The 57,671-nt window shown below is 57.1% G+C and carries 45 protein-coding genes and 1 pseudogene (1 of these 46 running past the window's edge); 27 read left to right on the top strand and 19 right to left on the bottom strand.

Translation table 11 applies throughout. From position 1 onward, the window contains the following. Positions 1–245, top strand: the final stretch of a protein-coding gene (locus tag JWR17_RS11775; RefSeq protein WP_299831533.1) for a TetR/AcrR family transcriptional regulator. 469 nt of this gene lie to the left of the window's left edge; only the last 245 of its 714 coding nucleotides appear in the window; the start codon falls outside the window, past its left edge; the stop codon is at positions 243–245. Positions 246–658: 413 nt separating this feature from the next. Next, positions 659–2,689: a methyl-accepting chemotaxis protein gene (locus tag JWR17_RS11770; protein WP_299831530.1), complete on the top strand. Its 2,031-nt coding sequence runs from the start codon at positions 659–661 to the stop codon at positions 2,687–2,689. A 67-nt stretch (positions 2,690–2,756) separates the two neighbouring features. Here JWR17_RS11770 and JWR17_RS11765 read toward each other — a convergent pair whose 3' ends face one another. After that, a complete protein-coding gene (locus JWR17_RS11765) occupies positions 2,757–3,377 on the bottom strand; it encodes a TetR/AcrR family transcriptional regulator (protein WP_299831528.1) in 621 nt (206 codons plus the stop codon). A gap of 391 nt (positions 3,378–3,768) precedes the next feature. On the opposite strand from JWR17_RS11765, the gene JWR17_RS11760 reads away from it, so the two are divergent. The 6 genes from JWR17_RS11760 (at position 3,769) to JWR17_RS11735 (ending at position 11,141) form a co-directional block, all read left to right on the top strand. Continuing rightward, positions 3,769–5,385, top strand: a complete 1,617-nt coding sequence (locus tag JWR17_RS11760; protein ID WP_299831525.1) for a GMC family oxidoreductase N-terminal domain-containing protein — start codon at positions 3,769–3,771, stop codon at positions 5,383–5,385. After that, complete coding sequence (locus tag JWR17_RS11755) at positions 5,385–6,872, top strand: aldehyde dehydrogenase family protein (protein ID WP_299831522.1); 1,488 nt, start codon at positions 5,385–5,387, stop codon at positions 6,870–6,872. Before JWR17_RS11760 ends, JWR17_RS11755 begins: the two co-directional genes overlap by 1 nt. 54 nt (positions 6,873–6,926) lie before the next feature. Further along, a complete protein-coding gene (locus tag JWR17_RS11750; protein WP_299831519.1) occupies positions 6,927–8,582 on the top strand; it encodes a DUF1302 family protein in 1,656 nt (551 codons plus the stop codon). Between the two features lie 54 nt (positions 8,583–8,636). Continuing rightward, positions 8,637–10,013, top strand: coding sequence for a DUF1329 domain-containing protein (locus JWR17_RS11745; protein ID WP_299831516.1), 1,377 nt, complete (start codon positions 8,637–8,639; stop codon positions 10,011–10,013). A gap of 16 nt (positions 10,014–10,029) precedes the next feature. After that, positions 10,030–10,305: a hypothetical protein gene (locus JWR17_RS11740; protein ID WP_299831513.1), complete on the top strand. Its 276-nt coding sequence runs from the start codon at positions 10,030–10,032 to the stop codon at positions 10,303–10,305. A 74-nt stretch (positions 10,306–10,379) separates the two neighbouring features. After that, complete coding sequence (locus JWR17_RS11735) at positions 10,380–11,141, top strand: hypothetical protein (protein WP_299831510.1); 762 nt, start codon at positions 10,380–10,382, stop codon at positions 11,139–11,141. A gap of 9 nt (positions 11,142–11,150) precedes the next feature. Here JWR17_RS11735 and JWR17_RS11730 read toward each other — a convergent pair whose 3' ends face one another. From JWR17_RS11730 to JWR17_RS11710, 5 genes are all read right to left on the bottom strand, one after another. After that, a complete protein-coding gene (locus JWR17_RS11730; RefSeq protein ID WP_299831664.1) occupies positions 11,151–13,586 on the bottom strand; it encodes an MMPL family transporter in 2,436 nt (811 codons plus the stop codon). 36 nt (positions 13,587–13,622) lie between these two features. After that, positions 13,623–14,696, bottom strand: a complete 1,074-nt coding sequence (locus JWR17_RS11725; RefSeq protein WP_299831507.1) for a YCF48-related protein — start codon at positions 14,694–14,696, stop codon at positions 13,623–13,625. Positions 14,697–14,767: 71 nt separating this feature from the next. Then, positions 14,768–16,132, bottom strand: a complete 1,365-nt coding sequence (locus tag JWR17_RS11720; RefSeq protein ID WP_299831504.1) for a DUF1329 domain-containing protein — start codon at positions 16,130–16,132, stop codon at positions 14,768–14,770. Between the two features lie 32 nt (positions 16,133–16,164). Beyond that, on the bottom strand, positions 16,165–18,000 hold the full coding sequence (locus JWR17_RS11715) for a DUF1302 domain-containing protein (protein WP_299831499.1): 1,836 nt from the start codon (positions 17,998–18,000) through the stop codon (positions 16,165–16,167). Positions 18,001–18,184: 184 nt separating this feature from the next. After that, entirely contained in the window at positions 18,185–19,240 is a 1,056-nt protein-coding gene (locus JWR17_RS11710; protein ID WP_299831496.1) for an AraC family transcriptional regulator, read from the bottom strand. A 258-nt stretch (positions 19,241–19,498) separates the two neighbouring features. Between JWR17_RS11710 and JWR17_RS11705 the strand changes: the two genes are divergently transcribed. The 3 genes from JWR17_RS11705 to JWR17_RS11695 all read left to right on the top strand — a co-directional run bounded on the left by JWR17_RS11705 (position 19,499) and on the right by JWR17_RS11695 (position 22,749). Beyond that, the gene (locus JWR17_RS11705; protein ID WP_299831493.1) at positions 19,499–21,145 is read left to right on the top strand and encodes a GMC family oxidoreductase N-terminal domain-containing protein; all 1,647 of its coding nucleotides are present in this window, start codon (positions 19,499–19,501) and stop codon (positions 21,143–21,145) included. Next, a complete protein-coding gene (locus JWR17_RS11700; protein WP_299831490.1) occupies positions 21,114–21,488 on the top strand; it encodes a hypothetical protein in 375 nt (124 codons plus the stop codon). The genes JWR17_RS11705 and JWR17_RS11700 overlap by 32 nt, the downstream gene beginning before the upstream one ends. 136 nt (positions 21,489–21,624) lie before the next feature. After that, a complete protein-coding gene (locus JWR17_RS11695) occupies positions 21,625–22,749 on the top strand; it encodes a CaiB/BaiF CoA-transferase family protein (protein WP_299831487.1) in 1,125 nt (374 codons plus the stop codon). 160 nt (positions 22,750–22,909) lie between these two features. Here the strand turns inward: JWR17_RS11695 and JWR17_RS11690 are convergent, their stop codons facing one another. The 3 genes from JWR17_RS11690 to JWR17_RS11680 form a co-directional block, all read right to left on the bottom strand. Next, the gene (locus JWR17_RS11690) at positions 22,910–24,718 is read right to left on the bottom strand and encodes an arylsulfatase (RefSeq protein ID WP_299831484.1); all 1,809 of its coding nucleotides are present in this window, start codon (positions 24,716–24,718) and stop codon (positions 22,910–22,912) included. A 47-nt stretch (positions 24,719–24,765) separates the two neighbouring features. Next, positions 24,766–26,235, bottom strand: coding sequence for a coniferyl aldehyde dehydrogenase (locus JWR17_RS11685; RefSeq protein ID WP_299831481.1), 1,470 nt, complete (start codon positions 26,233–26,235; stop codon positions 24,766–24,768). A 125-nt stretch (positions 26,236–26,360) separates the two neighbouring features. Beyond that, positions 26,361–28,412: an alkyl sulfatase dimerization domain-containing protein gene (locus JWR17_RS11680; RefSeq protein ID WP_299831478.1), complete on the bottom strand. Its 2,052-nt coding sequence runs from the start codon at positions 28,410–28,412 to the stop codon at positions 26,361–26,363. Positions 28,413–28,674: 262 nt separating this feature from the next. Between JWR17_RS11680 and JWR17_RS11675 the strand changes: the two genes are divergently transcribed. The 5 genes from JWR17_RS11675 to JWR17_RS11655 all read left to right on the top strand — a co-directional run bounded on the left by JWR17_RS11675 (position 28,675) and on the right by JWR17_RS11655 (position 34,428). After that, complete coding sequence (locus JWR17_RS11675) at positions 28,675–29,460, top strand: enoyl-CoA hydratase/isomerase family protein (protein ID WP_299831475.1); 786 nt, start codon at positions 28,675–28,677, stop codon at positions 29,458–29,460. Positions 29,461–29,515: 55 nt separating this feature from the next. Next, positions 29,516–30,757, top strand: a complete 1,242-nt coding sequence (locus JWR17_RS11670) for a thiolase family protein (protein ID WP_299831472.1) — start codon at positions 29,516–29,518, stop codon at positions 30,755–30,757. A 32-nt stretch (positions 30,758–30,789) separates the two neighbouring features. Next, a complete protein-coding gene (locus JWR17_RS11665) occupies positions 30,790–31,947 on the top strand; it encodes an acyl-CoA dehydrogenase family protein (RefSeq protein WP_299831469.1) in 1,158 nt (385 codons plus the stop codon). 72 nt (positions 31,948–32,019) lie between these two features. Further along, positions 32,020–32,796 (top strand): SDR family NAD(P)-dependent oxidoreductase, encoded by a 777-nt coding sequence (locus JWR17_RS11660; RefSeq protein ID WP_299831467.1) that lies wholly within the window; start codon positions 32,020–32,022, stop codon positions 32,794–32,796. Between the two features lie 45 nt (positions 32,797–32,841). Continuing rightward, positions 32,842–34,428, top strand: coding sequence for an AMP-binding protein (locus tag JWR17_RS11655; protein WP_299831464.1), 1,587 nt, complete (start codon positions 32,842–32,844; stop codon positions 34,426–34,428). Between the two features lie 124 nt (positions 34,429–34,552). Here JWR17_RS11655 and JWR17_RS11650 read toward each other — a convergent pair whose 3' ends face one another. Then, positions 34,553–35,497, bottom strand: coding sequence for a LysR family transcriptional regulator (locus JWR17_RS11650; RefSeq protein WP_299831461.1), 945 nt, complete (start codon positions 35,495–35,497; stop codon positions 34,553–34,555). Positions 35,498–35,619: 122 nt separating this feature from the next. Between JWR17_RS11650 and JWR17_RS11645 the strand changes: the two genes are divergently transcribed. The 10 genes from JWR17_RS11645 to JWR17_RS11600 all read left to right on the top strand — a co-directional run bounded on the left by JWR17_RS11645 (position 35,620) and on the right by JWR17_RS11600 (position 44,276). Further along, the gene (locus JWR17_RS11645) at positions 35,620–36,480 is read left to right on the top strand and encodes a type 1 glutamine amidotransferase domain-containing protein (RefSeq protein ID WP_299831458.1); all 861 of its coding nucleotides are present in this window, start codon (positions 35,620–35,622) and stop codon (positions 36,478–36,480) included. 133 nt (positions 36,481–36,613) lie between these two features. Continuing rightward, positions 36,614–37,018 carry an antitoxin Xre-like helix-turn-helix domain-containing protein gene (locus JWR17_RS11640; RefSeq protein ID WP_299831455.1) on the top strand — a complete coding sequence of 135 codons (405 nt, stop codon included), beginning with the start codon at positions 36,614–36,616 and terminating at the stop codon, positions 37,016–37,018. After that, entirely contained in the window at positions 37,012–37,704 is a 693-nt protein-coding gene (locus JWR17_RS11635; protein WP_299831451.1) for an RES family NAD+ phosphorylase, read from the top strand. The genes JWR17_RS11640 and JWR17_RS11635 overlap by 7 nt, the downstream gene beginning before the upstream one ends. A 68-nt stretch (positions 37,705–37,772) precedes the next feature. Further along, positions 37,773–38,753, top strand: a complete 981-nt coding sequence (locus tag JWR17_RS11630) for an aldo/keto reductase (RefSeq protein WP_299831449.1) — start codon at positions 37,773–37,775, stop codon at positions 38,751–38,753. Positions 38,754–38,994: 241 nt separating this feature from the next. Beyond that, positions 38,995–40,026 carry an ABC transporter substrate-binding protein gene (locus tag JWR17_RS11625; protein ID WP_299831446.1) on the top strand — a complete coding sequence of 344 codons (1,032 nt, stop codon included), beginning with the start codon at positions 38,995–38,997 and terminating at the stop codon, positions 40,024–40,026. Between the two features lie 139 nt (positions 40,027–40,165). Further along, a complete protein-coding gene (gene ehuB, locus JWR17_RS11620) occupies positions 40,166–41,038 on the top strand; it encodes an ectoine/hydroxyectoine ABC transporter substrate-binding protein EhuB (protein WP_299831443.1) in 873 nt (290 codons plus the stop codon). Positions 41,039–41,075: 37 nt separating this feature from the next. Beyond that, positions 41,076–42,065, top strand: a complete 990-nt coding sequence (locus tag JWR17_RS11615; protein ID WP_299831440.1) for a succinylglutamate desuccinylase/aspartoacylase family protein — start codon at positions 41,076–41,078, stop codon at positions 42,063–42,065. Positions 42,066–42,163: 98 nt separating this feature from the next. Beyond that, entirely contained in the window at positions 42,164–42,841 is a 678-nt protein-coding gene (ehuC, locus tag JWR17_RS11610; RefSeq protein ID WP_299831437.1) for an ectoine/hydroxyectoine ABC transporter permease subunit EhuC, read from the top strand. Positions 42,842–42,844: 3 nt separating this feature from the next. Next, the gene (ehuD, locus tag JWR17_RS11605; RefSeq protein WP_299831434.1) at positions 42,845–43,495 is read left to right on the top strand and encodes an ectoine/hydroxyectoine ABC transporter permease subunit EhuD; all 651 of its coding nucleotides are present in this window, start codon (positions 42,845–42,847) and stop codon (positions 43,493–43,495) included. Beyond that, entirely contained in the window at positions 43,488–44,276 is a 789-nt protein-coding gene (locus JWR17_RS11600; protein WP_299831432.1) for an amino acid ABC transporter ATP-binding protein, read from the top strand. The genes ehuD and JWR17_RS11600 overlap by 8 nt, the downstream gene beginning before the upstream one ends. Positions 44,277–44,384: 108 nt before the next feature. On the opposite strand, the gene JWR17_RS11595 is transcribed toward JWR17_RS11600, so the two are convergent. The 6 genes from JWR17_RS11595 to JWR17_RS11570 all read right to left on the bottom strand — a co-directional run bounded on the left by JWR17_RS11595 (position 44,385) and on the right by JWR17_RS11570 (position 52,544). Beyond that, positions 44,385–45,593, bottom strand: a complete 1,209-nt coding sequence (locus tag JWR17_RS11595) for an acyl-CoA dehydrogenase family protein (RefSeq protein ID WP_299831429.1) — start codon at positions 45,591–45,593, stop codon at positions 44,385–44,387. A gap of 25 nt (positions 45,594–45,618) precedes the next feature. Then, positions 45,619–47,331: an ABC transporter ATP-binding protein gene (locus tag JWR17_RS11590; RefSeq protein ID WP_299831426.1), complete on the bottom strand. Its 1,713-nt coding sequence runs from the start codon at positions 47,329–47,331 to the stop codon at positions 45,619–45,621. Further along, positions 47,328–48,191: an ABC transporter permease gene (locus tag JWR17_RS11585; protein WP_299831423.1), complete on the bottom strand. Its 864-nt coding sequence runs from the start codon at positions 48,189–48,191 to the stop codon at positions 47,328–47,330. The genes JWR17_RS11590 and JWR17_RS11585 overlap by 4 nt, the downstream gene beginning before the upstream one ends. Beyond that, complete coding sequence (locus tag JWR17_RS11580) at positions 48,188–49,180, bottom strand: ABC transporter permease (RefSeq protein WP_299831420.1); 993 nt, start codon at positions 49,178–49,180, stop codon at positions 48,188–48,190. Before JWR17_RS11580 ends, JWR17_RS11585 begins: the two co-directional genes overlap by 4 nt. Further along, positions 49,177–50,862, bottom strand: a complete 1,686-nt coding sequence (locus tag JWR17_RS11575; protein WP_299831418.1) for an ABC transporter substrate-binding protein — start codon at positions 50,860–50,862, stop codon at positions 49,177–49,179. The genes JWR17_RS11580 and JWR17_RS11575 overlap by 4 nt, the downstream gene beginning before the upstream one ends. A 275-nt stretch (positions 50,863–51,137) precedes the next feature. After that, a complete protein-coding gene (locus tag JWR17_RS11570) occupies positions 51,138–52,544 on the bottom strand; it encodes an LLM class flavin-dependent oxidoreductase (protein ID WP_299831415.1) in 1,407 nt (468 codons plus the stop codon). Positions 52,545–52,794: 250 nt separating this feature from the next. Between JWR17_RS11570 and JWR17_RS11565 the strand changes: the two genes are divergently transcribed. Then, positions 52,795–53,523: a bifunctional 2-polyprenyl-6-hydroxyphenol methylase/3-demethylubiquinol 3-O-methyltransferase UbiG gene (locus JWR17_RS11565; protein WP_299831412.1), complete on the top strand. Its 729-nt coding sequence runs from the start codon at positions 52,795–52,797 to the stop codon at positions 53,521–53,523. 18 nt (positions 53,524–53,541) lie between these two features. Here JWR17_RS11565 and JWR17_RS11560 read toward each other — a convergent pair. The 3 genes and pseudogenes from JWR17_RS11560 to JWR17_RS11550 form a co-directional block, all read right to left on the bottom strand. Further along, positions 53,542–54,867, bottom strand: a pseudogene (locus JWR17_RS11560) (LLM class flavin-dependent oxidoreductase). A gap of 354 nt (positions 54,868–55,221) precedes the next feature. Next, on the bottom strand, positions 55,222–56,319 hold the full coding sequence (gene ddlA, locus JWR17_RS11555) for a D-alanine--D-alanine ligase (protein WP_299831409.1): 1,098 nt from the start codon (positions 56,317–56,319) through the stop codon (positions 55,222–55,224). Between the two features lie 109 nt (positions 56,320–56,428). Further along, positions 56,429–57,671 (bottom strand): TonB-dependent receptor (locus JWR17_RS11550; RefSeq protein WP_299831406.1); only part of this gene is annotated, 1,243 nt, incomplete at its 5' end.

Genomic DNA, 57,671 nt, shown 5'->3' with positions numbered 1-57,671 from the left:
ATAACGCCTCCACCAAAGCCTATGTCGAGGCCTTTCGCGAAGTGCTGCCGCACATTACCGAATGCGAAGCCTATTGGCGGGTCACCCTGATGGTCGGTGCTTATATGTATGCCTTCTCTGATACCCATCGTCTGGAAGAATTGGCCGGTGGGGTGTGCAATCCTGAGGATTCTCAGGAAGTGCTGGAGCAGATGAGCGCGTTCGTTACCGCAGGTTTGCAGGCGCCCTCAATTAACTCCAAATGAGTATTCCATTGTCCTGATGCTTATCTGACGGACCTGTCCGCGCCTCGACGCTCATCGTGTGATTACCTTCCTTACAGTTCCAGGGTGTCGGGGGGACGGTCAACGTGTGGAGTGTTGAAGGTGGGGGCAACGTATGGTTATGGTTGGTTAGACTGCGTTTTTGGCTCTCATGACCATCGTGTTCCTTCCAAGAAGCTTATTCTTAGCCCTTCTTATCTCTAAGACTCTCCAACAGCCTTGCTGTCTACCCACATACACACCGTCCCCGTCAGTCCGACGAATCACACAATTTCTTATGCAGACTAGTATTCTCAATGAAGAATAACTAATGTGAACGTCTGCCTGAATATGGCATGGCTCATCGATTTCGACTGCGGCGCTTCAAAAAATAAAAATAAAAAGGACAGAGTTCAATGAAGACCCTGATGTATCCGGCAATTGCACTGATGAACCGCCTGAGCTTCGCCATGAAGTTTGGTCTCATGAGCATGCTTTTTTTCCTGCCCATGCTGGGCACCAACGTGTACCTGGTCAGCGACTCATACCACCAGTACATGGCCACGCAGATCGAGCTGAAGAGCCTTGATCTCCTGGGCACCAGCTTGAATCTGCGAAGGGACCTGGAAGCGCTGAGCAACCTGGCCGAAATCAACGCGGTACTAGGGCCTTCCGGCAAGAACGATGACTTGGAGTCTCGCATCGCCACGCTTGAACAACAGGTGATGAGCACATTGCAACGGCTGACAGCGGTCAGCCTCGATAACGACCAGATTGCCACGTTCAATGCCAAACGCGACCAAATGGTCAAGGAGTTCAAAGCTCAGCAGACTGCCCCGTCGTTGCAGAACAAAAGCCTGCTAATCGAAAGAATGCTGGCCGATGCTCAACTGTTTTGCCGGATCATCGCCAGCCAGGCAGGGCTAAGCCAGGATGATGAACCTGAAGTTCGTCAGCTTATCGATCTGGTCAACACCGTTACGCCGCAGGTGACGTCATTGCTGGGTCAAGGTCGCTCAATGGGGACTTACTCATTAGCGCAGAATATATTGAATACCACCGCCAACGTGAAGTTCGACATCCTGCTCAATGCCTTGGACAAACTGGACGCGGACTATGGCCTAAGGCTGGACGAAGCAATGCTTGCCAGCCCAGGCGCCAACCAGCAGTTACAGGCACTGGCCTCGACCAGTCGGACGTCCCTTAAACAAGGTGCAATGTTGTTCGAAAAAAATGTGGTAATGGCCGACCCGCTCGAGATGCCATGGCACCAGTTTTATGACCAGACTAGCGAGCTGATGGCACAAACCTATGGACTGAACGAGGCCACTCTGCACGTGCTCGACGATGAATTGCGGGACCGCCTGGCGCAAAAACGCAACAGCATGCTGACATTGAGTGCCGCCCTCGCCTTGATGTTCGTGACGATCTTTTATTTGTATGCGGCATTTTATATCGCGACCCGCAGCACGTTGGGCAGTCTTCGACAGATGATGGACAAAGTCGCTACAGGCGACATGACCGTCAGCTTCCATGCACAAAGCCGCGATGAGCTGGGCGACCTTGGCCTGGCGTTCAATACCACCGTGCAGAAGATCCATGACTTGATCGAAAAAGTGGGTAGCACCGTGGGCGAGGTTCAGCTTCAGGCAGGCCAGGTAGAGACGGTGTCGGCGCAAAGCAGCGTGGCCGTTACTGACCAGCGGGGTCAGATTGAACAGGTCGCTGCCGCAATGAATCAAATGACTGAAACGGCTCAAGAAGTTGCTCACAGCGCAGTCGCTGCAGTCGCCAGCGCACGGAATGTCAATCTGGAAACCGCCAGTGGCCGCGGGCTGCTGGATTCGCAGCAAGAAAGCATCACGCGACTGGCCGAGGAAATAGAGCGCTCGGTTGCTGTAATCAACCAACTGGCAAATGACAGCGCGTCGATCAGCACAGTCCTGGACGTAATCAAAAGTATCGCCGAGCAAACCAATTTACTGGCGCTTAATGCGGCGATCGAAGCCGCTCGGGCTGGCGAGCAGGGCCGGGGATTTGCCGTTGTTGCTGATGAGGTACGGACGCTGGCCCAACGAACCCGACAATCCACCGACGAGATTCAACAGACGATCAAGGTTCTGCAAAACGGCGTAGGGGCTGCAGTAACGGCTATGGGACTGAGTCATCACACCGCCAACGGCGCGGTGGGCCAATCAGGGCAGGTTCAGAAAGCGCTGGTGAATATACTTGATGCCGTCGGGCAAATCGTCGACCAGAACCAGCGAATCGCAACCGCTGCCGAGCAGCAGATGACGGTCGCTCAGAATATCGACCGCAACATCATCGCGATCAATCAGGCGGGTGAGCGTACTGCCTCCGGAGCCCATCAGACTGAACGTGCCAGCGGTCAGTTGACTGTCCAGATAGCTGAACTGAAACATCTAATCGGGGCGTTTCGTGTTTGATCCTGACGATTCAAGCGCAACAACGCCTTTAGCCTCGCGTTTATAAAGCGGTCGCCTTAACCGAGCATCAGGCGCTGATGGGCCAGATGCCTTGGCTCATCAACGCATTGAAGGTTTCACTAAGCCCCAGCGCCGCGCAGGGATAGTCGTGGCGTACCCACCATAGCCACAGTGCAAGCAGCCCGCCCACCAGGCTGCGCACAGCGATCTCGCCACGCAGGCCGTTGGTGTCGTAGGCGTTGTGCTTTTTCATATGCTCACGAACCTGAACCACGAGCATGTTTTCAAGGTGTGCCAGGACTATTTCCCGCGACGTCCCGCCCATCAACGACGTCGTTAATGCGGCGTGTTGTTCGGTCGCTACGAACAACCAGCCGCAGACGTCCAGAACCACTTGTTCTCGATCCGCTACGTTAGTGAGTTTTATCGCGGGCGCCCCCATGACCCCGTAGCCGGCGACCAGAAGGTCTTCTTTATCGCGAAAATGGGTATAGAAGGTCGACCGTGCAACACCTGATCGGTCGAGAAGATCCTGCACGGTGATGTCGCAGTAATCCTTCTCCAGGGCCAAGTGATACATGGTCACCAGCATTAGCTCGCGGGTGCGTTGCGCGCGCAAGGCATGTCGGTCGCCGCTGACATCCGACTCATGGGGCCAGTCGGCAACGGTTGGAATGTGCTGATTCATCCGGAATCTCTACGTGAGAGGCTTGGTGAATTTCTTTTTGTGATGGTTGTTAAACAGTTTTGTGATTAATGTTTTAACAATCTTCGCCAAGACTGTCACAGCCCCACGGAGCAAGCAAGCAGCGGTGTTCAGCACTGTTCAACAACTCGATTTCCAGCCATACCGAACAGATCGCGATATCTGTCCGTTGTGGATGTGCAGCGACGGTTTTAGAGTCCGCTCTGTCCAGTACAGAGACGGGAAAAATAACAATGAATCCTGATCAACACGGCACAACCTCATGCATTTGTCCGCTCGCTTTCGTCAGTCCGCCCATGTGCCACGGCGGCTTTTTCTCAGCGTTGCTGAACACCCACTCGGAATCGTTTTCCTGCAGAGCTGAACAATAAAAATGCACAAATCCTACGACTACATCATTGTCGGCGCAGGCTCTTGCGGCTGTGTAATGGCAAACCGACTGTCCGATGATTCCAGCGTGTCGGTGCTGCTGATCGAAAGCGGCCCGGAAGACAGCAGCGCCATGATCGCCATGCCCCGTGGCATTGGCAAGCTGCTGGCGCGGGGCAATCCCCATGTCTGGGACTATCAGGCCTCCCGCGGCAAAGGTCTCGGTGACGAACTTTGGCTCAAGGGCAGAACCCTCGGCGGCTCCAGTTCCGTCAACGGCATGGTCTATGTGCGTGGCGCTCCGGCTGATTACGACGCCTGGGAAGCCAATGGGTGCAGCGGCTGGGGCTGGAAAGACATTGGCCGGCAGTTTGTCGCCCTCGAAGACCACCAGTTAGGTGCTGCCCAGTGGCGCGGCGTGGGTGGCCCGCTGAAAGTCAGCGTGCATCCTTCCGGCGATGAATTATGCGACGCGGTGATTGCCGCCGCCGCTGAGCTCGGAACGGTCAAAGTCGCTGACACCAATCACGTTGACTCGGTGAAGCACGGCGGCTTCGGCTATCAACCGCAGACCACGTGGGGCGGACAACGCTTTAGTGCGGCTAAAGCCTTTCTCGACCCGGTGCGCCAGCGCCTCAACCTTACCGTGCTCACCGCTACCACAGTGGAGCGCATCGAGTTCAAGTCAGGTCGAGCCGTGGCGCTTCAGCTTCGCGATGCGTCGGGTCAGAGCACGGTAGGTATCGGTCGTGAAGCCGTACTGTGCGCCGGGGCGATCGAGAGCCCGAAATTGCTGCAACTGTCGGGCGTCGGTCCAGGCGATCTGCTGCGTTCGCTGGACATTAAAGTGGTCAGCGATTCGCCTAATGTCGGACGCAACTTGCGTGAGCACCTGTACATCGCCATGCAGTACCGGGTTACCCGAGGCAGCTTCAATCACTGTTTTTCCGGCTTCGGGTTGTTGCGCTCGGTACTGCGTTATTTCATCAGCAAGAAAGGCCCTATGACCCACGCCGCCCACGAGGCCGGTGGTTTCGTCAAAACCCGCAAGGGCCTGGAGCGTCCCGACGCGCAAATCGGCGTGAGCTTGTACTCGATGCTCGGCGACGGCAACAAAGTGATGATCGACAAAGAGCCGGGCCTGACTCTCGGCGGCTACTTTTTGCACCCCGAAAGCCAGGGTGAAATCCGGATTCAGTCCAAAGACCCCTCTGTGGCGCCGCTTATCGATGCCAATTACCTGAGCTCCGAAGTTGATCGCATTGCCGGTGTTGCGCTGGTCCGTTGGTTCCGGCAACTGGCTGCGCAACCCGCGCTCAAACCGTTCATCGTCAAAGAACTCACTCCCGGCAGCGACGCGCAAAGCGACGAGCAAATCCTTGCAGCCGTGCGCCGTTTCGGCCAAACCGCCTTTCACGTTTCCGGCACCTGCCGCATGGGTGCCGACCCGGCCTCGGTGGTCGATCTGAACCTGAAGGTACGTGGTGTGGAAGGCTTGCGCGTAGTCGACACCTCGGTGATGCCGACCCTGCCGTCTGGCAACACCAACGCCCCGGCCATGGCCGTTGCCATGCGCGCCGCTGAACTCATGACCGGCAGAACCGAAGGAGCGACACGCTGATGAACATCCCCTTTACTCATTTGGACAAGCTGTACATCGATGGACACTGGGTGCCCGTTGCGGACACCGAAGCCGTGCTCAATCCGGCCACCGAAGCCGTGATTGGCCATGCGCCGGTGGGCGACCAGAGCACCGCAGAGGCGGCCATCGCCGCAGCACGCCATGCCTTCGATCATGGGCCATGGCCGCTGATGAGCATGAGCGAACGCGCCGGCTATCTTCGCCGCCTGCATGGGGCTCTGGTTGCTGAGCGCGAAGCCATTGCCGCGCTGATCATTGCTGAAGTCGGCTGCTCCCAAGGGGTGACGTATGGGATGCAAGTGGATATGCCGCTGGGCCATGTGCTGACCGCAATCGATCAGTCGTTGAACGGTGAACCACGACAAATATCCACTCACGCAGCGCCCAACCCCTTCAATCCTGGCGGCCCGTTATTGCTAGGCGGCGGCAGCATCGAGCGCGAGCCGATCGGTGTGGTGGCAGGCATTACCGGTTACAACTTTCCGTTCCTGCTGAATCTGGCGAAAGTGTTCCCCGCCCTCCTCGCCGGCAACACGCTGGTACTCAAGCCTTCGCCATTCACGCCTTACTCGGCGTTGCTGTTCGGGCAATTGGCCGAACAGATCGGGCTTCCCGCCGGGGTGCTCAACGTCATCACCGGTGGCCCACACATCGGCGCGCTGCTAAGCAGTGACCCGCGCGTGGACATGGTTTCTTTCACCGGGTCCGAAGCTGTCGGCGTCAGCATCATGAGCCAGGCCGCTCCCACCCTGAAGCGAGTGCACCTGGAGCTTGGCGGTAAATCAGCATTAATCGTGCGCGCTGATGCCGACCTGCAGATGGCCGCGATGGCGGCAGTCGGCGGCTTGACCGTAAACGCTGGCCAAGGCTGCGCTTTGCTGACGCGTTTCGTGGTGCATGAGTCGATTCGTGCGCCGTTCATGCAGATCGCTCAGGCCATCGCCAGCCAAATCAAGGTCGGCGACCCCGCCGACCCGACGGTGATGATGGGACCGCTGATCCGCGAATCGCAACGGGCCAAAGTCCAGGGCTTTATCGACCGTGGCCGCGACAGCGGTGCGCGCCTGGTCTGCGGCGGTGGACGCCCAGCGGGCCTGCCACGCGGCTTCTTCAGCGAGCTGACGCTGTTTGATGACGTGCGCAATGACATGGAAATTGCTCAGGAAGAAATCTTCGGTCCGGTGGGCGTGACGATTGGTTTCGAGACAGATGAACAGGCGCTGGCCATCGCCAACGATTCGCGCTTTGGCCTTAACGGCGGGATTTTCACTGCAGACGCTGCCACTGGGCTGGACATGGCCCGGCGCATTCGTGCCGGAAGCGTGTACCTCAATGGCGGTGGCGGGCAGATGCCCTATGCGCCTATCGGTGGCTTCAAACGCTCCGGCATCGGCCGTGAATTCGGTCCCGACTGGCTCAAAGAATTCACCCAGGAAAAGTCGATCATTTACCCGATTGGCCGTTAAGTCAGCCAGCGCGTTTCCCGAACCACGTAGTAACAATAAAAATAAGGTAAACCGATGAAAGACATGACCTTCCAGGGACGCAATGCCGTCACGCGCGGCGCCATCACGCTGTTGGTACTGGGCGCCAGCGGCCTGGCCTGCGCCGACTCGATTGACCTGCCCAACCCTGACTATCAGTTGCGCTGGGACAACACCGTCCGATACACCCTGGGAATGCGCACAGAAGGTCAGGACAGCCGCATCCTCAACAACCCCAACTACGACGAGTCGGACGGCAAGTTCAACAAGGGCGACGTCGTTACTAATCGCCTCGACCTACTGACCGAACTGGACTTCTCCTACCTCAACAACTGGGGCGCACGTATGAGCGCTGCGGGCTGGTATGACCAGGCCTACGACGATGGCAGCGTCAGTCCGAGCAACCCTGCGTACGGCACAAGCTACAACAACAACCACTACAGCTCGCAGGTCGACCGCTACGTCAACGGTCCTTCCGGTGAAATCCTGGACGCCTTTGTCTGGAAAAACTTTTCACTGGCCGGAGCCTTGGTCAACGTAAAGGTCGGTCGGCAAACCAACTACTGGGGCGAAGGCTTACTGTTCGCAGCTCACTCGATCTCTTACTCCCAGGCGCCTACCGATGGTGTGAAAGCGGTTACCAGCCCAGGGATCGAGATCAAAGAAGTGTTCTTGCCAGTCGGGCAGATATTTGCCAAAGCGCAGGTGACCGATGCGCTGACCATCGCTGGGCAGTACTTCTATGAGTGGGAAAACACCCGGCTGCCGTATGGCGGCACTTACTTTGGTCCCGCAGACCCGTTCTTCGAAGGCACCGATCGGTTGCCGTTGGGCGGCGGGCAATACCTTAACCACTCATCCTCCAAGGACGGGCGAGCCAGTGCCAACTGGGGCGTGATGGCCAAGCTTAACGTCGAGTCCATCGAATCGAACTTTGGCGCCTACTACCGCCAATTCGACGATTACCAACCGTGGCTGGCTCCGGAAATCCGCTTCGCCCAGGCCGACTATCGTTTGGTTTACCCTCGTGACGTCAAATTGGTGGGCTTAAGTTTTTCCCGGGTCATCGAGTCGGTTTCGGTGGGTAGCGAATTGTCCTATCGCATGAACGGTGCTTTGAACGCCACCGCCGTGGACCCAACCGATGACGAAGGTCCGCGCGGCGACACCCTGCACTTTATCGCCAACGGCGTTTACCTAATGCCCCGCAGCTTCCTGGCTGAGAATGCCACCGTCGTCGCCGAATTTGCCTACAGCCACCTTGAGCGTGTGACTGAACACAAAGAATTGTACGACGGCGTCGGTCAACCGGGTTGCGTCAATGAGCGTACCGGTGTTGCCGGTTCAGGCGATAAGTCTGATGGTTGTTCGACCCGCGACTATTACGGTTTGGCCGTCAACTTTACGCCGACCTACCTGTCGATTTTCCCGTCATGGGACATGGACGTACCGATCACCACCAACTACGGCCTGCACGGTAACGCTGCCACTGCGGGCGGCGGTAACGAAGGCGCTTTGTCCTGGTCAGCCGGGGTCAAGCTTACCTACGCCCAACGCTACGAGTTTGGCTTGCGTTACGCCGACACCACCGCTCAGTCGAAAACCCTTGCAGGCAACACCGTGGGCGGCAACGGCGGCGTAGGCAGTACCGATCGCGGCTGGTTGGCCTTCACCTTCAAGACCTCTTTCTAAGCAGCCAGACAACTTTTCTGCTTGGTCTCCAACAAGAATTCAGGAGAAACGCCCGTGTTACGACATCCAACCCCTACTCTGGTCCTGGCCTTCGCGCTGCTCGGTTGTTCAGCCGCCAGCGTCGCCGCAGTCACCGCGCAAGAAGCCGCTGAACTGGGAAAAACCTTGACCCCATTCGGCGCGATTCGCGCCGGCAACGCCGATGGTTCGATACCGGCCTACGAGGGCGGTCTACGCACTGCACCGCCGGGCTTCATAGCAGACAGCGGGTTCTGGGTCGACCCGTACAAAGATGAAAAACCGCTGATGCGCATTGATTCAAAAAACATGGACAAGTACGCCGACAAGCTCAGCGAAGGGCAGAAAACGCTGCTCAAAAAATACCCTGAATACTACTTGGATATTTTCCCGAGCCACCGCACTACCGCTTACCCGCAAGAAGTCCTCGACGCCACTGTACGTAACGCTGGTACCTGCAAAACCCTCAACGATGGGTTGGCAGTAGACCCGGTGTGCCGGGGTGGTCTGCCGTTTCCGATTCCTAAAACCGGCAACGAGGTCATGTGGAACCAACAACTACGCTACAAGGTCGGCCATGGTTACTCGACCACCTCGTCTTCCAACAGTTGGGTGATCGATGCCAATGGCCAAATCACCAAAACCGCCGAGCAAAGGACATTCGAAGAGCAGCCTTTCTATCAGGTCAAGCAAGCTGACCGCGACCCGCAGATGTACGCTCGCGTTTACGCGCTGGACAAATACCCGGCGCGCAGTGCGGGCCAGTTAATCGTACTCGACGACTACCTGGACCCCATTGCCAAGCCACGTCGGGCCTGGAGCTACACCCCCGGCCAACGCCGCATCAAACTGGCGCCCGAGTTCGGTTACGACACGCCGGTATCCAACCAGGGCGGGGTCAACCTGTTTGACGAACTGCAAATGTTCTCCGGCGCTCAGGATCGTTTCGACTATAAATTGGTCGGGCGTAAAGAGATGTACATCCCGTACAACGCCTACAAACTCTATTTTGACTGCAAACAGGAAGACCAATTTACACCGCACCACGCTAACCCTGCGTGTGAGCGCTGGGAGCTGCATCGGGTATGGGTAGTAGAAGCGACGCTCAAACCAGGTATGCGTCACGTTTACAGCAAACGCACCTATTACCTCGATGAAGACAACTTCGGTACTGGACTGTATGACGCCTGGGATGCAAGTGGTTCGTTGTACCGTTCGATCTTCCTGAGTGGGGTACAACTGTATGACAAGACCCTGCCTTATAACGTGAAAAACGTCAGCTATGACTTTAACAAGGGCATGTGGGCGCTGGTGAACGATGGGCTCAAAGGCGGCTATAAGTTCTTCGACACACCGCGTTCCGAATTGGAAATGAACGCCGAAGCCATTGTTTCCAGAGAAACCCAACGATAACGGATTGGAGTCCACTATGGCCACGGAACTGAATCGATGCTCTGACCGGTTCAGTTTCGTTCTGGCTGACGGAACCGAAGTGTTTCCGGTTCAAGTCAACGGTCAGGATAACGCGGCGCCCCACTACCGCATTTCCTGCGGACGACGCGGCGCCCATGTCTTGATATCCAGCGAAGATGTCAGCGAATACACGATGTGGCATAAGGTCGTTTATCAGGGCTATGCAGTACGCTGTAAATCAAAAGACGGCGCGGTGTGCGGCATGTACCGGCATCAACCGAAGCGGGGCTGATGCATAGACTTATCTCGGAAGACCACAGACCAACTAAGCTCAAGCCCCAATCGCCATAGAATGGGAGTATTAGCTTGAACCATCTGATGATTGCACTGATTGTTTTCATCTGCGTATTCGGCAGTGCCTTGCTGGGGTTGTACGTACGAGAACACTTGCCAGCGCACCACTTAAACGATGAATCCGTAAGCGTGGTGAAGCTGGCCACCGGCCTGATTGCGACCATGGCCGCGCTGGTATTGGGTTTGTTGATCTCATCCGCCAAGAGCACCTTCGACACGACCAACGCCGAGCTGGTACAGAATGCCGCCATGGTCATTCAACTCGACCGCGTGCTGGCGAGGTACGGGCCGCAAACCCAGGAAATTCGCGCCCTGCTGAAAGCCAGTTACGCAGGCGCAGTGGATATCATAGCCTCAGGCGACGATACGCAACTGGCGCGCCTCAACAGCGCCGAAGCAATCAACCGCTCTGAAGGCTTGCAGCGCAAGGTGCAGGAACTGGTCCCCGGCAATGATGTGCAACAGGCCGCCAAAGCCCATGCCCTACAAATCGTTGATACGGTCTTCGCCGCCCGGTGGCTGACGCTGCTTCAGGCCAACGGCTCGATTCCGTTTACCCTATTGGTCGTACTGGTGATTTGGCTATCGATTATCTTCGGCACTTTCGGTCTGTTCGCAACGCGCAATGGGACCGTTATCGCCGCTCTGATGATGTGCGCGCTCTCGACTTCAGGGGCGATATTTTTGATCGAAGAACTTAACCGGCCACTGGATGGACTAGTCGGCGTGTCAGTCGCACCCATGCGCGATACGTTATCGCGCATGGGTCAATAACCACTCGGATCAGCGAGCCTTCTTCAGCAGAAAGTGCGACAGCGCCGGGATCAATACCAGCGCCCCGACCATGTTCCAGATGAACATGAAGGTCAGCAAGATGCCCATGTCTGCCTGGAACTTGATGGGTGACCAGGCCCAGGTCACGACGCCCGCTGCCAGGGTAATGCCCACCAGCGCCACCACCTTACCGGTGAACCCTACGGCGTTGCGGTAGGCCTCAGTCAACGACAACCCCGCACGCTGCTGTGCCAACTGCACGCTGAGCAGGTACAGCGCGTAGTCCACGCCGATGCCAACTCCCAGCGCAATGACCGGCAATGTCGCCACTTTCACGCCCATGCCAAGCCAGACCATCAACGCTTCACACAAAATGGAAGTCAGCATCAAGGGCAACACCGCCACCACCACCGCGCGCCAGCTGCGGAAGGTAATGAAGCACAACACGATCACCGCGCCATACACGTAAAACAGCATAGTGTGGTTGGCTTCGCGGACGACGATGTTAGTGGCGGCCTCGATCCCGGCACTGCCAGCGGCGAGCATGAATTGACGGTCACCGGTGCTGTGTTCACGGGCAAACGCCTCCGACACCTGTACCACTCGGTCCAGGGTTTCGGCTTTGTGATCCGAAAGGTAAGCCACGATGGGCATCATGGAGCAGTCGTTATTGAACAGCTCCGGGTTGTTCACTGAAGCCTGTTGCGCTGCGTAATTCAAGACATTTTGATTGCGCGCGAGGGTCAGCCACTTGGGGTTGCCTTCGTACGAACCCGCTGTAATCTGCCGCACCGCGTTGACCAGCGACACGGTGGTTTGCACGCCCGGTTGCTGCTGCAATAACCAACCCAGGCGATCCGCTTCGATCAGGGTTTCATATTTCAGACAACCTTCGCTGGGGGTTTTGAGCATGATCGCGAACTGGTCGCTGGACAGCGAATAGTTTCCGGTGATGTAAGCGTTGTCGCGGTTGTAGCGCGAATCCGAACGCAACTCCGGCGCGCCGGGATCGAGGTCGCCGATCTTCAGGTGCGAGGCGACCACCAGGCCGCCTGCCGCCAGCAAGCCCGCTACCGACACAGCCACCGTGGCCCAACGCCGTTCGGTGAAACGATCGAGGAAGCGCCAGAATGCCCCCAGTCCCTTGGCGCTCGCGTCTGGGTTTTCTGCCCGCAGGCTGCGCTGTGCGGCTTTGCCACTGACCCCGAAATAAGACAGCAACACCGGCAGCAGCACCAGGTTGGTGAAGATCAATACCGCTACACCGATGCTCGCGGTGATCGCCAAATCCTGGATCACCGGAATGTCGATGAACATCAGTACCGCGAATCCCACCGCGTCGGCCAACAAAGCCGTGAGGCCCGCGAGAAACAGACGGCGGAAGGTGTAGCGTGCCGCGACCAACTGATGTGTGCCGCGCCCAACGTCCTGCATGATGCCATTCATCTTTTGCGCGCCATGGGACACGCCGATGGCGAACACCAAAAACGGCACCAGTATCGAGAACGGGTCCAGCGCGAAACCGAGCAGCGCCACCAGCCCGAGTTGCCAGACCACGGCGATCACCGAACAGAGGATCACCAGCGCAGTACTGCGCACGCAACGAGTGAAATAAAAGATGATGGCGGTGGCGATCAGCGCAGCGGCGCCGAAGTACATCATGACCTGCATCAGACCATCGATCAGGTCGCCCACCAGTTTGGCAAAACCGATGACCCGGATTTTGATCGGGCCCTTGCCCTCCTCCCCTGCACTGTGGGAAGCACTTTGGCCGGCGAATTCAAATTTATTGCGCAGCTTCTCTTCAAGCTGTTGCGAGAACGCATGGTAGTCGATGGATTGACCCGTGACAGGGTCCTTCTCCAGCAGCGGCACGAAGATCATGCTGGATTTAAAGTTATTACCGATCAGACTGCCAACGATGCCCGAGCGCGCGATATTCATGCGCAACTGTTGCACCGACTGCGGTGAACCGTCGTAGGAATCCGGCATCACCGGACCGCCCTGAAAACCCTCTTCGGTGACTTCGGTCCAACGTACTGCGGGCGTCCACAGCGACTTCATCCAGGCGCGATCCACGCCAGGCATCAGGAACAGGTCGTCGCTGATCTCCTTCAATGCTTCCAGGTAGTGTTGATCGAAGATATCGCCGTCGCTGCTTTCCACCACCACCCGCACCGCGTTGCCAAGGCCACGCAAGGCTTGACGGTTTTCCAGGTAGTTTTTGATGAAGGGCTGACTGTGGGGAATCATCTTCTCGAAGCTGGCATTAAGTGTCAGTCGAGTGGTCGCGAAAAAGCTCAGCGCGACCGTCACCACCAGGCAAGCCACCACCACCCACCGCCGGTTATTGAAAATCAGGCGTTCCAGCAGGTTTCCGGAGCGCGCATCGAAGCTCTTCAGCTCGCGGATCACCGGCATCGTATCGGTTTCGTATTTACCCATGACGTGGCAGATCTCTTGGTGAAACGGCAAGTGGGCTCATTCGAGGGGCAACTGGCGCAGGCCACGGGAGCCCGCCAGGACCAGCGATCCGGAACCTGACATCAGCGCGGCGGCCACCGGGGCCAAGCTTTTTTCGGGCTGGAGCTTGAAATTCACGCCGTTGTCGGCGCTGATCAGCACATGCCCGGCCTGGCTGAGCAGCACAATTCGCCCGTCTTTGGTGACGGTGCCGGCGGTGATGGTCAGCGGCAAACCCAACTCGACCTTGGTCCAGTTCTTCCCGTCATCGATACTGCGATAGACATTGCCGCGCAGCCCGTAAACCAGGGCCATGCCGGGTTTGCCGGTGATACCGAAAAAGGAGCCGTTGTACGGCATGGGTGTGGCGTTGAAGTGGCCGGCGACCGGGTCCAGTTTCAACACCAGGCCTTGCTCGCCGACGATGAACAACTGGTCGCCAATCGGGCGCAACGCGTACAGGTTCAGTGCGCTGGGATTGTCGGTGCGGTCCAGCCAGGGAGTCCAGCTACGGCCACCATTGTCGGTGCGAAGAATCAGGTTAAACGCGCCAACCACATAGCCAACCTGATCGTTCTCGAACCAGACATCGAGAAAGGATTGGTCAGCACCTTCGCTCATTCGCTGGGCATCGGCCACCCGAGCTATCAATGCCTCATTCGCGGGCTGGACCGCCAGTTGTTGCCGGTAATACGCGAGCACCATCGGACCTACCTGACGCCCGTCCAGTTGCCGATCCCAGGTCACGCCGGTATCGCTGCTGTGCAGCACCACCCCGTCGTGACCCACCGCCCAACCTTGGCTCGGTGTCGCAAAGTACACCGCCACCAAGTCTGAACTGACCGGAACCTGGGCTTGCAACCAGTGCTGACCGCCATCATCGGAATAAAGGATGTGTCCGCGTTGACCGACAGCAACCAGACGGTCGCCGGCGTTGGCCAATCCGGTGAGCATGCCCTTGGCCGCCAGTTCGCTGTGCATGGCTGGGGTATCCAGCACATCAACGAAATCGGCGGCGACCACAGGGCGAAGAAAGGGCAGTGCCAACGCGCCGAGTAATCCGGCCAGGGCTACACACTTAAACGTATTCATGGTTGTTTCTCGGGTAAAACGCCACCGCGAACCTGGGGCCCGGCGGTGGCAAATACCGCTTTGGAGTTGTGTTAGCGAATACCGGTGCCGGCCAGCGACTCTGGCACCCATTGAGCCTTGGACTGAGGCTCGATGTACTTCAGGCCACCATAAGGACCATAGAAACCATTGAGGTTGTAAGCGCCGGACACAAAGTCGTAGAGCATATGATTCAGGGTGTCTGGAGCTTGCACGTCATAGCTGTAGGTCAGGTGTGCAAAGCCGCCACGAAACAACTGACCGCGCGCGTCATACTCGTCCGAAGCCAACACGGTCCAACTGTCCTCGTCGAGGTAGAAGGTGCGCTTGGTGTAAATGTGGCGCTTGCCCGGTTTAAGCGTGGCTTCGACTACCCATACACGGTGCAGCTCCCAGCGCATCAGGTCCGGGTTGACGAAATTCGCGGTGGTCACGTCCGCTGCTTTGTCGTGGTAATTCAGCTTGTAGGTGTTGTACGGAATGACCATTTCCTTCTTGCCGACCAGCTTGAAGTCGTAACGGTCCATGGCGCCGTTAAACAAGAAGGCATCGTCGTAGGTTGCTGTGCCGGTGGTGCCGGGGTTCGGCGTGTCGTAGGCAAGGTCGGGGGCAAGTTTGACTCGACGTTGCCCCGGCAAGTACTGCCAGGCACGACGCGGCTGTTTCAGCGGATTGACCGCGTCCATCAGCAATAGCGCTTCACCGGCACGACGCGCCGGGCCGGTGTACTGCAGCTTTATCTTGTAAAACACTTCCTCGGCAGCCACCGGGCCGACCGGGCGATTGGCTGCATACAACGGGTACTCAATGAAGAACATACCGGTGGAGCTCAACGAAGCAGCACCCGAGGAATCGACATTCCAAGAGTCATACTTGTTGCTCATGGCGACGCCTTGATAGCGCATCAGGTGGTTCCACATCGCTTCATTGCCATTGGCCGGGATCGGAAACGGTACGCCTGGTAGAGCGTTATCCAGCGCCAGGCCTTCGTCCGAAGTCTTGGCACCCACGGCATTCTTGGCGGTGTTGGCCAGCACTTGCGCGGGCATGCCCACGGTTCGATGGGTCGGGTAAACATCGACCCGGAAGTTCGGGTAACGCTTAAGCAGTTCTTGGGTCGACGCCGTCAGTACCTTGGCATTTTCAGCGGCGTTTTTCTCGGTAATGACCACCCGCGGCTTCTCGCCGTCAAACGGGTCGGGCCGTACCGAACTGCCTTTCTGGTAGCTGGCTGGCGGCGTGTTCAAGCCGCCGGAGAAAGCGGGAATGGTGCCGTCGGCGTTGCCGGCCTTTTCAGCACCGACCCCCGTCAGCGTAGTGCCGAGCTGCGCGGCCTGTTCGGGTGATACCGCGGCGTGCGCAGTACCGGCAATAGCCAGCACCAGTGTGGTTGCTAGTAGCGATTTGACGAAATTCATGGGGTGTCTCCGATATTCAGGCAACGCTTCCATCAGAAGGTCGTTTTGAAAGTGAGGGTGACCATGCCACGGTCGGCGATTTGCGCGAACGTGCCGGCAAATGCGGTCGGTTGACCGGGCGTGCAGTTGTACTGACCGTTGGCACCTGGCGCGGAACCCCCACCCTGCGCTCCGCCCGGGGTCGCCGAGCCTGCCGCTTTACAGGTGTCAATGGCACCGAAGTTGTCCACGTATTTGAGGTCGAAGCGGTACTGGTTACGAATATCCATGCCGACACCGATCGAGTAGTTACCCGCGCCCTCGTTGCCACCCAACTGCACAGAAGATTCACCCTTTAGGCCGACGCTCACAGCAGCCGGCAAGTACATATCGACCCCAGGGAAGACCTGGTACCAGGTTGGGGTGAAGTTGACCCCTAGAACGTAGTTGTCTTTGGTGACCTTGTCGGCGCCGCGATACCAATCGTCACCTTTAAACAGCTGCTCATTCTCCGTCACGCTCAACCAACGGCTGTAGGCCAACTCCATCAACAAGGTTGAAGAGTCCCAAACCGGCGTCTTGGCAAACGTGGTCAGGCCGTTGAGCACGGCGTGCACGGTGTTACCCCGCGCTACGCCGTTTTCGCCATTGAAACTCGAAATAAAGCCAGGCAGTCCTGCGGCACCCGCAGCAGGGCTAACGGTCGCGGCAACGCTCGAGAGCGGCATGTTGTGCCGGTAGTTGACGTCCAGGCCAACACTGACACCTTCGATGCTTTTCGACAGGCTGACCCCATAGACGTCGATGTCATCGACGTAGAACTGGTTGTAGCTGCCGATGTTGCCGGAAAGCAGCTGTGCAGCCCCCACAGCAGTGGGCTGTAACACCACGTTCGGCAGAATGTCAGAGGTTTTGCGGTAGTAGAAGCCCAAGGTGCCGTCCAACCATTCCGGGCTCCATTTGGCCATCAAGCCGTAATCACCGCTATTGCTCGGGGTATAAGTGTGGCCCTCGGAAAGTCGCAGGTATTGGTTTGCACCCAACGGACCGGGTGTACCAAAACGCGGGTTGACCGCGCCGATGGCCGACAGGTCACCGCCGCTTTGCAAACTGTCGTTGAAACCCAGGTAAGTGCCGGATTCTGGTAAACGGGCGGCGTTCCAGTTCAGAAAGTACTGTGCAGCTAATGTCAGCTCAGAGTTAAGCGTCAGGCTAGTCGAGAGTTGCGAACGAGGGATAAACAGCTCCTTCGCTTCGGTACCCGGTACCGCCAGTGCCTTTGACAGGTCCAGACCCGACTGGCCGTAGTTGTTGCCGTGGGCCAGGGAAAGGATGCTTTCGCCCCAATACTGGGTGTGCTTACCCAGCTTGGCGCTGAGCAACGACTCGTCACCGATTTCCATGCTGGTGAATACGAAGGCGTCCAGCAGTTCGGCGGAAGGACCGTTGTAATAACGATTGGCGTAACTGCTCAATCGGTCGGAGTCCGGCTTGCCGTCATGCAGTTGGTTGGTCGACGCATTGTTGCTGCCAACGTTGTCGTAAGCATGGTCATACCAGGTGTTGGAGCTGAGACGAAAGCCCGACGTTTGCTTGTAGACCACGTCCATTTCGGACAATACATCGACTCGTTCAGACACGGGACTACCGGCACGAAAGTTGCGATCCCCGTCGTTGTTGTTCCACGAGTGTGAAAGTCGAGGGTCTGCGCTTTCCACGCGCTGGGCGTAGTTCATCTTTACGGTGTTGTCGAAACGAACAGCCAGGTCCGGGTCGCCGGTATCGATCTCAAAAGCATGGACAGGAGTAATGCCCAACCCAGCCATGATCGCTGAGGCCAGGAGCCCTTGGCGCAGATGTGGATGGCAGATCTTATTGTTGTTATTCATCTAACGGTACACCTTTCTCTGTGGTTCACGAAAAACCATTCATTGAATCCGCACGCATTGGAACCAAGCCGGATCTGAAGCTCAGATCGGTCGAGACTGTTGTACCGCGCGCAGAAAAAGGGTGCCGGTCAATAGGGCCAAATCGTCGGTCAGCGCAGAGCGGCCGTCGATTTACCTATAGGCATCAAGCTTGTTGGCGGAAATCGGTGGGCGACAATCCGGTCCAGCGTTTGAAGGCCCGGGTAAAGTTACTGGTATCACTGAAGCCCAGTAGAAAAGTGATCTCTGTCACGGGGCGTGAGAGCTGGCTCAAGTAGCTACAGGCCAATTCTTTACGGGTATCGTCAAGCAATTGTTGAAAGTGCGTACCGCGCTGGGACAGTTTGAGCTGCAACTTGGTCGGGCTCATGAACAATGCGCTGGCGACCCGATCCCGGGTGCAATCACCATCGGGCAGGAACTCGATAATTTTTTGCGTTACCCCAGTAATGACATCGTTTTTATCCAGCCGGGCCAGGTAACTGATGATGATGTTGTCGTTGACCTGGGCCAGTTCAGGGCACGAGCCGGTGAGCATCTCGAGCATATCGGCCTTGGCGAATACAAACAGGCCTGACGCGGCGCCAAAGGTCAACGGCGAGCGAAACAACGCTTCATAAGGTGCAGGGCCCTCGTGGGGCATGTCTCGGTGAAGCTCTATTCGCAACGGATTGAATTCAGGTTTGTGCAGCAAGCGCATGGTTCTGAGCAAAAAGCCAAAAAACGCGTCCTCGGTTTCGCCGCTGATTTCATCCAGGTATTCAAACCGCAACAGCACTTCATCATCGACTTCCGCGACGCTTATCTTCGCTACTTGCGACACAAGCCGAAAATAACGCTGCAACCGCCGACAAAAGTCCATCAGCGTGCCACTGGCTGCCAACGCATAGCCCAGGGCATGCATGTGGGTCAGGTGGATGAACTTGGAGACAACCAAGCCAAAATACGGATTGTGAGTCACGTCCACGCAGGCCCGGTACAACCGGGTAACGGTGGTGGTCGGGAGGCGCGCCATAGGGTCAGCGGACACCGCCATTGGAATGTCCATGGCCTTGAAAATCCGTTTGCTGTCGATACCGCTGGCATCCAGCGCCCGGGCGATTGCCAGGGTGTAGCTTCCGATGCTGGTGGGTCGCAGCGTTTCGTCACGCAACGTTATTTCAGTCTCATTGTTCGGCGTATCCGATTTCAATCCTGACATGTCCCTGCCCTGTACTCATTCGATGGTGAATACTCTAGCCCGCCAGCGTATCAGGTCAGTGCCCGGTACTGGAGCAACCGAGCGGGCTGACCGCTTTTATAGCGCCGTTTTGTACTGTACTGACTGTCGATCGGGTTGAATTGACAGGTGCCCGTTGCTTCATCGCACCACAATGCGCGTAACCGACCGGGGCACGGCTATTGGCGAACATTTGCAACCGCCCGCCAACTGTCTGCTTCTATAACAAGAGAGACAAGCATGAATGAGCACACCCTGTTCGATTACATCGTGATTGGCGGCGGCGCTGCCGGTTGCGTGGTTGCCAGTCGGCTTTCGGAAGACCCCGAAGTATCGGTGTGTCTGCTGGAGGCCGGTGGCCCCGACACCAATCCGCTGGTACACATGCCGGCCGGCGTCGCTGCCATAGTGCCGACGTCGATTAACAATTGGCAGTACCAGACTGTTGCGCAAACAGGCCTGAACGGACGCATTGGTTACCAGCCACGGGGCAAGACTCTGGGAGGAAGCTCGTCGATCAATGCCATGGCCTACCATCGCGGCCACCCTGAAGATTTTGATCGCTGGGCGGCGCTGGGCAATCCAGGCTGGGGTTATCAGGAAGTGCTGCCTTTCTTCAAGCGCGCCGAGCATAACGAAAATTTCAAAGACTCGCTGCATGGGCAGAATGGCCCGCTCAACGTGCGTTTCCACACGTCACCCAACCCGTTTGGCGAGAAGTTTGTCGAGGCCGGTGTGCAAGCGGGTTACCCGCCCTGCCCCGACCAAAATGGACCGACCATGGAAGGCTTCGGTCGGGTACAAGTGATGCAGATTAACGGCCAGCGCTGTAGCGCCGCTCGCGCCTACCTCACGCCCAATCGCGGCCGCGAGAATCTGCACATCGAAACCCACGCCCACGCCACACGCCTGTTGTTTCAAGGCAAACGCGCAATTGGTGTCGAGTTCGTGCAAAACGGCGTCAAGCGCGAACTGCGCGCCCGCCACGAGCTGATTGTCAGTTCCGGGGCGTTCAACTCTCCACAACTCTTATTGCTGTCAGGCGTTGGTCCTGCCTGCGAGCTGGAGAAGTTCAATATCCCCCTGGTGCATGAGCTGCCGGGTGTGGGGCAAAATCTGGTGGACCACATCGACTACGTGCATTCGTACCGGATTAACGCTCGGACACTGGTTGGCCTGTCACTGGTGGGCGTCTGGGACCTGATCAAAGCCGGGTTCAATTATTTCCGTCATCGCTCCGGAATGCTCACCAGCAATTTTGCCGAGAGCTGCGCGTTTATCAAAACCTCACCGGAACTCAGCCAGGCGGATATCGAATTGGCGCTAACCGTAGTGATGTTCGCCGACCACGGCCGCAAGTTGTACCGCGGTCACGGCCAGAGCGTGCATGCCTGTTTGCTGCACCCGAAAAGCATCGGTCAACTGACCCTTGCCAGTGCCGACCCAATGGCAGCACCGCTGATTGATCCGGCATTTCTGACCCATCCGGACGATATCCGGGTAATGGTCGAAGGCTACAAAATTATTCGCAAAGTCATGGCGACTCCAGTATTCCAGGCGCTGAAACCGCGCGACGTACTGGACACGCCCATGGAAACCGATGCCGAGATCGAGCACGTAATCCGCAACCGCGCCGACACCCTGTATCACCCCGTGGGCACCTGCAAAATGGGCGTCGATCCGATGGCGGTGGTTGATCCGCGTTTGATGGTGCATGGCCTTGAAGGTCTACGCGTGGTTGATGCCTCGATCATGCCGACTATCATCGGCTGCAGCACCACCGCTGCCACTATCATGATTGGTGAAAAAGCGGCGGATTTCATTCGCGAAGATTTGGCCGCATGGAGGAAAGGCCTTGAGCCAAGCGTACGTTATCAACCTGCGTAAGGTGCTGGCGTTGGCGGTGATCGCCGAAGTCGGCACCGGGATCGCGCTATTGGTTGCCCCCTCTCAGGTCAGCATCTGGCTACTAGGCACTGCGAGCATTGGCGTTGCTGATCAGTTTGCCCGCTTGTTTGGTATTGCGTTGCTGGCATTCGGCGCTGCGTGCTGGCCACCTGTTCCAGGCAGCGAACAAAAGCGGGCGATGCTGTTTTACAACGCGGCCGCTGCGCTGTACCTCATCTATATCGGGCTGGTCGTTGGCGGCGGACTGCTGCTATGGCCTGCCGTGGCTTTTCACATTGTTATGACCGGGCTGCTGGCTTATGCCTGGCATACCAGGCGTTGATATCTGGTGACGGACCGTTCTCAGGCAAGCCTGCTTCCACACATCGGTTGATGTCACTTTAGAAGCCTTGCCTGCGAAGTCGGCCCCCAACCGCTAAAAATCCATCTGTCGTTACACTTACTTAAGGGAGTCTTCCATGGGCGTATTGGACGGCATTCGGATCGTTGAAATTGCTGGTATTGGGCCGGGACCGTTTTGCGGGATGTTATTGGCTGACATGGGCGCCGAGGTCATCCTGGTCGAGCGCAGCAGCCCTAAAAGCAGCGACAACTTAAACCTGGGCAAGCACACCATTGTCAATCGCGGCAAACGCTCGGTTGCGCTGGACCTCAAAGACCCTGCCGCCATCGACGCCGTGCTGCGCTTGATCGAAGGCTCGGATGGGTTGATCGAAGGCATGCGTCCCGGGGTCATGGAGCGTCTGGGTCTCGGGCCCGATGTGTGCCTGGCGCGTAATCCGCGTTTGGTCTACGGGCGCATGACCGGCTGGGGTCAACATGGGCCGCTGGCTCAGTCCGCTGGACATGATCTCAATTACATCGCCCTTTCCGGTGCCTTATGGTTCTCGGGCGAAGCGGGTTCCCCACCGCTGACACCGCCAACTCTGGTCGGTGATCTGGGCGGCGGTGCACTTTATTTAGCCATGGGCATTCTTGCCGGTATTCTCGGTGCCCGTGCCACGGGCGTGGGGCAAGTGGTGGATGCCGCCATCGTAGATGGCAGCGCCAACCTGATGAACCTGATGCTGTCCGCACACTCAGCCGGTCAGCAGCCAATGGACCGTGGTACGGGTTTACTCGACGGTCCGCACTGGGCCCGCACCTATGCGTGCGCCGACGGTCTTTTTATCAGCGTGCAGGCGCTTGAGCCACAGTTCAACGCGTTGCTGTTCAACAAGCTCGGACTGGGCGATGAACCAGAATTCAAGCAGCCCTATGACGCTCGTCTCTGGGGACCATTACGTGAACGCTTGACGGGCCTGTTTGCAAGTCAGCCACGTCAATACTGGGTCGATTTGCTGGAAGGTACAGATGCCTGTTTCGCGCCGGTATTGACCCCGGTGGAAGCCTCGCTCCACCCGCACATGGTCGCCCGAGAAGTGTACAGCAGGCACAACGGAGTCCTCCAGGCCGCACCCGCGCCTCGTTTTTCCGCGACCCCAGCCACTGGAATCGGCGACGTACCCGGCCGAGGAGAACATGGCGCGGCTATTCTGCAAGCAGCAGGGTTGAGTGAGGCTGACATACAGCGCTTGATCTAGCGCCCCGTTCCCGACCCCGAGCCGGCGCGCAGCAAGTGCGCGCCGGCATTTAAATTCTTCGCAAATATAACGAGTTATACGTTATTTGACAGCAGTCAACGTGTTGGCGAGACTTGCAACCTGACCCGCCTCGTCAAGCCTCTCGCCAATACGTTATTGCCTACAGTGTCTTTTTCCGTCGGTAGCGGCGCAACGCAACAACCCCACCGATCAGCAGCAAAAAGCAGACAACAATCCAAGGCATCGCGGCTTTCAATTTAGGAATGAACACATGAACCAAGGCATAGATCTGGCCTTGGCGCTTGTAGTCATAACCGGCAGGCATCGGCAACACCCCGTTGTTGCGTGCGTAGTCAGCGTAATCCGCCTGCATGCTGGCGAATCGTTCAGGCATCTGGCTCTGCACATCGATGACTTCACCCGGATCGGTCGCAATATTGTATAGATGCCATTGCTCGTCTCCCACCGGCTTGAGATTTTTTACCAGCTTGTAGTCGCCCTTGAACAATGCCGAACTGCCGGACAACTCATAACCGATCGGCTGATCTGCCGGGTGCACCTGATGGGACTTGCCTTGCAGCACCGGCACCAGACTGCTGCCGGTCATCGGCAACACAGCTTTACCTTGATAGTGCCCGTCATGGGCTTGGACCCCGGCCAATTCCAACAGGGTTGGAACGATATCGGTGACATGGGTAAATGCTTGAGAGATCTGGTTGGCCTGGATACCGTGCCCGCCCGACACAATCAACGGCGTGCGCAGTCCGCCCTCCCCGGCGAAGAACTTGTAACCGCTCAACGGCGATGCCGACGCACTGGCCCAGCTTGGCCCGATAGACGAAAATGCGCCCTTGCTGCCCAAGCGATCAAGGTCGCGGGTGTAATTCATTTCCAGCCACAGTTTGAGGGCGAAAATATCATAGGGGTCGGTGGCTTCGCTGCCGTTGTCGGAAAGGAATACAAATACCGTATTGTCGTACTCATGCATGGCCTTGAGGCGTGTAATCAAGCGGCCTATTTCGCGGTCCATCGTTTCGGCCATGCCGGCATACACTTCCATGCGTCGCTCTTCATAACGCTTTTGCTCGTCGCTCAAGGCATCCCAGTTGTCAGTGCTGGCCATCGTGACCATACCGCTGGTGGCGGGAATCAGGCCTAGCTCAACAGCACGGGCCCGTCGTTCATTACGTAACGCCGTCCAGCCGTTCTTATAGCGACCCTTGTACTTATCGATGACGTCCTTCGGCGCTTGCACAGGAATGTGGTTGGCCTGAAAACCCAAGTAGGCAAAAAAAGGTTTTCCATCGCGGTTATCCGCTTCAATGTCTTTGAGGGTTTGATCGACTATAAACGTCGAGGAGTAATAGTCTTTGGGCAGGTGCGCCTCTTTACCGTTCTCGAACCAGGACGCTTTGTTGTACAGGAAAATGTAAGGCCGTTCTTCCCAGTTATCCGATCCACTGTCAGCCTGGATGAACGAGCGCTCGAACCCACGATTACTGGGCAGCGTATCGACGGTTTTGCCCAAGTGCCACTTGCCGGCAATGTAGGTGTGATAGCCGCTGTCCTTGAGCATCGTCGCGATCGTCACGGCATTGTCGTTAAGAACGCCGCTGTAGCCAGGCTTTCCCTGATGTTCGGACGGCATGGCTTCGGGCATGTTGCCGACACCGTTGAGGTGATTGTCGACGCCAGTCATCAGCATTGAGCGCGTTGGCGAACAGGACGCGGCCACGTGGAAGTCAGAGAACCGCACGCCCTCCTTCGCTAACTGGTCGATGGTTGGCGTAGAGATTTCGCTGCCAAACGAACCGACATCGCTGTAGCCCCAGTCATCAGCCACCAACACCACGATGTTAGGTCGCCCCTTGTCCGCCGCGCTGACGCTCAATGTAGCTATAGCCGCGCATACCGCGACGACTAAAGCTTTGGGTAAAGCTCTCGACATAAAAATGCCCTGCAGATGCATGACAAGCTCCGGAAATTGTTATTTTTTTAGAGGGTGTGAAGCCGATTTCAGCGCTTTAACAAAAAGCCCATCAAGCGTCGAAACAGCGGGCCATGGGGCGGCCGAACCATGGCCATGACGTCGAAGCGTGGCGGTGTGAAGACTGAGCGCTGCAGGCTGAACGCTCTGAACCCGTAACCGCCGCGATAATGGCCAAAGCCGGAATTGCCACATCCACCGAAAGGCAGGTCGGCCTGAAACAGGTGCTGCATGACTTCGTTGATGCAGGCGCCGCCCGAATGGGTCCTCTCCAGTACGCGCTTGGCCTCGGCACGGTCATCGCCGAAGTAATACAGCGCCAGCGGCCGCGGTCGGGCGTTGATGTAGTCGAGCACTTCATCGAGGGTTTGATAGCTACGAATCGGCAACAGCGGACCGAACACCTCTTCTTGCATCGCCAGGGTCGTGTCCGGCGGATCGACCAACAACGTGGGGGCGACTTTACGAGAGTGACTCAGGTCCTCGCCCGCTGGATTGACCTCGATAATGCGCACCCCCTGCTCGCGAGCATCGCGCACGCAGCGTTGCATACGCTGGTATTGCCCGGGCGTGGCCATGGCTGTGTAGTCGGGGTTGTTAAGTAGGGTCGGGAACATGCGCTGCAATTCCAGCTGCATGCTGGTCAACAGGCGCTCGCGGTCGTCCTCATGCACCAGGACGTAATCTGGCGCAATGCAGGCTTGCCCGCTGCTGACACCTTTTCCGCCCCAAATCCTGCGCGCGGCGTTGTCCAGATCAGCGCCTCGACCAATAATGGTCGGTGACTTTCCGCCGAGTTCCAGGGTCAGCGGCGTCAGGTTCTCTGCCGCAGCGCGCATTACCAGCCGGCCGACCCGCGGGCTGCCAGTGAACACCAAGTGATCCAGCGGCATGCTGGAAAAAGCCGCGCCCAGCTCCGCACCGCCCATGAACGCTGCGACTTCAAGCTCGTCAAACGTATCAGCCAACAAATCAATCAACAGATTGGCGGTCGCTGGCGACTGATCGGAAAAAATGATCATCGCCCGGTTACCCGCCGCCAATGCTTCCGCCAGTGGACCCAGCGCAATGGCGATAGGAAAGTTCCACGGCGAGATAATGCCAATAGTGCCCAGCGGTTGGTAATGGATGGCGGCTTTGGCACCCAGCCATCCCCCACCCAACTCCGCGCGGCGCCGTTCCGGGCGCATCCAGCGACGGACATGCTTACGCGCATATTCCAGTCCACGTACTGGCAACAACACATCAGCCAGCAACGACTGATCATGGCTGCGCCAGGTGAAGTCGCTGGCAAGTGCTTCGCACAGATCTTTTTGATTGTCCACCAGCAGCGAGATCACGCGATTGATCCGTTCGATGCGCAACTGGGCTGAAGGCGGACCCTCCACCAAAGAAGCCGCTTGCTGACGGGCAAGCACGGCACGTACCAGGGATATTATGGAAACGGGGTCCATGTCGGTGCTGGAATCATTGTTCAAATCGGTCAGTTCCGAGTACATGGTCAGTGCTCCTGGCAGCAACATGGCTGCCTGATAATGCATCGCCATTGTGGGAGCGCGCTTGCCGCGATGAAGCGCGAAGCGGTCCCAAAATGTCAAAGCCGATGCCAGCGGTAAGCATTACGTTACTGCGCAGGCACGTTCGGCCCGACCAATTCGAAGTCGGGCGAAAACTTGTCCAGCGAGCCCAGCACGCCGTAAACCGCCAGCTTACTGCCGTCTATCTTCAGGTCACCTTTGAACACCGCTTCAACCGGAGATACTTGCTCGGCCAGAATCGCATTCAGCGTAGCGCGGGTCAGGGTCAGGGTGGCGTCGGCATTATCGGCGCGGTCGTCGGCGACGTAGGTCAGCGCCGAGTTCTCCAGATTGAGCACGTAGTGTTTGCCCGATTCACCAATATCAGTGAAGTTCCAGTTGAGCACGATGTGCTTACCTTCAACCTCTGACGCTTTCAGTCGTACGCCGAGGTAGTCGAAGATGTTTTCAATGGTCAGCGCTTTTAGCATGTCGGGGCTGGCTGTGCGCAACGGCGAAGCGAGTTTTTTGCCGCCGCTGCGATGTTCCATTGCGGCCGCCAGGTAACTGTTGCGTTCCACCGCCGACTCGGCCTGATAACCCAATTGTTCCAGCGCATCTGCTGCCAGGTCCCGTGCTGCCTGATTACTCGGCTCGGCGTAAATCAAATGGCTCATGGCTTGGGCTACCCAACGGTATTCACCGTTGGCAAAGTCAGCGCGGGCGTGGGCTAGCACGGCGTCGGCACCGCCGCCATAGGCGACAAATTTCTTGCCGTAATCGATGTTATTCAAAGCATCAAGGTTGGCCGGATCCGAGTCGTACCAGCCCATGTACTGCTGATACACCGCTTTGGCGTTGCGCTGCACTGAACCATAAAAGCCATGAGTAAAGGCTTCACTGGCGAGGCTCGCAGGGACATGGGCGCGCATGTATTCGGCGATCTCGACCGGCTTGTAACCCTTGTTGACCAGGCGGAGCGACTGATCGTGCAGCCACTTGTACATGTCCCGCTGTTTGGACAAGTAATTGACTACCCGGGTATGACCAAACACTGGCCAGCCATGTTGTCCCACCAGCACTTCAGCGTTCGGCGCAAAGGTATGCAGCGCCTCGTTGAGGTACTTGGACCACGCCAGACCGTCGCGAACGGTAGCGCCGCGCAGGGTCAGTAATTGGTGCTGGGTTGGCAGCGCCAGTTCACCGGTGTCGAGCACCTTGAACTGCGGGAAATAGTGAATAAATTCTGCCGGGGCTTCGGTGCCGGGGGCCAGCATGTTAACGATCTCGACGCCATCAATCGTGACGCTCTCAATCGGCTGGGTCAATTCACGGGTCGGCGCAATCAACGTAATGGTGCCGTTTGACAACGCCTTGGCGCCGCCCAGGTCAATTTGCCCTTGGGCGCTGCGCGGCAGGGTAGTGCCAAACTGGTATTCGGCGCGGCGGCTCATGGCGTTACCGGCCATCACGTTCTCGGCAACGGCGGTCTGCATAAAGCCTGCGGGGGCGATAATCTGCACTTTGCCGGATTTGACGTCCGCTTCGTCGACGATCCCGCGAATGCCCGCGAAGTGGTCGACGTGGCTGTGGTTGTAGAACACCGCCACCACCGGCTTGCGCGGTCGATGCTGGTAATACAACTCAAGCGCCGCGTGAGAGACCTCGGTCGCCAGGTTGCAATCGACGATAATCAGGCCGGTCTGGCCCTCAATGATGGTCATGTTGGTCAGGTCGAGGCCGCGCACCTGGTAGAAACCATCGGTGACCTTGAACAGCCCGTTGGACATGCTTTTTTGCGCCTGTACCCACAGGCTCGGATTCACGGTGGCCGGTGCATCCGGGGCGCCGAGGAACTCGTAACCCTTAAGGCTGTACACCACATGACCATCGGCGGCGGTAGTTTCGGCGTCAGGAATGCTGGCAACGAAGCCGTGCTGAATGTCGGCTTCAACCTCGCGATCCACCGGAGGCATGCTCTGCAGCGTAGCGGCGTTGACCGCGATGGTCGCCTCCGTCGCGGGCTTCTGCCCACCCTGCCCGCTGCTGTTATCGCCCGGCTGCACGTGAGCGCTGGTCTGCGCCCTGGACCACTGCAGCGCGCCGGCAATGCTGGCGGCCAGGACCGATACCGTCAGCAGAACGCGAAGTTTCTTCATCAGCAAACACTCTCTAATTGTTATGAATTCCTATCCCGATGATGCAAGCAAGCATCCCTGCCCCGCCTGTCATCTGAATCATTTCGCCAGTCTTCGCAAATCCGCTGCATTCCTCGTCTTAAAAAATCACCCACGCAACGGACCACCGCTTTCGTTGCAATGACCTGCGGCACCTTCCAAGGCGTTCCTACTATCGCTCCCATCAACTGACTTGCGCACGGTGCAAGCCATGCCCCTACAAACACAAAAAACGGGAGTGGTCATGAGTGACGATGTCTTGCTGTACGAAACGGTCGGCCCTGTTGCGCGCCTGACGCTCAACCGCCCTAGAGCCATGAATTCGCTGAACCTGGCAACGCTAGCGGAACTTGAGCAACGCCTGAGCCAGATCGCTGGCGATGACGAGCTGCGCGTGGTGATCCTCACCGGAACTGGCCCTGCCTTCTGTGCCGGCGCCGATCTGAAAGAAATACTGGCCGGCAGCAGCTTGCCTGCGGGGGAAGCGGATTTTCTTGATCGCGCCAACGTGGTTTTCGGGCGTTTGCGTAACTTTCCTAAACCCGTGATCGCCGCGCTAAACGGCATCACTATGGCCGGCGGCCTGGAACTGGCCATGTGTGCCGACATGGTAATCGCTGCTGAAAGCGCGACGATTGCCGACGCCCACGCGAATTTCGGCGTCTACCCCGGCGCCGGTGGTGCTGCGGTATTGCCTCGCCTGATTCCGCTGAACATGGCGATGTACTTATTAATGACCGGTAAATCCTTGTCGGCCATTGAGATGAAAGCCTGCGGGCTGGTGTGCGAAGTACACGCCGACACCGAACTCGCGGATGCCGCCTTGGCGCTCGCCAAACAAATTGCCAAAAAAAGCCCAATCGCCCTGCGCCGTATTAAAGAAGTTGCACGGGCGTCGGCTGACAAAACCCGCGATGACGCCTTGCTGCACGAGCAAGTGATGCTGCGCCAACACCTGCGAACCGCCGACTTTCAGGAAGGCTTGCAGGCGTTCGGCGAGAAACGTACCCCACTCTTTACAGGCCGATAAGCCCGCGCATCGTGGCTTCAGACGACGTGAAACCATCAGGCACAGGAACAAACACATGAATGACATCTATGTAGTGGGCGTTGGCATGACCCCTTTCGGTCGCTTGCTTGAGCGCACGGTCTACGACATGGTCGAGGAAGCCGTGGGCCTGGCCCTGAAAGATGCCGGAGCCAGCACCACTGATATCGGCGCGGCGTACTACAGCACAATGACCAATGGCCTATTGCAGGGCCAGACCGGCATTCCGGGGCCGATTGCCATGCGCCGGTTGGGTATCGAAGGTATCCCGGTTTTTTCCGTAGAGAACGCCTGTGCAGCGGGCTCCTCAGCGTTCAACCTCGCGACTTTGGCTTTACGTGCAGGTCAATGTGACATCGCCCTGGCGGTTGGCGCGGAAAAAATGAACATCCCGGACAAGGCCAAAATGTTCTCGGTGTTCGACGGCGGCTGGGACGTGTCCACGGTCGAGCACAATAAAAAGACCTTGTTGGCCATGGGCGAAGGCATCGTGCCGCCGCCGGGCACTGTTTCAGAACGCCCTTATAGCGTGTTCATGGACGTCTATGCCGCCATCTGCCGAAACCATATGCTGCGTTACGGCACCACCCAGCGGCAGATCGCAGCCGTCGCCGCCAAGAACCATCAGCATTCGGTACACAACCCGCTGGCGCAGTTCCAGCAAGCGTTCAGCATCGAAGAGGTCTTGGCTTCGCCACCGATCTGCTACCCGCTGACCACCTTGATGTGTTCCCCCATCAGTGATGGCGCGGCCGCGGTAGTGCTGTGCAACGCCAACGGTCTGAAACGTTTGAACAACGCCGGTGGCCGGGCTATTCGTGTGCTCGCCAGCATTGTTCAGACCGGCTCCTCCCGGGGGCTCGACGAACCGGAAAAAATCGTCGCCCACCTTGCCGCGCAAAAAGCCTACGCCCAAGCCGGAATCGAGCCCAAAGACGTCGACGTTGCGGAAGTGCATGACGCCTCAGCCATTGGCGAAATCCTCAATGCCGAATCCCTGATGCTTGTGCCATTCGGCGAAGGCGGTCCCGCTGCCGAACGTGGCGATTTTACGGTAGGCGGCAAAATTCCGATCAATCCCTCAGGCGGCCTGGAATCCAAGGGCCACCCTATCGGCGCTACCGGTTTGGGACAAATTCACGAACTGGTCACGCAACTTCGGGGAGAGGCTGGCAAGCGCCAGGTCGAGGGTGCCCGCGTTGCCATCCACGAAAACGGTGGCGGTCTGTTTGGCATCGAAGAAGCCGTGGTCGCCGTCAATATCTTTGCCAGAACCTAACCCTTAATAATAAATTCTGCAGGAGAAGCACCATGGGACATGTCATGCGCACCCCGGAACAACTGGAAGCTGTCGAGAGCTTCCGTCGTTTTCTTTCCGACAAAATCGATCCGGTCTTCAACAAGGAATACCGCGACAAGTTTGTCCCCAAGGAGAAGATGGCGGAGGTCATGCGCCAACTCTCCGAGTTCGGCATGGTTTCGGGCGCGGTCAGTGAAGCCAACGGCGGCCTGGGTCTCGACTGGCCCACCATGACCATGTTGTTCGAAGAAGTCGCCGCTTGTTCGGTCGACCTCTCGACGCCGGTAGTGATCAACTCTTTTGGCGCGCAGATGCTGGAGAAGCTGGCGCCGGATCACCTCCGTGAACGCTACCTGCCCGGTTTGATCAGCGGTGATTCTTTCGTCAGCGTCGGCATTTCCGAACCCGACGTCGGCTCCAATGTGCTGGAAATCAAGACCCGCGCCCGCCGCGACGGTGACGACTACATCATCACCGGCGAGAAGACCTGGATCAGCAACGGCTCCTACTCTGACTTCCTGATCTGCACCTGCCGCACAGGTGAAGACCCGCGCAAAGGCCTGACCCACTTTCTGCTGGACCGCAAAGAGCATCCGTACGAAGTCCAGAACATCCACAAGATGGCGTGGAACAGCCAGTCAACCGCGCAGATTTTTCTCAACGATGTTCGCGTACCGGCCAGCAACATCATCGGTGGCGAAGGACAAGCGCTGAAAAACACCCTGTCGTTCTTCGAGCGTTCGCGAGTGTTCGTCGCCGCCCAGGGTCTGGGTATTGGCCGCCGCGCCCTGGAAGAAGCGGTGCGTTATGCCAAAGAGCGCAAGCAACACGGCAAGCTAATCGCTGGGCACCAGTTGATCTCCGCGATGCTTGCGGAAATGGCCACCAACGTCGACGCCGCGCGTTTGCTGACCTACCGCGCCGCCGAGATGATAGGCGCCGGCATTCCCGCTGAAATGGAAGCAGCAATGGCCAAGTACTTCGCCTGCGAAGCAGCGGTGACCATCGCCCGCCAAGCCGTGCAGATCCACGGTGGCGCAGGCGTCACCACCGACTTTCTGGTCGAGAAGCTCGCCCGCGAAGCCATCATTGTGCCGATTCCTGAAGGTACCACGCAGATTCAACAATTGATCATCGGCCGCGCCCTCACCGGGGTTAACGCGTTCTGATTAACCATCAGTTCGGTACCTAACGACAATAATCCGGCTCTGTAGAGCACGGAAAGCGAACAAGGACACATCATGCGTATTCAAGACAAAGTCATCGTGATCACTGGCGGCGCGTCGGGCCTGGGTTTGGCGACAGCGCGCTACATGGTTGAAGAAAAAGCAGCACGCGTGGCGATTTTCGACCTCAACGTTGAAGCCGGCGAGAAGGTAGTGGCGGAGATTGGCGCTGATCGCGCGATGTTCGTGCAGACCGACGTCAGCAGCGAAGAGTCGGTGCAGCACGCAGTTGATGCGGTCATGGCGAATTTTGGCGCAATCCACGTGTGCATCAACGGCGCCGCGATTCCTACTGGCTTCAAAGTGCTGGGCAAAGAAGGCAAAGCCGCCCCGCTGTCGCGCTTTGCCCAGGCCACGGCGATCAACCTCAATGGTGTGTTCAACGTCATGTCCAAGTGCGCCGAGCACATGGCCAAGAACGAAGCCGAAGGCGGTGAAGAACGTGGCGTAGTGATCAACGTCTCGTCCGGTGCTGCTTACGAAGGCCAAATGGGCCAGTGCGCTTACTCCGCCACCAAAGCCGGTGTGATCGGCCTGAACATGCCTGCCGCTCGCGAGCTGGGCGCCATTGGCGTGCGAGTCAATGCGATTGCCCCTGGCCTGTTTTTGACCGCGATGGTCGCGGCGCTGGACGAGAAAGTGCTGGCCTCCCTGAAGGAACAAATGGAAGCCCCCAAGCGTCTCGGCGATCCCCGTGAATTTGCCCATTGCTGTGCGTTTCTCATTGAAAACGCTTACGTCAACGCCGAAACCATCCGTCTCGATGCCGCCTCACGCATGCGCGCCAAGTAAGCCAGCAGCAATGGACTTTCTGAAAATAATAAGAGCTATTTAACCATGAAGATGAACTTTTGCAGGGTCATGCGCTTATTGGCGCTTCGTTATGGCGATCAGGAAGCCATTGTTAACCTCGAACGTAATCGACGTTACAGCTATGCGCAATATCACCTGCTTAGCAACCGCATTGCCGACGTCCTGACCACCCGGTTGGGGATCGGCAAAGGCGACAGGTTTATGCTGATTCTGGATAACGACAATCTTAGCTTGATGATGTTACCTACCAGCTTCAAGCAGCACGGAACGGTGGTGATGACCAATCTGCGGGACCCGCGAGAAGAGCATGCGCGGCAGATGGAGTTGGTCAAGCCCAAGGTGGTGTTCCTCGAAACTCGCCTGCTCGACAGCTACTACGACACCCTGTTGGATAATGGTTGCCAGATAGTGGTCATGGACCCGCCTTCCCCTGAACAGGCGTCGCGCGCGGGGGTTCATTGTTTCTGGTCATTGGTGGACGACGCCTCGCAAAACGATAACGCCGTTGAACTGGACACCGACGAACACATTTGCATGGTGCGCTTTACCGGTGGCACCACCGGCAAGGGCAAATGTGCGATGTACTCCATCGACAACCTGATGGCCACCCGCGACAGCGGCTTCATCAATACTGATTTCGCGTTCAATGACACCACCCGGCTGCTGCATGTATCGCCCATCTCCCATGGCACCATGATGACGTTCATGCCGACGTTTTTTGCTGGCGGCGCCAACATAACCCTGAATCAGTTGGACATGGAAAAGTGGCGGCAGGTGGTGGAGACCGAGCGGGTCACTCATTCATTTCTAGTGCCGACCGTGCTCTATCGTTTACTGGAACTGCAACGGGCAAGTCCCAGAGACTTTTCTTCCCTGACCACGCTGGTCTACGGCGCGGCCCCCATGAGTCCGGACAAGCTAGGCGAACTGGTAGCTTGCTTCGGGCAGATTTTTGTCCAAGGGTATGGCGCCACCGAAGCGGCGATGTTTGTCTCAGTGCTGGGCAAGGCTGACCACAACCCGAACGATCCGGCCGCGATCAAACGTTTGTCGTCAGCGGGACGCGTTACACCGGGTGTCGAAGTATTCATTGCTGATGAACAAGGCCATCCGTTGGCAATAGGCGAAACCGGCGAAATCCGTATTCGCTGCAAAGGGGTGATCAAGGGCTACTACGAAAACCTTGAAGCCACCGCCTCGGAGTTTGACAACGGCGCATGGAAATCCGGCGATCTCGGCTACCTTGACCAGGATGGCTACCTGTTTATCGTCGACCGGATCAAAGACATGATCATCAGCGGCGGTTTTAATGTGTACGCGGTGGAAGTGGAGGCAGCATTGGCGGCGCACCCAGCGGTATTGATGGCAGCGGTAGTCGGCATCCCCCACGCCGAATGGGGCGAAGCGGTGCATGCCGAAGTGATACTGCGCGCTGACGTGAACGTTACCGCAGAAGAATTGATCGCCTTGGCCAGAACCAGACTGGGCAGCTATAAAGCACCCAAATCACTGGTTTTCGTTAGCGACTTGCCAACCTCAGTAGTCGGCAAGGTTTTGCGTCGACAAGTGAGAGAAAAATACTGGCAGGGAGTTGCGCGAAAAATCAGCTGAAAGGCCAGCAGGGTGAAGTTGCATTAGGATTCATCGGCATAATCAGATCGTTGAGGGAGTCGGCTTGCCTGCGAACGCAAAGAGCTGTCGTGGCTGGGCTATGGCGATAGACCGATTACCCGACCTAGCCGATCGCTTGAAGATCGTTGAGCGGCGTGTAAGCTTGATCCGTCACCTCCCGGGTCAGGAAGTCGATCAGCACCCGGGCTGCAGCCGATAACTGGCGATGAGGCGGGAAAATCACCGAGAACGGTCGGGACCGTCCACCCGACTGTTCGAGCAGCGACACCAGCCGTCCGCTTTGAATACGCTCCCGAACAATAAAGTCGTAGGTCTGACAGATCCCCATACCGTGCTCGGCCAAGGACACAATGCCCAGCACGTCGTCCGACACCTGAATGCCCGCCTCAGGTATCCACTCCCGATAAATCCCCTGTTCGCGAAACAGCCAGGTGCCGATCCTGCCGCTGCTGGGCATCACAAAGGGCAGGCAAGCATGCGCTGACAATTCATCCACACTGCGCGGCGTCCCCGCACGTTGCAGGTAATCCGGCGCGGCGACCACACACAAACGCGCATCCTCAAGTTTGCGTCCAATCAGGCCACTGTCAGGTAATGGCCCAAGGCGAATCGCCAAGTCATACCCTTCGGCCACCAGATCCACATTTCGATTGCTGATACTCAATTCGATGCGCACCTGCGGGTACTGCCGAGCAAAGCGGCAGAGCAACGCCGGCAGCCGATAATGCCCGTAAGTTGTCGGCACACTGAGGCGCACACGGCCAGTCAACGCGCCTTCCTGCCCTTGGATGGTCCGTTCTGCATCATCGATCATCGAGAACGCCGCGCGGGACTGCTCGAGGTAAAGCAGACCCGCCTCGGTCAGGCTCAAGCGCCGCGTCGTGCGCCGTAACAACTGAACACCCAAGCGTGCCTCCAGACGAGAGATCGCCCGGCTGACCACTGACGGGGTGGTCGCCAGAAACACGGCCCCAGCGCTTAGGGAGCCCTTCTCCACCACCGTGATGAACACTTCTACGTCAGCGAGATAGTCGAATCGACGGCTCATCTTTACCTCCAAAGAACAGATGATTTTCTTTGGAGCGAGTTTATCGCCCATGAAGGCATGAATATAGTCGTATCAACGATCCGGCGACTGCCGATCAATCCCCGCCACTGCTCGGAAATCCTATGCGTCCTATCACCCGACTCGCCCTTGCAATGACACTTTGCACCACGGCCTTCAACGCCCAGGCCAGCAATGTACTGATCGTGCTGTCAGATTCGGACCACCTCGACCTGAAGGACAGGAAGGTCTTTGCGACCGGCTTTTACCTGAACGAATTGATGCAACCGGTAAAAATGCTACTGGATGCCGGGCATTCGGTGACCTTTGCAACGCCAACGGGCAAGGCGCCGACGTTGGACAAATCGTCCACCGACAAAGCGTATTTCAACAACGACGTTGCGGCACTGCAGGAACACAAGGCGCTGCTGGAACACCTCAAGATCACCTCGCCGGGTGAGTCACCGGTCATTAGCCTGTCGCGGATCGAACAGATCGGCTACGAGCACTTCGATGCTGTGTATATTCCCGGTGGCCACGCACCGATGCAGGATCTGCTGCACAGCGCCGAACTCGGAAAACTGCTGAACAATTTCCATGCGCACAGCAAGACAACCGCTCTTGTTTGCCATGGACCGATTGCCCTGCTGTCGACGCTGTCCAACCCGACCGCCTTTACTGAGCAACTCGAAACGGGCACCAACGCTGCGACCTCGGGCTGGACCTACGCCGGCTACACGTTCACGGTCATCAGCAATCAGGAGGAAGAACTGGCCAAGGGATTATTGGGGGGAGGCGCCATGAAGTTCTACCCGCAAACGGCACTGGAACAAGCCGGCGGCGTATACAGCAGCAACACTTCACCCTGGACCAGCCATGTCGTCATCGACCGCGAATTGGTGACCGGGCAAAACCCTGGTTCAGCGCTGGACGTGGGCAAGGCAATACTCCATCGTCTCAAGTCCCAGAGCCAAGCCGGAGGCTGATCCCGGGGCAAGCGCGCTCTATACGGCGTCGAAGACGGGGCGAATCTCTTATAAATATGAAGCACGCGCTGGTATTGACCTACAGAATCATGTTATCTATATTTGCATCTGTAGATTCATCGAGAGGTTTGTCATGAGCGTTGCTCTCCAAACGCAGGGATTCACCAAAGACCAGTGCGTGACTGGTCTGCGCGCCGCCATAGAAATAGTCGAGAAATGGCAGGCATCAAGCGATCAGGCCTGCCGTATGCTGCGCATTTCCCGCAGTACGTACACCCGCGCCAAACAGCGCGACTCCGCTTGGTCTGTTGCCTTGGACTCAGATCAGATGCAAAGAATCAGTTTCGTTCTAAATATCCACGCCGCTTTGCGCCTTGTTTTTGATAACCCAGAGAACGTCTATGGCTTCCTGGCAATGGCCAATGAAAACGAATTCTTCAACGGTCGTGCCCCGCTTGAAATCATGTCGCAGGGGGATATGATTTCCCTGTACGAGACTTTTCGGCGGATAGACGTTTTGCGAGGCGCGCAATGGTAAGGGTGAGTGAACTCGGCGAGTTGGCCGGGGAGCAGTTGCAGGCCTACCGACTGGTCAATTCAAAGTTTCCGCCCATTGCGCTGTTCGATGACGTTGCGGATGCGTCCGAATTTGAGGTTTTGTACCAGATACAAGCGCTCACGAATCCAAGACTGCAAAATGAGTTGGGTCGTATCGAATTAATACCCCGTGGCGAAATTCCTTTCGGTATTCCGGGATGCTCTTACGCGACAGCTCCCTTTACCCATGTCAACCCAGCGGGTTCGCGGTTCAGCGATGGTAGCTTTGGTGTGTTGTACCTGGCGGCATCCATGGAAACGGCCTTGGCTGAGGTGCGCCATCACCAAAATCAGTATTGGTCGAAAGTCCAGGACTTCAATTACGAGCGGTTTGTTTTTCGCGGGTTATCCTGCACGTTCGTTGACGAAGCAATGCGGGACGCCGCCTCTACTCCGATGACTGATCCTATCTACGATCCTTCCGATTACACCCATGCCCACCCGTTGGGCAAGGCAATCAAAAATGCAGGCTGCCCAGGCCTGCGATACAACTCGGTGCGTATGCACGGCAGCTACTGCTGGGCGTTGATGACCCCCAGACCGGTTTCATCGATCCTTCAAACTGCCCATTATGAAATGATCTGGAACGGCCAGATTACCAGCGTAAATAAACTTAGCGTTGCCTGATCGCAACCTTTATCCAGGCGACATCTTCGAGGGTTCAATCGTCCTGCTCTACACTTCTGGAGACAGCAATGAAATATTTGAGACTCGGCCGCACAGGCCTTGAAGTATCCCAATTGTGCCTTGGCTGCATGACCTATGGCATACCTGATCGTGGCACCCATCAATGGACCCTGGATGACGCGGGCAGCCGCCCTCTCATCAGGCAAGCCGTGGAAGCCGGGATCAACTTCTTCGATACCGCCAATGTTTATTCTGACGGCACCTCCGAAGAAATCGTCGGCCGAGCACTGAAGGATTTCGCCCGGCGCGACGAGATCGTAATTGCCACCAAAGTTCATGGGCGCATGCATGACGGCCCGAACGGCGCTGGCCTGAGTCGCAAATCAATCCTGCAAGAGGTCGATAATTCCCTTCGCCGTCTGGGCACCGATTACATCGACCTCTACCAGATCCACCGATTTGATTATGGGGTGCCTATCGAGGAGACCCTGGAGGCCCTTCACGATGTGGTGAAAGCAGGCAAGGTGCGTTACCTCGGCGCCTCCTCAATGTTCGCCTGGCAATTTGCATCCATGTTGCACGCGTCCAAAACCAACGGTTGGACACGTTTTTCCACCATGCAGAACTACGTAAACCTGCTTTACCGCGAGGAAGAGCGGGAAATGCTTCCCCTGTGCCAGGCAGAAGGCATTGGTGTCATCCCCTGGAGTCCCCTGGCTCGAGGTCGATTGACCCGTCCCTGGAACGAAACCACCGAACGAACCGAGACCGATAACTTTGCCAAGACCCTTTACGAGCATACGGCAGATGCGGATCGCAAAGTCGTAGAGGCCGTTGCGGCGGTTGCCACGGCTCGCGGTGTTGCACCCGCCCAGGTAGCACTGGCTTGGGTACTTTCGAGACCAGCGATTACTGCACCCATCGTAGGCGCTTCTAAACCTGGGCATCTTGACGATGCGCTGGCGGCGCTTGAACTGAAACTCACCGATGAGGAAGTCGCCCAGCTGGAGGCGCCTTATGTACCTCACGGGGTGGTGGGATTTTCTTAACCGTTACCACTGCAGGAGCGGGCTTGCTCGCGATGGAACGCGCAGGGAGCCCAAAACGCCAAACCTGGTTGAACTGGAAAATCGAGTGTGCCGGTTACGACTGCTGCGCAGCCAAAACCACCCCGACTAAATGACCTATTCTTATAGCGTTATGGTATTTAAAATAGTTTGTTTATAACGGTAAGGTCCAGCGATAAGTCGAACGCGCCATAGCGATTCGGCATTATCCCGGAGCCTTTGCATGTCCCACCGTCAACTCTCCAAATTTGCCAGCGCGACCCTAAGTGCTGCCCTGAGCCTCAGTCTGTTAACTGCCAGTCTGGTGGCGGCACCTGTGGCACAGGCTGAAGGCCAACTGCGCATTGCCGAACAATTCGGCATCGTTTACCTGCTGCTCAACGTAGTCCGCGACCAGCAATTGATCGAAAAACATGGCAAGCAGGACGGCGTTACCATCCAGGTCGACTGGACGCAATTATCGGGCGGTTCTGCGGTAAATGACGCTTTGCTGGCCGGAGCTATCGATATCGCTGGTGCGGGCATTGGTCCGCTGTTGACCGTATGGGACCGAACCCGTGGCAAGCAAAACGTCAAGGCGGTGGCATCGCTGGGTAACTTCCCGTATTACCTGGTGAGCAACAACCCGACGGTCAAGACCATCGCCGACTTCACTGAAAAAGACCGCATCGCAGTGCCAGCGGTAGGCGTGTCCATTCAGTCGCGTTACTTGCAGATAGCCTCGGCCAAACGCTGGGGTGACCAAGACTTCGCACGACTGGACAAATACACCGTCAACTTGCCGCACCCCGATGCAACGTCCGCCATCATTTCCGGTGGTACTGAACTCACCGGACACTTCTCCAATCCCCCGTTTCAGGAACAGGAACTGCAAAACCCCAACGTGCATGTGGTGCTTAACTCCTATGACCTACTCGGCCCAAATTCGCCCACCGTGTTATTCGCCACTGAAAAATTTCGCAACGACAACCCCAAAACCTATCGCGCATTTGTAGAAGCATTGGCCGACGCCGCGGATTACATCGCCAAGGACAAACCCGGCGCGGCAGACACCTACATTCGCGTGACCAAGGCTAAAATCGACCGCGAGGTGTTGATCAAAATCATCAGCGACCCGTTGTTTGAATTCACCATTACCCCGAAAAGTACCTACCCGGTGGCTGACTTCATGTTCCGGGTCGGTGCTATCAAGAATAAACCCGCTTCATGGAAGGATTACTTCTTTGAAGAGCCCAAACTGCTTCAGGGCAGCTGAGGCCATTACCGTTTGGCTTACGTGTTCGCGCCTGCCGAGGGGCGGACCATAATGCGCATATAGTTATTCCCTAACGATATTTAAATAATATTTCTTATAGCGATAAAGTTGACCGATTCTCCACCTCGGGTATTAGTCAATGAAAGCACTTAATCCTTTGTCGTTATCGGCCGTTTTCGGATCGGCCCTGCTGTTGAACGCAGTGCTTTCATTCCCTGCCTTGGCGGGGCTGCTGGAGAAAGGCCGCACTAATGGACTGATCGCGGGTATCGCCAATGAACAGCCTTACGCCTTTATTGGCACCGACGGGAAAGCGACTGGCGCCAACGTCGAGGTGCTGCAAGCCATTCTCACACCGCTAGGTATCACTAGGATTGAAACGCCGATTACGGACTTTGGTTCGCTGGTACCTGGGCTCGCCGCTGGCCGTTTTGACCTGATCGGAGCCGGCCTGTTTATCAACCCGGCACGGTCCAAGGTTATCGGCTATTCCAATCCGGTGACCCGTTCCGGTGGTGCATTCATTGTAAAAGCGGGTAATCCGTTGAAGTTACATAGCCTCAAGGACGTCGCCGCCAGCGGTAAGGCACGTCTGGCGACGCAGCCAGGCAGTAATCAGGTCCAGGAAGCCAAGGACAGCGGCATTGCCAGCAAAAACGTGATTTTGTTCGACAAAGACACCGAAGCCTTGGCCGCCTTGGAAGCCGATCGGGTCGACGTGGTGTATTTCCCCGATGCGGAGATCATCAGTCTGGTTAAGAAAGCCAATAGCAAAACAATCGAACGCGCCCTGCCCTTCGATCAAATTCCTGATGCTCAAGGCAAACCCACTTGGAATTATCACGCCTACGGTCTGCCGAAAAATGACCCCGAGTTCACATTGGCCTTCAACGAACAGCTGGCCAAACTGCGTGCTTCAGGCGAGCTGCTGAAGATCCTGCACAAATATGGCTACACCGAAAACGAGCTGCCGGACGCTGGCATCACTGCCGCACAACGCTGCAATCCTTGATTCCTCGTCTATAACCGTACGCGCCATGAGACCTTCGATGCCAGCCCTGCAAAAGCACGTCCTTGGAAAAACCGGCTCGTTGAGCTGGGGAACACTGACCTTTGATCATCCGACGTTGGCCGGGGTGCAGTGGCCGTTTTTTGATATCGAGTCGGCACAGCCAGGGGCAACGTTGGCGATTATCGCTGGCATGCACCCCAACGAAGTGGATGCCATGGAGGCGGCTCTTCGTTTAAAGGACCACTTCGCAGAAAAACTAGTGCGCGGTTCGGTGTCGATTTTGCCGGTATTGAATATGCCCGGGCTGTTCGAACACGCTGAGTTTGTCTGCCCGGTCGACGGCAAGAACATGAATTTTCTGTCGCCCGGAGACATGAACGGCTCGTTCAGTCAGGTGCTAATGCATGAGGTTTTGCACGAGTGGTCGGAAACTGCAGACGTGTTCATCGATTTGCATGGCGGTGACTTGCGCGAAGAAGTCGCGCGCTTCGTGATGTGTCAGATGACCGGAGCCCCGGAATTCGATGAGCGCACACGGGCGCTGGCCCATCAGTTTGACGCGGACAGTATCGTTGAATTTGCGGTCGAACAAACCAACAACCGAGGGCGCGCCACCAACGAATTGCCTTTTCTCGGCCGCCATGCAGTGATGGCTGAAGGCGGGGCCAATGGTGTATTTGATCCGCTGTGCATTGAGTTTCATTTCAATGGAGTCGCCAATATCGCTCAGTTCCTGGGCATCACCGACGATCACGAACCGGCACAAAAGCAGCGCCTTAATGTGGTAGTCAGCAACTTCTCGAAAGTCGAAGCGCCTATCAGCGGAAGACTTTATCTGGACGTTGCGGCTGGCGAACAGGTGGTCGCTGGCCAGCGCCTCGGGCACTTGAAAGATATTTACGGGATACCCCAGGGCGAGCTGCTGGCAGCCCACGACGGGTTAGTGTTGATGGTGGTCAACCACCCAATCGTCAATCAGGGCGAATGGCTGATCAGCCTGGCACCGTTGCCTGCCAATACACTGTGAACGCAGCACCCTGAACGTTTGCCATTCATCTCGGGCCAACCCTGTTGGCGCCCTGGAAAAGTGAGCAGCAAAGGCCTCAACCCACACGAGTACAGGCCATGTTTATCGATCCCTCTGCTGTGGCTACAGCAACCTTTATCGCGCGACAGTTGGCACACGGTGCCGTGGTGACACTGGAAATTACCTTCCTGGCGGAACTGGTGGTGTTGGTGATGTCATTCGTCATCGCCTTGATGCGCCTGTCACCCTGGAGAGCGCTACGCGGGATCGCTACGATTTACGTCGAAATCCTGCGGGGCATCTCGGCTCTGGTCCTGCTGTTCTATCTGTTTTTCATCCTGCCGCTGTTCGGCATCACTCTTTCACCCATGACGACGGGTGTGGTTGGCTTGGGTTTGACCTTCTCCGCCTACGGCTCAGAAATCATTCGCTCAGCATTGATCAATATCAGCCTGGGGCAGCGCGATGCAGTGCGGGCGCTGGATTTTGATTCCATCACCGCATTTCGGCGCATCATCTTGCCCCAGGCCCTGCCCTTCCTGTTGCCGCCAATGGGCAATCAATTGGTTGAGCTGATGAAAACAACCTCGCTGGTTTCATTGATTACCTTGAGCGACCTGACGTTTTCCGGGGGCCAGCTTGTGACCACTCTGGGCCAACAAACCTTGATTTGGAGCATCGTGCTGGTGTGTTACTTCGTCATGGCCTGGCCACTCAGTTGGTTGGTTCGCCGCTATGAACACCACAGCACTGTGTGGCGCCGGGCCAAGGATTAATTGATGAATTTTGATTGTGCGTTTGCCTGGTCGATTGTTCCGGACCTGCTTCAGGGCTTACTGGTCACCCTTCAAGTAGTGGTGCTCGGTTTTCTGCTGGCGGTATTGGTCGGCCTGTTATTGGCGATCACCCGACGATCCAGGTTTCCCGTTGTGAGTGGACTGACCAAGGCGTACTTGAGTTTTTTCCGTAATACGCCGTTGATGGTCCAGTTGTACGTGCTGTTCTTTGCGTTTCCGTTGGCAGGTATTACCTTGCCGGCCATTTCCACCGGGGTTATCGGCCTCGGGCTTTACTACGGGGCTTATATTTCAGACGCGTTCCGAGCCGCAATAGAGGGCATACCGACGGGTCAATGGGAAGCCGCCAAAGCGCTAGACTTCGATACCAGCACGACGTGGCAACGCATTGTGTTACCGCAGACTATCAAGCCCATGCTGCCAATTCTTGGAAACTACCTGATAGGCATGTTCAAGGAAACGCCGCTGCTGGCGGTAATCACTATCCCTGAGCTGTTTCAAGCGGCCAAACAAGTGGCGGGCATGACGTACCGCTACAACGAGCCCTACACCCTGATGGCGCTGATGTTTTTAGCGATCAGTGTTCCAACCTCTTTGCTGTTCAAATACCTGGAAAGCCGCAGTCATGTTTGAGCTTGCAAGCATTACCCGCGCTGCGCCGCAGATAATTCTCAGAGACGTGGTCAAGAGTTATGGCGTCGCGCGCGTCATCGATCACCTTGATCTGAGTATTGCGCAGGGCCAAAAGGTTGCATTGATCGGGCCCAGTGGTTCGGGAAAATCCACCGTACTGCGGCTAATCAAAGGGTTGGAAACCTATCAACACGGCAGCATCGAAGTCGATGGTGCGCCTGTCCCGGCCAGGCACTCAGGTTGGCACTGGCCGGGTGCGAAAAAAATGCCGGTGATTCATCGGGTGGGCATGGTGTTCCAGCAATTCAATCTATTCCCGCATCTAACGGTACAAGAGAACATCACCGAGGCGCCTTTCAGGGTGTTGCAATTGAGCCGTGAAGAAGCACAGGAGCGTGCCTATGAGTACCTGAGCCTGGTCGGTTTAGGCCACAAGGCAAACGCGTACCCAAGTCAGTTGTCCGGCGGCCAACAGCAACGTGTCGCCATCGCCCGCGCATTGGCAATGCGCCCTAAGGTGATGCTATTCGACGAGGTAACCTCTGCACTGGATCCCGAACTGGTCGGCGAAGTATTGGCTGTCATCCGCACCATCGCTCACGAACAGCACATGACCATGTTACTGGTCACCCATGAAATGAAATTCGCACAAGATATCGCCGACCGGGTGTTGTTCATGGAGGCTGGCAAAATCGTCGCCGACGGTTCGCCAAGGCAGATACTCATCGACCCCGATAACGAACGAACGCGCCGCTTTCTTAACCGGGTTGAACAGCGCTGATCCATGCCCTGCATGCATAACAATCTGTAAGGAGCCAACGTGTTGGCGAAGGTTCTTCAAACCTTATCGCAGCCTTCGGCAGCTCCTAATCGGTATGGCACTGCCCCTTCAAAACAATCCGGACGTGGGCGGTGGCGTGCCTTTGAGTTGCCATGCGCCCACCGCCGCCGCTTTCCAATGACGGGGGTTGTGGCTAGCGACTGTACGGGCGTTGCGCCAATGGCGGTCAAGGTTGTGCGCGCGCCCAGTGGTTGAAGCGCCTCCCACATCGAACACCAATTCGGCCGCTTTAAGCGCGGACTCGGCAGCGATGTATTGCGCCTGGGCCACGTCGATGGCGGCTTGATCCACAGCCTGAGGGTCTAACTGTGCAGCCCAGGCTCGGTCGATGGATTGCGCAGCGCGCAACACCACCGCCTCGGCGGTATAAGCACGGGCAGAAATATCACCCACGCTGAGTTCCACGTAAGGGTCGTCCACCGATCGGCTGGCCGTGCTGTGTTTGATTGGCCGGGCATGCTCTTGGGCGAACGCAACGGCATCGTTCAGCGCATTGCGTGCAATCCCGGCCTCCACTGCGGCGAGGAACAACTGCAGGAATGGCGTGACGATAGTGCGCCTGCCCTCCTCCACGGTTTTAGTGCGGATCTCGTCGGCGTGCACCACAACGTTGTTCAGCAGCGTGGTGCCGCTGGCGGTCAAGCGTTGACCCATGGCGTCGAAATCGTCCAACAGCTCCAAACCTTCCCGCGAGCGCGGCAAGATGAACGACACGGGTTGATCGTTCTCATCCAAAGCCACTGCGCTGACCCAGTCAGCATACAAGGAACCGGTGCTGTAATACTTACTGCCATTGGCCCGATAGTGTTCTCCGTCGCGAACAATCCGCGCGCTGATCGAGCCATTGGCGCCGCCGACTTCCCAACCGGCGTTGCCTAACACGGTGCCCTGCAAGTAGCGAGCGAACCAACGTTCGCGCTCACCCTCGGCGCCGTCGGCCCTGGATGCGAGCAAGCCTTCAATGAAACCAAAACCAGGGCGTAACGCTTGGGCAACATTCGAATCCACTGAGGCAATCCGGATCAGCAGAGCAATCGTGTCTTTGACCGAACCGCCAGGACCGCCATATTTCGTCGGGATTCTGCAGGTGTAAAGGCGCGCTTTGGCGATTTGCGCCACTGCGTCGAATGGCAATTCCCGGTCCCGCTCCCGTTGCGCAGCGCCTGCGGCGATCTGGGGCAATAATTCATCGGCGCGCGCATTCAAATCGGCGACGGTAACAACGGGTTCATCAGGCGTGGTAAGTAACGTGCTCATGGCAATTCCTTAAACAATTTCAAGCTTAGATAGCGATTTTCCACAGCCGCGACTCATCGAACAGCGGCAAGTCGTCCTCCGGTTCCAGAGGCGGTGCGACCAGTTTTATCCCGGCGCCAGGCAGCCTCGGCACCGCTCCCAGCAATTGACGGGTGTATGCGTGTTGAGGGTTATCAAATAAATCATCCACCAGGGCGCGTTCCACGACCTTGCCGTGGCGCATAACCAATACTTCGTCGCTGACGTGGCGAATCACGCCCAGATCGTGGGAAATAAACAGGTAGGCCAAGCCCAACTCAGCTTGCAGATCCGCCAACAGGTCCAACACTTGGGCCTGAACTGATACGTCCAGGGCTGACACAGGTTCGTCGCAAATAATGACCTTTGGATTACTGGCAATGGCCCTGGCAATTGCCACCCGTTGCCGTTGACCGCCTGAGAGTTGCAGCGGTCGGCGTGCTGCCAACTCGGCAGGTAAACGCACCTGATCCAACAACCTAACGATTCGTGCCGGCTGTTCCTGCAGGCCAACCCCGGCGACGTCCAGCGCGTCAGCGAGGATTTGCCGGACGGTCCAGCGCGGGTCAAAAGAACTTAACGGGTCTTGGTAAATCACGCTGATATCGCGGCGGTAAGCACGTCGATCTTTCTCATTCACTCGGTGGCCGTCAGCACCGGTCCATGGTCGATCCAGAAAACGTACCTGCCCGGCGTCCGGTTCCAGTAAGCCAAGCACCATCCGCGAAACAGTGGTCTTGCCAGAGCCTGACTCGCCGACAATTCCCAACGTACGCCCGGCGCGCAGCTCGAAGCTGACGTCATTGACGACTTGCCGTGATTGATGATCCGTGCCGATGTAACCTTTGCTCAATCCCGACGCGTGCAGCAAAACCGGCGCGTCCGACGAGGGACGAGGTTTGATGCTGTCTGGCTTACGCTCCGGCGACAGTCGCGTGCCTCGAGCGTGCTCCGCTGGCACAGCATCTAACAAGGCGCGAGTGTATGGATGGCGCGGATCGCGTAGCACACGCTCCATCGGGCCCTGCTCGACCACTTCGCCGTGACGCAGGACCAAGACGTCATCGGCCAGTTGAGCAACCACAGCCAAGTCATGGCTGATGATCAGAAGCGAATCGCCCCGGGCCTTGATGTCCTGCAACACGCTGAGTATTTGCGCCTGTACGGTGGCGTCCAGTGCCGTCGTCGGCTCGTCGGCGATCACTAGTCCGGGGGTTAGCGCCAAGGCGCTGGCAATCAGGGCGCGCTGACGCAAACCACCTGACAATTGATCAGGCCGTTGCCGCGCCCGCAGTTCAGGCTCGGGCACGCCTACTTGCTCAAGTAACTCAATCACCCGTGCGGTCCGGCTACGACGGTCACCCCAACGATGGGTTTGAAGCACTTCAACAATTTCTTTGCCCACGGGCCGCAAAGGGTCCAGCGAGACCAGCGCATCCTGCAGCACAAACCCGATACCTTTGCCGCGCATTGCCCGCCAATCGCGCTCGGACAACATCAATAAATCACGGCCGCCATAACTTAACGTGCGTGCAGTGACCCGAGCGCCCGCCCCGGCCAAGCCAATCAAGCTGCGCGCAGTGACGCTTTTGCCCGAGCCGGACTCACCGACCAAGGCCAGGGTTTTACCGGGTTCAAGGATAAAGGACAGGTTGCGAACCACCGACTGGCCCGCGAATTCGATAGAAAGCCCATCGACAATCAAACGTTTATCGCTCATGAAAGACGACCCTCCAGGCGTTGTTGCAGATAGCGGCCAGCGACGGTGGTCGACAGCGTAGTCAGGACAATGAACAGCCCAGGGAAAAAGGTCAGCCACCAGGCATTGGCGATGAAGTCACGGCCCATGGACAGCATGGTCCCCCACTCCGGCGCCGGCGGCCGTGCGCCCAGACCGAGAAAACTCAAGGCCGACGCCCAGACAATCGCTTGGCCGACGCCCATGGTCATGGTCACAATCAGCGGGCGCATGGCGTTTGGCAGCAACTGTCGACGGATGATCCGCAGCGGCGGATGCCCCAGCGCCCGCGCAGCTTCGATGTAACCTGCGTTACGCACCGCGAGTACCTGCCCGCGAACCATCCGCGCGTAGCCAGGAGCGCCGCCAAGTCCGGTAGCGACAATCAAGGGACCGATGCCACTGCCAAAGACCGCCACGAACAATAGGGCCAGAATCAGGCTTGGAAACGCGAATAACACCTCCAGCAACCATCCGACACTGCGGTCGGTGCGCTGACCACCCAAGCCACCGAGTAGCCCAAGCACAATCGCAATACTCATGGCGATGGCGGTAGCAGCCAGGCCGATGAGTAACGACTGGCGCGTGCCATGGATAACCCGTGAAAAAATGTCACGACCGGACTGGTCGGTGCCAAACCAATGCGCTGCACCCGGTCTATGAAAAGCATCATGGGGGACGATGGCCAGCGGATCGCTGTAAGCAAATAACTGCGGGGCCAATGCCGCCAGCACCAGAAACAGTAAAAAGCCCGCAGCCAGGGTTGGACCCAGGCGCAGCGAATGGGCACGGCGCTGAACGCGGACGCTAAGTTGAGGGCGGTCCAGAATGAGTTGGCTCATGCCGCGTTCTCCTGCTGACGAGGGTCGATCCACTGGTACAACAGATCAACCAGAACATTGGCCAGGACGTAGCCCGCAGCAACCACCAGACTAATACCGATGGTCAGCGGCAAATCTTGAGCCTGTACCGCTTGGTACAACTGACGTCCCAGGCCTTTGCGGGAAAAGATCACTTCGATGACCACTGCGCCGCTGATCAGAGCCCCGATGGCCCAGCCGGATAGGGAAACACCGGGCAATATCGCGTGCCGCAGGGCATGCTTAAAACGCACGGCGACGTCGCTCAGGCCTCGGGTGCGGGCCGTCAAAATGAACGGCTGGTCAAGGGTTAGCTCAAGGGATTCGCGGGTCACCTGGCCGATGAAACCCGCCAATGGAATCGCCAGCGCAACCGACGGTAAAACCAGCGTTCGCCAGCCATCGCTGCCCGCTGGCGGAAACAACCTCAGGCCGAAGGCAAATACTGCAAGCAATAGAATTCCCAGCCAGAAATGCGGTAACGCCGCTGCCAGGGTTTCGGCCAACGACGCCACCCGGCTCAGCCACTGTTGTCGCCCAGCGGTGAGCACGGTTAGGGCCAATACCATCAGCCAGGCCAGCACCAGTGAGGTCACGATCAACTGCAGCGTCGGCCAGGATTGTTCGGCCAACACGCGGGTGACTGGCAGGTGCTGGGAGTAAGACACACCTAAATCGCCCTGAACCAGGCGTCCGAGGTACAGGCCGTATTGCACCGCCAACGGTTTATCCAGACCGTATTCGCGGGTCGCTTCGGCGATGGTTTCTGCGGTGGGGTTGCCACTGGGTCCGCCGAGAATTGCCAGTACCGGATCACCCGGCATCAGGCGCAAGGCAAAAAATGTCAGCGTGGCCACCGCCCAGAGCACCAGCACTCCGCCCAAGAGGCGCTGTAATGCGCGCCGCGTGAGCCGAGCGAAGCGTTGTTGTCGGGGTGGCGCTAGCGTGGTGTTCAGGGTTGAAGCCGTCATTTGTTCACCCATGCGTCGTAAAGGTAAGTAACCGCCAGAGAGGTTTCGAGACGTACACCTTGGGTTGTTTTGTAAATGCCCAGTCGCGTGCTTTGCGGGTAGGTGGTCAGTTGCAGATATTGCTTGGATGCGGTGGCTTGGGCCTGGTAATAAAAGCTGCGCCGCAGCTCCGGGTCTTGGGTCGACAGCGCCTGCTGCACCACGTTGTCAAATTCAGCATCGCTGAAACCAGCGGTGTTCTGGTGATAACCACCGACGCCAGCAGGCCTGATGAACGCCGAGCTGAAGATGATCCGCAGCACGTCCGCGGTGTTGGTGTTCCAATAACCCAGACGGATGTCGTAGTCCCAGTCTGCTTGGCGCTTGGTCGCCTGCACGTCGCTCATTTGATCGACGATCAACTCGAAACCGGCTTGACGAGTGGTGGCCTGAACCTGTTCCCATAGGGTGAATTCCGAGGGCGGCGTGCGATTGCCCATGACCACATGCACCTGCAGACGCTTGCCATTTTTGGTCCGATAGCCCTCGGCGTCGCGCTTGCTCCAACCCGCAGCGTCAAGCAGTTTGGCGGCCTTGGCCGGGTCGTAATCCTGGGCGTGTTCAAAGTCTGGGCTGTAGAAGCGCGTGGCAGAGCTGAGGACGCCCCCCGCCCGTGGAAACTCGTTGAAGTAAACGCTTTTCAAGGCGCCATCAATGTCGGCGCTGCGCACAAAAGCCTCGCGTACATTGATGTCGTTGAACGGTGCGCGGGTGATATTCAATGTACCGTTAGTAGGGTTGCCAGGGCGTTGAGCGATGATCAATGACAGGTCTGGATTCTGCCGGGCGGCTTCATGGGATTCAGGCGGCACGGTTTCAATCACATCAACCTCGCCGGCCTGCAACGACGCGAAACGCACGGACGGCTCCTGAATGAATTTCCAGATCACTTTGTCCAGCCACGCCGGGCCTTGGTGTTTTGCCGTCGGCGGCGCCGAGTTGTAGTCCGGATTGCGGACCAGTTCAACCTGGCTTTGACGGTCCCAGCGTACGACCTTGAACGGGCCAGTACCGACCGGACTTTCGCAATTTACATCGCGGGATCTTAATAATGCCGTCGGCGATTCGATGCCGAGGAACCCTTGGGCCAGAACCTCAAGAAACGCAGCGTATGGCGTGGCCAAGTGCACTACGGCAGTGTATTCATCACGAACGTCAGTGCTGCGGTATTGACGAATATAGCCACCCGCAGTGCTCGACTGGGTTTTGGGGTTGGCCATATGGTCAAGATTGGCTTTGACCGCTGCGGCGTTGAACGGCGTGCCGTCAGTGAAATGCACGTCATCGCGCAGATGGAACGTGTAATCGAGGCCGTCGGCCGACACTTCAAAGCTTTTGGCCAACCAGGGGCCTATGTGTCCTTCGCCGTCCATGGACACCAGCGAATCCAGGTACTGTTGCGCAATGAACACCTGCGGCATATCGCCGGCGACATGCGGGTCCAGACAGGTCGGCTCTCGGTCAGTGGCATAGATCAGGGTGCCGCCGCTGACAGGTTGATTGCTACGTACAACCGCCGCAGTCCGTTTATCACACCCCGCCAACGCGGCGCAGAGCGCGACGATACCAACCACGTACAAGTGTCGTAAAAACGGCAGCGACCGCTGGCGGGGCACGTTTAATTGCTGGACGAGTTCTCGCATGGATCCTGATACGCCTTGAGTCCGGGAATAAGGCTATTGCACAAGACATGCCGAGTTTTTCGATCAATGAAACCGAGAGATTTTAGAGGTGAGAGAGTTGCGATGGATGTAGGAAACGACAATTTGTTAAAGCACTGTTGGCTGAGCAACAGTGTTTTAAACCTCGCCAATTTCCTGTAGGAGGTCACCCTTCGTCCAGACGCCGCGCTGTCCCGCAGTAAGCGCGCTCCTACAATTTAAGTCTTTCGAAATTTCAATTAGTTATGCGTTGGCTCTTACAGAACGGCTGGAAACCGCAGGGGTATAGCTGGAGCGCGCAATGCTGCGGGGTCGCGATAGCGCGCGCCGAAGTGATCATTGGGTAATCGCGCCTGCCCTACCCCAAACAAACGTTCCCGTAAGGTTTCGCCATCATTGTAAGACTCGCGAAAACGGCCCCTACGCCGTAGTTCAGGGATCACCAGTTCAATAAAATCACGTGCAGTTTCAAAGGACAGATACTGGCGCAAATTAATACCGTCGATGCCATCGACATCCAGCCACTTTTCAATCTCATCGGCCACCACAGTCGGCGTGCTGGCAACGAAAAAACGCTCGCGATTATAGTCACGGTACTCCGCAAGCACCTCGCCCACGGTTTGTTCGGGCCGGTAGCGTTTCAGGCTTTGCCAGCCCTTGACCTGACGGCTTATCAGGTTGCCAATCAATTCATCATGCGCATAGGCCGGCAAGTCGACGGCTGATTGTGCATGCGCCAATGAGGCTTCGACGCTCATCAGCGTGCGATAGCTGTCGAGTTTGGCGCTCACCTCTGCGTCCGTACGCCCGACTATAATCCCGGCCATCACGATGAATTTCAAGCCTGCGGGATCACGATCATGGGCAATCGCTTTCTGACGCATGGCTTGGATGTTATCGCGTACCGCCTGGGTAGTGGCGCCGCCGGTAAACACCACTTCGGCATGACGACCGGCGAATTCGATACCGGCCGCCGAGCCGGTGGCCTGGAATAACACCGGCGTGCGTTGCCGCGAGGGTTGGCACAAGTGCGGTCCGGCTACTTTAAAGTGCGCGCCAACGTGGTCGATGTAACGCACCTTGCTCGGGTCTGTGTAAACACGCCGTTCTCGGTCTTGAATAACCGCATCGTCGTCCCACGACCCTTCCCACAGCTTGTAAAGCACGTCCAGGTATTCGTCGGCGATTTCATAGCGATGATCATGGGTCACCTCGGTGTCGTGCCCGAAGTTGCGCGCCGCATTAGGCAGGTACGACGTGACAATATTCCAGCCCACCCGGCCCTTGGTCAGATGATCCAGGGTGCTCATGCGTCTGGCGAAGGCAAATGGCGGTTCGTAAGTCGTGGAGAACGTTGCCCCGAAACCCAGGTTGCGCGTCACCGCGGCCATGGCGGGAATTACCAGCAGCGGGTCATTACTGGGGATCTGCATGCCTTCGCGCAGGGCCGTTTCCGGACCGTCGCGAAACTGATCGTAAGTGCCAACCACGTCGGCAAGAAATACCCCGTCGAAGGTTCCATATTCCAGTAATTGAGCCAGTTCGGTCCAATAGTCCAGATCGTTAAAACGGTGTCGATTGTTCTCTGGATGGACCCACAAACCATGAACGATATGGCTCACACAGTTCATTTCGAATAGATTGACGTGCAGTTGTTTAGGCATGGACAACTTCCCTTGGGGAGCCTTCGGGTTCTAAAATTTAATCATCGGCATCAAGGCACTCTCATTGCATGCTCTGCATGTGCCATGCCATACAAACGAACCCGCTAACTTCAGACCGTTGCGGGGCGTTATCCGATGTCGTCACTGTGACCAGAGCGGCAATGTGTCGACAGGGTGTCGACTCACCAACAGTTGCAGCGCGGCCACCGGTCATTTAACCCGGTGCGCGGTGCCCTGACAGAGCCTTCAAATGACCCAAAACATCTATGACAATCCAAGATTTTACGAGGGTTACAGCCGACTGAATCGCTCCGTCCAGGGGCTGGACGGAGCACCTGAATGGCCAGCGATTCGTGCGCTGTTACCATTGGTGGCCGACAAAAAAGTATTAGACCTTGGTTGCGGATATGGTTGGTTCAGCCGCTGGGCCGCAGAGCAAGGTGCCGCCAGTGTTCTGGGGTTGGATGTCTCCACAAAAATGCTCGCTCACGCCGAGGCCAGCACCCAGGACTCGCGCATCCGCTATACGTTAGCCGACCTGGAAACGTTGACTGTCGCCACCGCCAGTGTCGACCTGGCCTACAGCTCGCTGGCGTTCCATTACATCAAGGATTTGCAGTCGCTGTTAAGCGCCGTACACGCTGCGCTAGTGCCTGGCGGCCACCTGGTTTTTTCCATCGAACACCCGATCTACATGGCACCACGGCAACCGGGATTTATCGAGGATGACCAAGGCCGCAAATCCTGGCCGCTGGACAGCTATCAGCACGAAGGACCCCGGGTCACCCATTGGCTCAGCGATGGCGTGGTCAAGCAACACCGAACCCTGGGCACCTTGTTGAATATGCTCATCGGCACAGGGTTCACTGTCGATCACGTAAATGAGTGGGGACCGAGCGATGAAGACCTCAAAGCCCTTCCGACTCTGGCAGATGAAAGAGAGCGGCCAATGATGCTGATAGTGGCCGCGAGTCGTTAGTGCCAGCGGGGATATGCCTCAACGAAAAAACTGATTCTCCGGTCTCGGCAAACCGAGGTTTTCCCGCAGTGTCGTCCCTTCGTACTCACGCCGGAAAATGCCGCGCCGCTGTAGCTCCGGTATGACCTTATCAACGAAGGCATCCAGCCCACCGGGCAGCCACGGGAACATGATATTGAACCCATCGGAACCTTCGGTCTCAAGCCATTCCTGCATGTCGTCGGCAATGGTTTGCGCGGTGCCGACGAACGATAGTCCGGCGTAACCTCCCAGGCGCTGAGCCAGTTGGCGAACCGTCAATTGCTCACGATCGGCCAGCGCGATCACCCGTTCCCGAGAGGTTTTACTGTCGTTGGTTTCCGGCACACTGGGCAAAGGCTTGTCGGGATCGAATTTCGATGCGTCGTGTCCCAACGAGATAGACAGCGAGGCAATCGCGCTTTCTTAATGCACCAAGCTGTCGAGTTTGGCCCGAATTGCCCGTGCCTCCTCAACGGTATCGCCGACCACCACAAAGGCGCCGGGGAGAATCTTTAAATGGTCTCGATGGCGTCCTAGCCGCTGCATACGCCCTTCGACGTCGGCGTAAAACTTCTGCCCTTCTTCAAGAGTGCCGTGGGCTGCGAAGACCACTTCAGCCGTTTCTGCCGCCAGTTGCCGACCCGGTTCCGACGCGCCGGCCTGGACGATCACCGGCCAACCCTGCACAGGTCGGGCGATGTGCAGCGGACCTTTTACCGACAGGTATTTACCTTTGTGATTCAAGGTATGCAAACGCGCCGGATCGAAAAATATTCCACTCTCGGTATCTCGAACAAAAGCATCGTCTGCCCAGCTGTCCCACAAACCGGTGACCACATCGTAAAACTCACGGGCACGGGCGTAGCGCTCATCGTGGGCAAACGCTTGCTCCAGACCGAAGTTGAGTGCGGCATCGGGGTTCGCGGTGGTCACGACATTCCACCCGGCACGACCATTGCTCAAATGGTCCAGCGAGGCAAACCGGCGCGCAATATGAAACGGTTCATCAAAGGTGGTGGACGCAGTGGCCACCAAACCAATTCGTTCAGTGGCCTGACTCAGCGCCGCCAGCAAGGTAAAGGGCTCGAAGGAGGTGACGGTATGGCTGTGTTTGAGCGCGTCGATGGGCATGTTCAATACAGCCAAATGATCGGCCATGAAGAAAGCATCGAACTTTGCCCGCTCCAGGGTTTGCGCAAAACGCTTGAGATGAGCGAAGTTAAAATTGGCGTCTTTGAACGCACCTGGGTAACGCCAGGCGCCCGTGTGAATACTCACAGGGCGCATAAACGCCCCAAGTTTAAGCTGGCGCTGAGGGGTCATAGAGGAAAGCTCAGAATCTGAAAGTCCCTAAGAATTGATTCCGATGAGAGTCCAGTCCAATAACCAAATCTGCCAAGGTTATGCTTTTATAGAAGCAAAACTGGAACTGTAGGAGATTCCTCCCGCTTTCGACGCCGCACTGTCGCGTCGCAAACATGGTCAGTGTAGGAACGCGCTTGTCCCGCGATGGAGCGCGAAGCGGTCCCCAATGCCGAGCTCAATTCTAACGGGAAGCATGGCATTCGCTGGGTTTACGACTGCTCCGCAGTCGATCACGGGCAAGCGCGCTCCTACAATTTGATTTTGCGTAAATTCAACTGGTTATGCGCCGTTTGAAGAAGCGCAGTGTTCCAATCAACGAACCGTGCTTTTCAAGGCGCTGTCCCGTTGATGGCGCTCCAACGCCAGTTCAATCAGTTGGGTAATGAGTTCGGAGTAGGACACGCCGCTGGCCGCCCACAGCTTCGGGTACATGCTGATGTTGGTAAAACCCGGCAAAGTGTTTATTTCATTGATCACCACATCGCCTTCGGGTGTCAGGAACACATCAACCCGTGCCATGCCGTGGCACTCCAACACCTGAAATGCCTGTACCGCAATGGCTTGGATCCGCTGGTTGGTCTCGGCGGACAGCTCGGCAGGCACCCTCACCACCGCCCCCTGTTCGTTGATGTATTTGGTGTCGTACGAGTAAAACTCATCACTGAGGATCACTTCGCCGCAAACGCTGGCCTGTGGGCGTTCGTTGCCCAGTACCGCGCATTCGATTTCGCGACCGACAATCGCGGATTCCACCAGTACTTTATGGTCGTAACCGAATGCCAGATCCAATGCCTGGGAAAACTCAGTTGCAGTCCTGACCTTACTGACACCGACCGAAGAACCTTGATTCGCCGGTTTGACAAATAACGGCAGACCTAGCTTTTCGCTGATTGAATCGAAGTTGTGGTGATTGCGATTGATACGTGTAAGGGCAATGAACGGTGCCACTAACAGACCGGCATCACGCAATAAACGTTTAGCCACGTCTTTGTCCATGCTCACCGCTGAACCCAGTACGCTGCTGCCCACAAATGGAATATTGGCCATGCGCAGCAGGCCTTGCAGCGAGCCGTCTTCACCCAAGGTGCCATGCACGATCGGGAATACCACGTCCAGTTGCGATAACGCACTGGCATCGCGGCTTTCAATTAGCTGGTGATGGGATTGACCCGGGATCAATGCGACGTTCTGATGGGAGCGGTTAAGTGTAATACGCGCCGGGTCCTGGCTGTTCAACAAATAGTTGGAAGCATCGTTGACATGCCAGGCGCCTTGCTTATCGATGCCCAGCAAAGTGACATCGAATTGTTGTGAATCGATGGCATCGACAATATTCTTCGCCGATTGCAGCGACACTTCATGCTCAGCAGACTTGCCGCCAAAGATGATGCCCACCCTTATTTTTTTCATCTGTGCGTCCACTGTGCTGTTGGATACCCAATACGGCCATTCCGCTGACCAGATGGTACCCAACTCCGCAGGCAAAAGCGGCTTTTCCCACCGCTTACGCTGCGATTATTCAAAAGTGAAACGAAACCCCTGTCGTCACGTTAAAGGCATCGCCGACATAAAAGTTGGCCGAATCCTTGCCCTTCGCGTCGTAGGTGGTATTGGCTGCGGTGGCATAGTGCTCGTTGGTCAAGTTGCGAAAATCGACAAACACATTCCAACGTTTACTCGGCGCTTCGTAGCCCAGTTTTGCACCAAAAATGGTATAGGACGGCGCGCTTAAGGTATTGGCATAGTCAACGTAGTAGCTGGAGACCGACTGCGCATTGAGCTCGGCGTAATAGCCTTGGGACTGGTTGTAGACCAACTGCGCCTGATACACCTCGCGGGGCATGCTCGGCAATTCGTTATCGCCAAACACTGCATCGTGGCGGTAAAAGAAATCGTTCACCGTAAACGCCTGGCGCAAGGTAACGGTATCACCGCTCTGCCCTTCCCATAACTGCACACCCAAGCCTGCTTCAATGCCTTGATGGATGGTCGGGCTGCCGTTGGACGCAGCGGTCAATGCGTCAGCGGTAGACGTCGCTTGAGTGATAACAACGTTGAGAATTTCTTTCTGAACCCAAGACCGGTAAACCGTCAGGCTGCCGTCGAATATACCCGCGCTGCCACGGATACCCAGCTCGGCAGTAGTCCCTTTTTGCGGGCGCACATCACGTATATAACCCGGAGTGGTGCTGCCCAACTGCCAGGTCACCGGTGGGTCCACCGAGCGACTGACGTTGCCATAGATTTGAACATCGGGGGTTATTTGATACCGCAGACCAATGCGCGGCGCGACGTCGGTTTCAACGTAGCTGACACCGTTGCCGAACTGCGACGTGTTAGGGAGAGTGGTGTCTTCAATCTCAGCGCGGCGATCTACCTGGATTAACGAAACACCTGTCGTCAGCCACCACTTCTCAGCCAGTTGCAAGTCGTTACCGAGGGCAAAAACCGTGTCTCGCGAACCGGTGTAATTGGTGTGTTGTATCAGTGCGTCAGTCGTCCGGTCATACGACTTAACGTCGGCAAACTGCGCCACGGTATTGCTGAAAGTCGCCGTGGAGTTACTCGTCAGACCGAACAGGTGATCGTTGTTTCGCAGGTAACGCAAGGTTATGTTGGTGTCACGCGAGCGCCAGTCCTGCGGGGTGGTGGAATAACGCCAACCGTTTACCAGAGGGTAGTTATTGATACTCAACCCGACTTCGAGTTTGGCATCGTCGTCGAAGGTATAGGTGGTTTTGTTGCCGAACAACGTGGTGCCG

The sequence above is a fragment of the Pseudomonas sp. genome, assembly GCF_028293835.1.
Lineage (GTDB): Bacteria > Pseudomonadota > Gammaproteobacteria > Pseudomonadales > Pseudomonadaceae > Aquipseudomonas.
This window is presented reverse-complemented; position numbering and strand designations above follow the sequence as displayed.

What these genes read in the sequence shown, in the direction of transcription:
- JWR17_RS11590 (WP_299831426.1), bottom strand. Translation starts at nt 47,331, where the DNA reads ATGAGCGATAAACGTTTGATTGTCGATGGGCTTTCTATCGAATTCGCG.
- JWR17_RS11705 (WP_299831493.1), top strand. Translation starts at nt 19,499, where the DNA reads ATGAATGAGCACACCCTGTTCGATTACATCGTGATTGGCGGCGGCGCT.
- JWR17_RS11660 (WP_299831467.1), top strand. Translation starts at nt 32,020, where the DNA reads ATGCGTATTCAAGACAAAGTCATCGTGATCACTGGCGGCGCGTCGGGC.
- JWR17_RS11770 (WP_299831530.1), top strand. Translation starts at nt 659, where the DNA reads ATGAAGACCCTGATGTATCCGGCAATTGCACTGATGAACCGCCTGAGC.
- JWR17_RS11740 (WP_299831513.1), top strand. Translation starts at nt 10,030, where the DNA reads ATGGCCACGGAACTGAATCGATGCTCTGACCGGTTCAGTTTCGTTCTG.
- JWR17_RS11720 (WP_299831504.1), bottom strand. Translation starts at nt 16,132, where the DNA reads ATGAATTTCGTCAAATCGCTACTAGCAACCACACTGGTGCTGGCTATT.
- JWR17_RS11670 (WP_299831472.1), top strand. Translation starts at nt 29,516, where the DNA reads ATGAATGACATCTATGTAGTGGGCGTTGGCATGACCCCTTTCGGTCGC.
- ehuC (WP_299831437.1), top strand. Translation starts at nt 42,164, where the DNA reads ATGTTTATCGATCCCTCTGCTGTGGCTACAGCAACCTTTATCGCGCGA.
- JWR17_RS11625 (WP_299831446.1), top strand. Translation starts at nt 38,995, where the DNA reads ATGTCCCACCGTCAACTCTCCAAATTTGCCAGCGCGACCCTAAGTGCT.
- JWR17_RS11675 (WP_299831475.1), top strand. Translation starts at nt 28,675, where the DNA reads ATGAGTGACGATGTCTTGCTGTACGAAACGGTCGGCCCTGTTGCGCGC.
- JWR17_RS11600 (WP_299831432.1), top strand. Translation starts at nt 43,488, where the DNA reads ATGTTTGAGCTTGCAAGCATTACCCGCGCTGCGCCGCAGATAATTCTC.
- JWR17_RS11710 (WP_299831496.1), bottom strand. Translation starts at nt 19,240, where the DNA reads ATGTCAGGATTGAAATCGGATACGCCGAACAATGAGACTGAAATAACG.
- JWR17_RS11760 (WP_299831525.1), top strand. Translation starts at nt 3,769, where the DNA reads ATGCACAAATCCTACGACTACATCATTGTCGGCGCAGGCTCTTGCGGC.
- JWR17_RS11640 (WP_299831455.1), top strand. Translation starts at nt 36,614, where the DNA reads ATGAGCGTTGCTCTCCAAACGCAGGGATTCACCAAAGACCAGTGCGTG.
- JWR17_RS11695 (WP_299831487.1), top strand. Translation starts at nt 21,625, where the DNA reads ATGGGCGTATTGGACGGCATTCGGATCGTTGAAATTGCTGGTATTGGG.
- JWR17_RS11615 (WP_299831440.1), top strand. Translation starts at nt 41,076, where the DNA reads ATGCCAGCCCTGCAAAAGCACGTCCTTGGAAAAACCGGCTCGTTGAGC.
- JWR17_RS11635 (WP_299831451.1), top strand. Translation starts at nt 37,012, where the DNA reads ATGGTAAGGGTGAGTGAACTCGGCGAGTTGGCCGGGGAGCAGTTGCAG.
- JWR17_RS11655 (WP_299831464.1), top strand. Translation starts at nt 32,842, where the DNA reads ATGAAGATGAACTTTTGCAGGGTCATGCGCTTATTGGCGCTTCGTTAT.
- JWR17_RS11680 (WP_299831478.1), bottom strand. Translation starts at nt 28,412, where the DNA reads ATGAAGAAACTTCGCGTTCTGCTGACGGTATCGGTCCTGGCCGCCAGC.
- JWR17_RS11565 (WP_299831412.1), top strand. Translation starts at nt 52,795, where the DNA reads ATGACCCAAAACATCTATGACAATCCAAGATTTTACGAGGGTTACAGC.
- JWR17_RS11725 (WP_299831507.1), bottom strand. Translation starts at nt 14,696, where the DNA reads ATGAATACGTTTAAGTGTGTAGCCCTGGCCGGATTACTCGGCGCGTTG.
- JWR17_RS11580 (WP_299831420.1), bottom strand. Translation starts at nt 49,180, where the DNA reads ATGACGGCTTCAACCCTGAACACCACGCTAGCGCCACCCCGACAACAA.
- JWR17_RS11765 (WP_299831528.1), bottom strand. Translation starts at nt 3,377, where the DNA reads ATGAATCAGCACATTCCAACCGTTGCCGACTGGCCCCATGAGTCGGAT.
- JWR17_RS11585 (WP_299831423.1), bottom strand. Translation starts at nt 48,191, where the DNA reads ATGAGCCAACTCATTCTGGACCGCCCTCAACTTAGCGTCCGCGTTCAG.
- JWR17_RS11750 (WP_299831519.1), top strand. Translation starts at nt 6,927, where the DNA reads ATGAAAGACATGACCTTCCAGGGACGCAATGCCGTCACGCGCGGCGCC.
- JWR17_RS11575 (WP_299831418.1), bottom strand. Translation starts at nt 50,862, where the DNA reads ATGCGAGAACTCGTCCAGCAATTAAACGTGCCCCGCCAGCGGTCGCTG.
- JWR17_RS11665 (WP_299831469.1), top strand. Translation starts at nt 30,790, where the DNA reads ATGGGACATGTCATGCGCACCCCGGAACAACTGGAAGCTGTCGAGAGC.
- JWR17_RS11715 (WP_299831499.1), bottom strand. Translation starts at nt 18,000, where the DNA reads ATGAATAACAACAATAAGATCTGCCATCCACATCTGCGCCAAGGGCTC.
- JWR17_RS11650 (WP_299831461.1), bottom strand. Translation starts at nt 35,497, where the DNA reads ATGAGCCGTCGATTCGACTATCTCGCTGACGTAGAAGTGTTCATCACG.
- JWR17_RS11630 (WP_299831449.1), top strand. Translation starts at nt 37,773, where the DNA reads ATGAAATATTTGAGACTCGGCCGCACAGGCCTTGAAGTATCCCAATTG.
- JWR17_RS11570 (WP_299831415.1), bottom strand. Translation starts at nt 52,544, where the DNA reads ATGCCTAAACAACTGCACGTCAATCTATTCGAAATGAACTGTGTGAGC.
- JWR17_RS11595 (WP_299831429.1), bottom strand. Translation starts at nt 45,593, where the DNA reads ATGAGCACGTTACTTACCACGCCTGATGAACCCGTTGTTACCGTCGCC.
- JWR17_RS11730 (WP_299831664.1), bottom strand. Translation starts at nt 13,586, where the DNA reads ATGGGTAAATACGAAACCGATACGATGCCGGTGATCCGCGAGCTGAAG.
- JWR17_RS11690 (WP_299831484.1), bottom strand. Translation starts at nt 24,718, where the DNA reads ATGCATCTGCAGGGCATTTTTATGTCGAGAGCTTTACCCAAAGCTTTA.
- ddlA (WP_299831409.1), bottom strand. Translation starts at nt 56,319, where the DNA reads ATGAAAAAAATAAGGGTGGGCATCATCTTTGGCGGCAAGTCTGCTGAG.
- JWR17_RS11755 (WP_299831522.1), top strand. Translation starts at nt 5,385, where the DNA reads ATGAACATCCCCTTTACTCATTTGGACAAGCTGTACATCGATGGACAC.
- JWR17_RS11645 (WP_299831458.1), top strand. Translation starts at nt 35,620, where the DNA reads ATGCGTCCTATCACCCGACTCGCCCTTGCAATGACACTTTGCACCACG.
- ehuD (WP_299831434.1), top strand. Translation starts at nt 42,845, where the DNA reads ATGAATTTTGATTGTGCGTTTGCCTGGTCGATTGTTCCGGACCTGCTT.
- JWR17_RS11685 (WP_299831481.1), bottom strand. Translation starts at nt 26,235, where the DNA reads ATGTACTCGGAACTGACCGATTTGAACAATGATTCCAGCACCGACATG.
- ehuB (WP_299831443.1), top strand. Translation starts at nt 40,166, where the DNA reads ATGAAAGCACTTAATCCTTTGTCGTTATCGGCCGTTTTCGGATCGGCC.